The following is a 57671-nucleotide window of genomic DNA, read 5'->3' as shown; positions in this document are numbered from 1 at the left end:
CAACACGCTGCGTAACGAAGAGCGCTCCTTCATCATCGTAACGCACTACCAGCGTATTCTCGACTACATCAAACCAGACTTCGTTCACGTGTTGTATCAGGGGCGGATTGTGAAATCCGGTGACTTCACATTGGTTAAACAGTTGGAGGAGCAGGGCTATGGCTGGCTTACCGACCAACAGTAATACGAAAGCGACGCAGGCGTTGCAGCAGTGGCAGCGGTTGTTCGACGGCGCCGGAGCGCGTTCTGAAGAAGCGGGTCAACACTGGAAGCAAGTGTTGCAGTTGGGCGTGCCAAACCGCCGGCAAGAGCACTGGAAATACACGCCGCTGGACGGCTTGCTCAGCCATGAATTCACCGAACCCGCCGCGCGGACGGTCAACGCGGTGCAGTGCGATGCGTTGTCACTGCCGCTGGATGCGTGGCGGATGGTGTTCGTCGACGGACGCCTGAGTCCCGAACTCAGCGACGCCGACTGGGGCCCTTATCAGGTTGAAGTAGCGGCATCCCCCGCGTCGCTGCCGATGGCCGCTCCGATTCAGCCGGACGTCTTCTTGCATCTTACCGAGAGTCTGGCCGCCGAGCGCACGCAGATTCGTCTTGCCGCTGGCGTACAGGCTGAAAAGCCGCTGTATCTGCTGCACATCAGCTCCGGCGACGGCGCGGTACTGAACACGGTTCACCATCGCCACGATCTCCAGGTGGGCGCGAACGCCGCCGCTACGGTGATTGAACACTATGTCAGTCTGGATGAGCGCGCGCATTTCAGCGGCGCTCGTCTGACCGTCGACGCAGGTGAAAACTGCGACGTTACGCATTATAAATTGGCGTTCGAAGCGGCGTCGGGCTACCACTTCGCTCACAATGATGTGCGGATGGCGCGCTCGGCGCGCGTTTCCAGCCACAGTTTCCTGTTGGGGGCGGGGCTGACCCGGCATCAGACCAGCGCGCAGATGAACGGCGAAGGGGCTAATCTGACCATCAATAGCCTGATCCTGCCGCGTGGCAGCGAGGTTTGCGACACGCGCACCTATCTGGAACACAATCAGGGCAATGGCGAAAGTCGTCAGTTGCATAAGACGATCGTCCGCGATCGCGCCAAGGCGGTATTCAATGGCATGATCAAAGTAGCGCCTCATGCGCTGAAAACCGATGGCAAGATGACCAACAACAACCTGCTATTGGGCCGTCTGGCGGAAGTGGACACCAAGCCGCAGCTGGAAATCTACGCCGACGACGTCAAATGCAGTCATGGCGCGACGGTTGGCCGTATCGACGAAGAGCAGCTGTTTTACCTGCGCGCCCGCGGCATCAGTGGTGAAGACGCGCAACAAATGATTATCTTCGCTTTTGCCGCCGAACTGACGGAAGCGATCTCTGACGACGCTCTGCGCGACGTCGTGATCAAACGCATAGCGGAACGCCTCATCGGCGCCGCGGGAGGCCAGCAATGAGTGATTACCCGATAGAACGCGTCCGCGCAGATTTCCCCGTTCTGAAACAGGAAGTCAACGGCCAGTCGCTGGTCTATCTGGACAGCGCGGCCAGTTCGCAGAAGCCGCAGTCGGTGATCGACCGTGAGCTGAATTTTTATCGTAACGAATATGCCGCGGTTCACCGCGGCATTCACACGTTGAGCGCCCGGGCGACAACGGCGATGGAGGATGTGCGTACGCTGACGGCGTCATTCATCAACGCGGAGTCTGCGGAAGAGATCGTATTCGTACGCGGTACCACAGAAGCGATCAACCTGGTCGCCAACAGCTACGGGCGGACCTTCACGCAGCCCGGCGACAATGTGGTGATTACCGGCATGGAGCACCATGCCAACATCGTTCCCTGGCAGATGCTGGCCCAAACGCACGGTATCGAAATTCGCGTTCTGCCATTGACGGCCGACGGTGAGCTGGATGTCGCCTTGTTGCCGGATTTGTTGGATGAACGGACTCGTTTAGTCTCCGTTACCCACATTTCGAACGTGCTGGGAACCGTGAACCCGGTACAGGACATCGTTCGTCTGGCGCATAGCGTCGGCGCGAAGGTGTTGCTGGACGGGGCGCAGGCGATCATGCATGAGCCAGTCGACGTTCAGGCGTTAAACTGTGACTTTTACGCGTTCTCCGGCCATAAAATTTATGGGCCTTCAGGGATCGGCGTGTTGTATGCCAAACATGCGTTGCTACAGGCCATGCCGCCGTGGGAAGGCGGAGGCTCGATGATCCGCGAAGTCAGCCTCACCAAAGGCACGACCTACGCCGATGCGCCCTGGCGCTTCGAAGCTGGCTCTCCCAATACCGCCGGCATTATGGGATTGGGCGCCGCGTTGGATTACGTTTCTGCAATAGGACGCGAGGCGATCCACCGCTACGAAACCGATCTGATGCAGTATGCGGTATCCGCGCTTAAGACGGTACCGACGCTGATTATGTACGGTCCGGAACAGCGTCAAGGTGTGATTGCCTTCAACCTCGGTCAACACCATGCCTACGACGTGGGGAGTTTCCTCGATCAGTACGGCATCGCCATCCGTACCGGCCATCACTGCGCCATGCCGTTAATGGAACACTACGGGGTTTCCAGCATGTGCCGAGCGTCTTTGGCCGTTTATACCCAGCGTGAAGATATCGACCGGCTGGTCGCCGGGCTACAACGTATTCATGGTTTATTAGGCGGTTAAGTTAACCGCGGAGGATATTATGGCAAGTCTGCCGGAGCCGCAGAAACTGGTACGCAATTTTTCTCGCTGTCATAACTGGGAAGAAAAGTATCTCTACATCATGGAACTGGGATCACGTCTGGAGCCGCTAAGCGACGATCTGCGTCAGGAAGATAATCGCGTGAATGGCTGTCAGAGTCAGGTATGGATCGTGGTGACGCGGGACGAGCAGGGGCGAGTCGCGCTACAGGGCGACAGCGACGCTGCAATCGTCAAAGGACTTATCGCCGTTGTTTTCAGCCTTTATCAGCAGCTAACGCCGCAGGATATCGTCTCGCTGGATGTCCGGCCGTTTTTCCAGGAGCTGGCGTTGACCCAGCATCTTACCCCTTCACGTTCGCAAGGGCTGGAAGCGATGCTGCGGTCGATTCGCAGTCGGGCCGCTGAGCTGGCCTGATCGCTTTCTCTTGAGCGGCGTTGGCACCACGCTGACGCCGTTGTTCTCCTCTTTCCCGCCATGCTTTAAGAGTTCGCCCGTGGATCTGCGGGCGATCTGCTCTTATTCTTAATATTAGCTTCGCAACAAACTGAATGTTAAACAATTCAATCGATAATAGTCCGGCAAATGGTCTATAGGGTTGTACGGGCGATTCTGCCGCCACCGTATAGACCTCAACCTTTAAGCCGCAAGAATAGGGAACTGATGATGAAACGCGCGTTGACGTTAATGGGGCTGCTTCTGGTGTCGTACATCGGCGGCATGTCAGCAGGGCACGCCACCGAGTATCCGCTGCCGCCGCCAGATAGCCGTTTAGTCGGTGAAAACACCACTTATGTCGTTCCACACGACGGTCGTTCTCTGGAAGCGATTGCAGCCGACTATAAAATAGGTTTGTTAGGGATGCTGGAAGCGAATCCCGGCACCGATCCTTATCTTCCCAAGCCTGACACCACGCTCACCATCCCTACCCAAATGTTGCTGCCGGATACGCCGCGTGAAGGCATCGTCATCAACCTGGCTGAACTGAGGATGTTCTATTACCCCAAAGGTCAGAATAAGGTGATCGTTTATCCTATTGGTATCGGCCAACTGGGGCGTAATACGCCGGTGATGACCACAACCATCATCTCTAAACACCCGAACCCGACCTGGACGCCGACGCCGAATATTCGCAAGCACTATAAAGAGCAGGGCATCGACCTGCCGGCCGTCGTGCCTGCGGGGCCGGATAATCCAATGGGACTGTTTGCGATGCGTATGGCGAAGAGCGGCGGGGTCTATCTGATTCACGGCACTAACGCGAATTTCGGCATTGGTATGCGCGTCAGCTCCGGCTGTATCCGCTTGCGGGCAGATGATATTGAAGCGTTGTTCAACGCCGTTGAACCTGGTACCCGGGTACAGGTTGTTAACGAGCCGATAAAAGTCGCCGTAGAACCTGATGGTAAGCGCTATATCGAGGTTCATCAGCCATTGTCTCGCACGGATAAAGATGACCCGCAGACGATGCCTATCGCGCTCAGCAAGAAAGTGAAGGGTTTTATCAACAATGAAGAGACCAATAAGGCGGTTGTCGAAAGCGCTATTGAGCGTCGCTCTGGCATGCCTGTGCTGGTCAACACTGGTGAGCCGATTCCCGCTCAGCAAACGGCCAATGACGCAGCGGCACCAGTCACGAGCGTAGCCGATTCAGCGTCGCATCAGCCATAACAGCAGCGTACGGGCCATCCATGAGGGAGTCGCGTCGTCGAAGCCCGGAAGGGCGTCCAGCCTCAGGCGGCGCTAAGAAGAAAAGGGCCTGGTGAGAGGCGTTAGCTAAAGGATTTATTACAGACAAAAAAATGGCGCACAATGTGCGCCATTTTTCATTCAACAGATTCGATTACTTTTTGTAAGTGCGAACCTGGTTATCCAGACGCTGGTTAGCACGAGCTGCGTCGTCTTTAGCAGCCTGTACGTCAGAGCGGATTGCGGTTACATCGTTGGACAGCTGATCAACTTTGCTGTTCAGAGTCTGAACGTCAGAAGACAGTTGATCGATTTTAGCATTGCTAGAACAGCCAGCCAGCAGAGTAGAACCCAGAATTACCGCGCCCAGTACCAGTTTAGTACGATTCATTATTAATACCCTCTAATTGAGTTAATCTCCATGTAGCGATACAAGTATTACACAAACTTTTTTCTAATGAGAATAAATTTTTGATGAGAACACGCTTAATTTGGATTGTTCGCTCAAAGAAGCAGCGCCTTTCACTTCAAAGACAAAAAAAGTAAGGAAAACAGGCTATTTTTATCAGATTGCTCTGAATAAGAGTGAACTGATATCTGTTTTTAGCATAACTGACTGGAACGTTCTCTGCCCGAAAAGCACATAAAAGTAAAATAAAGTCACCCATAAAAAAAGCGCCCCGAGGGGCGCTTGATACTCATTGGTGACTTTTCGCCGTGAGGTATTACAGGCGGTGTACGGAAGCGGTGTTGGTGGTGCCGCTCGGTACCAAAGCGCCGGATACCATGACGACAACGTCGCCTGATTTGGCAAAACCACTTTCCAGCGCAGCGTCTTTACCAATGCGGTAGAAATCGTCGGTAGAAGCGATTTCTTTCACTAACTGCGTTTCTACGCCTTTAGTCAGAATCAGCTGACGTGCGGTGACTTCATTGGTGGTCAGCGCCAGAATACGTGCATCCGGGAAGTACTTACGAATGGACTTCGCAGATTTACCGCCGCTGGTTGCTACCACAATCAGCGGCGCTTCCAGTTTCTCTGCAGTTTCTACCGCGCCGCGGCAGACGGCTTCGGTGATGCGCAGGCGGCCGGTGTTCGCGGCACGTTCCAGACGCGGTTTCATGACCTTGTCAGTGCGCTCACAGATAGTGGCCATGATGCTGACCGCTTCCAGTGGGTATTTACCCTTGGCGCTTTCGCCAGACAGCATAACGGCGTCGGTGCCGTCGATGATGGCGTTGGCGACGTCACCCGCTTCCGCACGGGTCGGACGCGGGTTCTTGATCATGGAATCCAGCATCTGCGTCGCGGTAATAACGACTTTGCGCGCCTGGTTACATTTTTCGATCATCATTTTCTGAGCGAAGATAACTTCTTCAACCGGGATTTCCACGCCCAGGTCGCCACGAGCAACCATGATGCCGTCAGAAGCTTCCAGGATTTCGTCGAAGTTGTTCAGACCTTCCTGGTTTTCGATTTTGGAGATGATCTGGATGTGTTCACCGCCGTGTTGTTTCAGATGAGCACGGATGTCTTCAACGTCGGAACGTTTACGGATGAAGGAAGCGGCTACAAAATCAACACCTTGTTCGCAACCGAAGATTAGGTCGCGTTTGTCTTTTTCTGCCAGAGCCGGCAACTGAATGGAAACGCCTGGCAGGTTAACGCCTTTGTTTTCGCCCAGGTCGCCGTTGTTCAGTACCTTACAGACGACTTCGTTGCCGTTAATGGCAGTGACTTCCATACCGATCAGACCATCATCGACCAGCACGGTATTGCCGACGCTCAAGTCTTCTGGGAATCCTGCGTAGGTTACCGCTACGCGATCTTTGTTACCGATGACGCTCTGATCGGTCGTGAAGGTGAAAGTCTGTCCGGCAGACAGAGCAACATCAGCACCGTTTTCCAGCTTCATGGTGCGGATTTCTGGACCTTTGGTGTCCAGCAGGATGGCGGCTTTCTGTCCGGTTTTCTGCATGATGGCGCGCAGATTCGTAATGCGTTGACCGTGTTCGGCGTAGTCACCGTGAGAAAAGTTCAGGCGCATAACGTTCATGCCTGCGTTCAACAGCTTGGCCAGCATTTCCTCGGACTCAGTTTTAGGGCCGATAGTACAAACGATTTTGGTCTTTTTCATAACGGTTAATTTCTACAAGTTGTGATGGATAAAAATGGGAACCGGTGGTTAAGGATGCTAACCCCCGATAGGGATTTGCTGAAAAAAGAGACAGAACACATTGAGTGCAGAGAGTGACAGCAACCGAAATTTTGAAGGCACTCAGGGTCAGATATCATCCTAAAAGAGGGGATGAAACGAGGTAATACCGTTTTAAAACTTGTTATTAATCTTGGCACGGTAGTTTGCTGAAACCATTCAATAAGACAACGCCCGTATTATAGTTGCTGGGTGATGAGAAACAAGCGGTGAGGCAGTATGATAACCTATATTTTAGTGCGTTTACGCAAAAAAATAGGCGATTTTTCACTTTTGCGCACTGGTGTTGCGCAATCTCTCTGCAATCATTTTTCCCCGCAGATAAAAATAATGCGATGCATTGTTTCTGCGCCATATTTCGCTATCTATGCGAGCATTGAAAAAAATAATGTGCAATTTTTGAGCTTTTCTGTCGATCCTCGTCACGTTTCTCGGTGATGCATATTGAGAGAGTTGGGGGGGAGGTTGATGATGAGGATTAGGGTTGTTACTGCTGACGGCAGGCAAGACCAGATACTCACTTGTAGACAAGGGGATATCTGGTCTTTTTGTTTCCAGGGTTCGTAAAATGAAAATAGCCAAAATACACAACAATAATGTTGTTACCGTCTTGGACGAACACCATAACGAGCAGGTGGTTATGGGGCGAGGGCTAGGTTTCAAAAAACAGATTGGCGATCGCCTCGATAAGACTCTGATAGAGAAAGTGTTCGAATTGCGAAGCAGTGAACTCACGTCGCGATTAAGCGAGATTTTGCAGGGGATACCGCTTGAGGTGTTTACTACCGCGGACAAAATCATCGCGTTAGCAAGAGAACAGCTCCCGGGGAAGCTGCAAAACAGCATCTATGTGTCGTTGACTGACCATTGTCATTTCGCCATCGAGCGTCATCGACAAGGCGTAGATATCCGCAACGCGCTCCTCTGGGAAGTCAAAAGGCTATATCAAAAAGAGTTTGCGGTAGGCCTGGAGGCGTTGGCGATCATCCATCGCCGTCTTGGCGTTCGTCTGCCGGAAGACGAAGCCGGATTTATCGCGCTGCATCTGGTCAATGCGCAACTCGACAGCCAAATGCCTGAGGTGATTCAGATTACCAAGGTGATGCAGGAGATACTCAATATCGTCAAATACCACCTGGAGGTGGACTACAACGAGCAGGCGCTCAGTTATCACCGGTTTGTCACTCACCTCAAATTCTTTGCGCAGCGGCTTATCGGGCATGATCCGGTCTCTAACGATGACGAATCGCTGCACGATGTCGTTAAAGAGAAGTATGCACAGTCCTACGGCTGTGCGGAAAAGATCCAGACGCACATCCATCGCCAATACGATTATATTTTGACAAAGGAGGAACTGATGTTCCTGACTATTCATATCGAAAGAGTGCGTGCCGATATATCAGGACAAGAGCCGGAGGAGTAAAAAACAAAAGGGTGTTGTGCATCACAAATTAGTTATCAACTGATTAAAGTCGCTTGCCTGAGTGATCAAAACCCCGCAATCTGCTCAAAGATTTGGATTGTTACTGCATTTGTCTTAGTTAGGACAACGCAGGCGAAACCTGAATCGCTTCCTGAGTCGTCATGAGACCGCCAGGGAAGTGATTCAGGTTTTTTTTCGTCTTAAAAATAGCCTGCCAGTCATGTCGGATGTTATCTGGCTGTGACCCGCATTAAGGAATGTCCTATGGAATATAAGATGTTAGCCAGTGAGATCATTGAGGGCGTTGGTGGACGGGACAATATCAGCAGTGTTCTGCATTGCGCCACTCGCCTGCGTTTCAAACTCAAGGATAGCGCTAAAGCCGATGCCGCCACGCTGAAAAACAATCCCGGCGTGATTATGGTGGTGGAAAGCGGTGGTCAGTTTCAGGTCGTCATCGGCAATCATGTCAGCGACGTTTATCGCGACGTCGCGGCGGCTGCGGGTATGGAAAACGCCGCCTTGCAGGAAGAGAACACCTCAGACAGTTTGTTTTCCCGGTTCATTGACATTATTGCGGGCATCTTCACGCCATTTATCGGTGTGATGGCAGCATCAGGGATACTCAAAGGCCTGTTGGCTTTATGTCAGGCGCTGGGGTGGCTGGAATCAAGCCACGGCACGTATCAAATCTTGTTCGCGGCCAGCGATGCGCTGTTTTATTTCTTCCCGGTGATCCTGGGTTACACCGCGGGCAAAAAGTTCGGCGGCAATCCGTTTACGACGATGGTTATCGGGGGAACGCTGGTGCATCCCATGATGATCACCGCATTCAACGCCATGCAGTCAGCCGATTATCAGCCGATGACCTTTCTGGGCATCCCCATCACGTTTTTGAATTACAGCTCGTCAGTCATCCCGATTATTTTTGCCTGCTGGGTGTCGTCCAAGCTGGAGAAAAAATGTAACGCGCTGCTGCATGCCAACGTCCGAAACTTCCTGACGCCGCTGCTGTGCATCTGCATAACGGTGCCTCTGACTTTTCTGGTGATCGGCCCTTGTGCAACCTGGCTCAGCGAGCTGCTGGCCAGCGGCTATCACTGGCTCTATAACCTCAACTCGGTCATTGCAGGCGCGGTGATGGGCGCGATTTGGCAGATCTGCGTGATTTTCGGCCTGCACTGGGGACTGGTGCCGCTGATGTTGAACAACCTCAGCGTGATGGGACACGATACGCTGCTGCCGCTGTTGACGCCTGCCGTGCTGGCGCAGGCGGGCGCAACGCTGGGCGTGCTGCTGCGTACCCGGGACGCCAAACTTAAAGGTATCGCCGGTTCTGCTTTCTCCGCGTCGATCTTCGGCATCACCGAACCGGCTGTCTACGGGGTTACGCTCCCGCTGCGTCGTCCGTTTATCTTCGGCTGTATTGGCGGTGCTATCGGCGCGGGCATTATGGGCTATTTTCACACCACTATTTACTCCTTCGGTCTGCCCAGCATCTTCACCTTCACACTGATTATTCCCCCCGAAGGCTTTAACAGCGGCGTGTGGGCGGCCATTGTCGGCACGGCGATCGCCTTCCTCTTTGCCGCTGTAGCCAGTTGGATGTTCGGTATCCCGGCCACGTTGCTTTCACCCAAGAAGGACGCGCCGACGGCCGCGCCGGTCGGTCCTGTTCCAGGCGTCCGCACGGAAATACTCGCAAGCCCCCTGACCGGTCAGGCAATCCCGCTGGAAGAGGTGAACGACAGCACCTTCGCCAGTGGACTGTTGGGGAAAGGCATCGCGATTGTGCCTGAAGAGGGCAAGCTTTATGCGCCGGTAGACGGCACGGTGGCATCGCTATTCAAAACGCATCACGCCATCGGCCTGGCCGCAGATCACGGGGCGGAAGTGCTGATCCACGTCGGCATGGATACGGTAAAACTGGACGGCCTTCATTTCACGCCGCATGTCGCCATCGGCGACGTCGTCAAGCAGGGCGATCTCCTGCTGACGTTCGACGCCGAGGCGATCGCGGCGGCGGGATATGACCTGACGACCCCCATCATTATTTCCAACAGCGACAGCTATCTGGATGTGTTGCCGTTAGCCCGCGGCGCTGTCGCCGCTCGCGCGCCGCTGCTGTCGCTGGTGCATTAACTCACTCTCGTGTACAGGAGAAACTCAATGAACGCTCGTTTTCCGAAAGACTTCTTATGGGGCGGCGCGATTGCCGCCAATCAGGTGGAAGGCGCCTACCAAGACGATGGCAAAGGACTCTCGACCTCGGATCTGCAACCGCGGGGGATCTTTGGCGATATTGTGGAGCGCCAACCCGGTGACAGCAGCATTAAGGATGTCGCCATCGACTTTTACCACCGTTATCCGCAGGACATCGCGCTGTTCGCTGAAATGGGATTCCGTTGCCTGCGCGTGTCCATCGCCTGGACGCGTATTTTCCCGCAGGGAGACGAGCTGACGCCGAATGAAGCCGGGCTGGCCTACTACGACAGGCTGTTCGACGAACTGGCGAAGCATGATATTCAGCCGCTGGTCACGCTCTCGCATTATGAAATGCCCTATGGACTGGTGAAGCGTGTCGGCGGTTGGGGCAGTCGTACAACGATCGACTGTTTCGAGCGCTACGCCCGCACCGTCTTCGAACGCTACCGCAACAAGGTCAAACTGTGGTTGACCTTTAATGAAATCAACGTCTCGCTTCACGCGCCGTTTACCGGCGTCGGTCTGCCGCCGGACAGCGACAAAGCCGCTATCTACCAGGCCATACATCATCAACTGGTCGCCAGCGCCAAGGCGGTTAAAGCCTGCCATGAAATCATTCCCGACGCGCGGATTGGCAACATGTTGCTGGGCGCGATGCTCTACCCGCTGACCTGCAAACCGGACGACGTTATGGAAAGTCTGCGCCAAAACCGCGAATGGCTTTTCTTCGGCGATGTCCAGGCTCGCGGGGCCTATCCCGCCTATATGAAACGCTTCTTCAAAGAGCAGGGAATTGCGCTGCACATCGAAGAGGACGACGTCCAGGCGCTGAAGGAAACCGTCGATTTCATTTCGTTCAGCTACTACATGACCGGCTGCGTCACCCAGGACGATGAAGAAATCCAGAAAGCGCGCGGCAACATCCTGAACATGATCCCCAACCCGTATCTGGAAAGCTCCGAATGGGGCTGGCAGATAGATCCGGAAGGGCTGCGCTACCTGCTTAACGTCCTGTACGACCGCTATCAGAAACCGCTGTTTATCGTGGAAAACGGGCTGGGGGCGAAAGACCAACTGGAGGCCGACGGCACCATCAACGACGACTACCGCATCAAGTACCTCAATGACCACCTGGTGCAGGTTGGTGAGGCGATCGCCGACGGCGTCGACGTCCTGGGATATACCAGTTGGGGCCCCATCGATCTGGTTAGCGCCTCCAAGGCGGAAATGTCCAAACGCTACGGCTTTATTTATGTGGACCGTGACGATCAGGGGGCGGGCACGCTGGAGCGTACGCGCAAGAAGAGCTTCTACTGGTATCAATCGGTCATTCGTAGCAACGGTGATGCGCTGAAGTAATCGACGGGCGGGCATGGCGTCCATCATGCCTTAACGTCTGACTACGGGCTGTGCGGCCACGGCGCAGGGCCTGTCCAATAAGGTGGCTGATAACCATGAATAGAAGAGAGTTGTTGATCCACGCGGCCGTCGTCACAGCCTGCGCCCATCTCGCGCCATTACGCGCGGCGGATAAAACGGCAGGTGCGGCGAAAACGGGCGGCGACAGACCGACGGCGCTGACCCGACAGCAGCATTGGGTCGCGATGGCGGAAGTGCTGAAACCGTCGCTGTCCGAAGTGTCTTATTCCGCGTTGAACGTCGTCGCGCCTCGGCAAGCGCCCGAGCATCTGTTGGGCGTGGCGATGAAGCAGCAGTATGACGTGGGCGAATTGACGAACAAAAGTTTCAAGACCGGCGACAGCTTTATCGTGGATTTCGGCGAGCACTATACCGGCTATCTTACGTTCTCATTGGGATGGCAGGGCATCTCCTGCGATGCCCCGGTGCGTCTGCGATTGATTTTTGGAGAGGTTGTCACGGATGTGACGCAGCCGCTCTATCCCTACAACGGCTGGATCAGCGCTTCCTGGCTACCGGATGAAATTCTGAACGTCGATTTTCTGCCGCAGCAGGTCAGGATTGAACGCCGCCATGCCTTCCGCTTCGTCAAAACCGACATCGTCTCTACTTCGACGAATTTCTGCGTCACGTTCGGCCAACTACAAGTGAGGGCGGTCTCTTCCGCCGGTCAGGATCGGCTGGCGCCGGCGCGCTATGACAGCGACCTGCTGAAGAATATCGACCGCGTCAGCATTCGGACATTGCACGAATGTATGCAGACCGTCTTTGAGGACGGGCCGAAGCGCGATCGGCGGTTATGGGTCGGCGATTTGCGCCTGCAAGCGATGGTCAACTATGTGAGCTTCAACAACACCGCCTTAGTGCGCCGCTGCCTGTATTTGTTCGCCGGGCTGCAGCGGGAAGATGGTTATATTACGGCCTGCGTCTATGAACAGCCGGAGCCGCGTAGGGGCGAAGTCGTGCTGATCGACTATGCCGCATTGTTCGGCAGCATCGTGCGCGACTATCTGCGGGCGAGCCGCGACACCGCGACGGCACAGGAACTGTGGCCGGTGGCGAAACAGCAGTTGGCGCTGGCGCTGAAGAATGTCAATGCGCAGGGCCTGTTTGTCGCGCCGGAAAAGGATTACGTGTTTATCGACTGGAATCCGGGATCGGACCAAAGCGCCGCGTTAAAAGGTCTCGAGAAACAGACGGCGATCCAGGGACTACTGATTTACAGCTGTCAGGAGGGCATCGAACTGGCGAAATCGCTGGGGAGAAATGCCGAGGTCGCGCATCTGGAGGAAACCGTTGAGCGGATGAAGCAGGCGGCACGCGGGCTGTTTGATGAAAAGCAGGGCGTGTTCGTCAGCGGCGAGCAGCGACAAATCTCCTGGGCTTCTCAGGCATGGATGGCGCTGGCCGACGTGCTGCCTCAACCGCAAATGGCACAGGCCCTGACCCGCGTTATGTCGCTGCCCCAGGCCATTCGGCCGCTCACGCCCTACCTGTACCATCACATGGTCGATGCGCTCATTCATTGTGGCCTGAGTCAGGAAGCGCGAACGCTGGTGGAGGAGTATTGGGGTGCGATGGTCAAAACCGGGACCAATACCTTCTGGGAGGCGTTTGATCCCAAAAAACCGATGTCGTCTCCCTACGGCAGCAAACAAATCGACAGTTACTGCCATGCCTGGAGCTGTACCCCCAGTTACTTTATCCGCCACGGTTTCGTGCGCCGATAAGCGGACATAAAAAACGTTAAAGGTGAGCGGAGGAGCCTCGCCGCTGCAAATAAAAACGTTGAGCAACGCACGTTGACCGGGAATAGCGGGCAGGCGAGTTTGCGCCTACCGCGCATCAACATTGGAACCACCATAATGATAAAAATCAACTCTGTATCCCTAAATATCATCACGCTGGCTCTGCTCTACGCCGGTGTGCCTAATCACGCGCTGGCCGCGAAATTAACCGTGGAGGAAAGACTCGAACTGCTCGAAAAGGAATTAAACGCCACCCGAAAAGAGTTGCAGGAATATAAAATCGCCGCCAGTCAGGCCTCACAAAACATGGCGCCGAAGCCGCGCGACGTCAACGTGACGGTCGTGAACGATAATGCCCAGAACGCGGCGAAAGCTACACCGACGTCTTCCTCGACTGCGGCCAACGCCAACCCCAGCAACGCTACCGTTTCTTCTACGCCGCTGACGCTTCGCGATATCAGCAACTACGTGAAAAACGACATCGGCTTTACCTACTCGGGGTATTTTCGATCCGGCTGGGCCACCTCATCGCGCGGCGTCCCCAAGTCTTATGCGATTGGGTCTCTGGGCCGTTTCGGTAACGAGCACAGCGGTTGGTTCGATTTGATCCTGAACCAACGCGTCTACGATCAGGACGGCAAAACCGCGCATGCCGTCGTGTGGCTCGATGGCAATGTCGGGCAGTCATACAGTAACGGCGTCTTTGACTCCAGCAGCGACAACCTGCTCCAATTTTCCGACATGTACGTCACCACCACGGGCTTTATTCCGTTTCTACCGGAGGCCACGTTCTGGGTTGGGAAACATTATCTGAAAAATTATGAAATTCAGATGCTGGACTGGAAAGCGCATAAAGCCGACTCTGCGGGCGCAGTCGGGCTGGAGAACATTGACGTGGGCGTCGGGAAATTGGATATGGCGTTACTGCGTCAGGATCTGGATCTCTACAATAAGTCCTTTACCTCAACGACACAGGTGAATACCAACGCCATCGATATCCGCTACCGGGAAATTCCACTCTGGAACAAAGCGACGCTGGAAATAGACGGCAAATACAACACGGCGAACGAAAGCGACAGCCAGCATTCGAGCAACTATTTCGAATTAAAAGACGCGTGGCTGGCGACCGGACTTTTCCGGCAGAACTTCGACAACGGCGGGTTTAATGAATTTGCCCTCCAGTACGCCAGTAACTCCATCGCTAGCGGCTTCATGCGAATATCCGACGCCAATCCGGACTACGGCGACGGCAAATATTATTACGGCGAACATACCGGGGGGACCGCCTTCCGGTTGATCTCGCAGGGGGAAACGTACCTGCATCCCGACGTGATCATCGCAAACGCGCTGGTGTATGGCCGCGGCAACGATTTGTACAGCTATGAGACCGGCGCGCACTCGGACTTTGAAACGTTCCGTGCGGTAGTCCGTCCCGCGTATATCTGGGATCAGTACAACCAGACCGGCGTCGAGCTGGCTTATTTCAACCAGACCAACAAGGCAGGCGGCGTCAACTATCGTGAGTCAGGCTACAAAACCACGCTGTTCCACACCCTCAAAGTCAGCACCAGCATGCTGACCTCTCGTCCGGAGATTCGTTTTTACGCCAGCTATCTGAAATCACTGGAAAACGGCATCTCTCAGTTCAGTTTCGCGGACGATAAAGACGATCAGTTCAGCCTGGGGGTGCAGGCGGAAGTCTGGTGGTAACTCGACGCATCCATCGCATCCATGTTGTGTCCTTTTCGTTTATGGGGATCTTTTCATGATTATCACTAGAGGTCAGACACGCAGGTTAATGCTGATGAGCCAGGGGCTGGCTCTGATTCTCGTCGCGCTATGGAGCGTGTCGCCGCGAGCGGCCGAGCTGCCGTACGACGTGGTGAAACACAAGCAAATCAGAGTCATGATTAGCAGCGATGCTAAAAACGAGGCGGACGACGATTTCGCGGTGGCGCACGCGTTGATGTCGCCCACGCTGAAAGTGACCGGTCTTATCGCCTCACACTACGCTCGAACGGCGCCGTTGTTAAAACGTTCTGGCGCTGACAGCATGATGGAAAGCTATCGCGAGTTGCAGCGCTTAACTCAGGTGATGGGAAAAACGGCGGTGCCGGTTTATCACGGCGCAACGGGGCCGCTGGAGGGTAAGCCAGCCTTGAGCGAAGGCGCGCGGCAGCTGATCGTCGAGGCCCAAAAAGACGATCCTCAACCGCTGTTTGTTCTCGTGCTTGGCGCGCTGACCGACGTTGCGGCCGCGCTGCAGGCGGACCCGACGATTGCGAAGAAAATGACCGTGATTTGGATCGGCGGTATGCCTTATCCAAAGGGCGGCTGGGAATACAACCTGTACAACGATCCGCAGGCGGCGAATAGGGTGTTCCAGTCCAGCGTTGCGCTATGGCAGGTGCCGCACAACGTCTATATGTCGGTCAGAGTTTCTCTGGCGGAGCTGGCGACGCGCGTCAAACCGCAGGGCAAGGTCGGCGAGTATCTGTGGCAACAGCTGATCGACTTCAATCGAGAAATTTCGATGACCTTAAAGGACGTGCCCTGGCCGAAAAGCGAAGTGTGGGTATTAGGCGATAATCCCTCGGTGGCGCTGTTGCTGGATGACCACGAATATCAATATACGCTGCGCGATGGCCCACGGATTAACGATGACCTCAGCTACGGACAGCAGCAAAGTCCGCGACAGATCCGGGTTTACCATGCGGTGGACACTCGTTTCACGCTGGAGGATTTCTATGCCAAGCTGGCGTTACTCTCTGGACAGAAGGGGGCGAACGCACGGTAAGACCGAAGTTAAATACCGGGGGAATGCCTTCACGCAAACAAAAGCAGCAAAGGTATGAAAGCCGTTACAGAAAACGTGGCGGCTTTTAGTCTGGCACGTGTTAGGTCTTGAGACCCTGTCGCGACGTAATATTGTTCTGATTGGCCGGGAAACCGTCGCGGTGAGCATGTTTCATGCACTGGCGGTATTCATCTTTATCAACGTGATGTTCGTAGTAAATTCGCAGCCTGTCGCTAACGGTGGAACGCTACAACCGGTGAACCCTAAGAAAGAGAGCGGAGCAGGGGAATCAACGGATAGAGCTAACCCTACAAGGGATAGATACACAGGAGGCTTAGGCGATTCAGGCAGATTGGAGTATGTCAGTAAACTAGCACTGCACAAGGCAGAAGAGAATTGGTACGACCGAGTGGACTCGAACCACCGACCCCCACCATGTCAAGGTGGTGCTCTAACCAACTGAGCTACGGTCGTACAGGGTGTTGCGCATAAAATCTGAAGATAACTCTTTGATTAAAATGCTTTTTCTTGCGTTCCAGTAACTGGAATGGACGTCATTATGGACTGCTCCGGCATGGATGGCAAGCCCTTTATTCCTTCTCTTATTCAAGTGACGAATGTTTGGCCGACTTTCCGCCCCAGAGCGCACAAAGAGGGCTAAGGTGAGTAAAAATCGCTCTAATGTGACCATTCAAGACCGGGCGACGACGATGGCTGTCGCTCCGAATTCAACCCAGTGAAACACACAATCCGTTGATAGAGTGAGGAAATCGAAGAGGAGATAAAATTCAGATTTAGCAATGGATAAACGCACAAATAATATGCGGCCAGAAAGTTAATTTGATAGGTAATAAGAGAGCAGACCAGTAAAGTCCAGATTTAACCTACCATAATTTTTGTTAAGTGCTATGGTTTATGAGAATTGCTTAAACGATAAAAATTCATACTGTTCGATTTAGCCACATTAAAAACGGCTTTACTTGGTTTCTATTGCTTGCGGTATGGGGGTGGTATAACAATGGACTACGTGTTCCTGGTTGAGAATGAAATCATTTCTTATTCTTTACAGAATATCATTATCAGTAAAATAATGACGGATAGCGATAGGTGTTTTGTCGCCGAGGATATCTGTGATTTAGTCAACAATTTGCAGCAAGAAAAAGAGCAGGTATTTCTCATCGAAGTATTGCACGACTCTTCCATCATCTCTTCGCTGGTTGACGTAATAAAATACATCAACAGCAATAACAAGATTGTCATCTTCAAAGACAGTCAGCCTGACCGGATGTTTCGCTATATCAATTACGATGCGATTATCGATCTGAAAAGTCCGGTTGTTGAAATCATCGCCAAGATACAAGACGTCACAAGCCATGACTCAGGTCCGTCATGGGATGTACAGCTGCAAAAACTCTCTCCCAGAGAGCAACTGGTGCTTCAGTATCTGTTGAAAGGAAAAAGCAACAAAGAAGTGTCTGGTCTTTTATGTTTGAGCGAAAAAACAATCAGCTGCCACAAACAAAGCATGCTGCGAAAGCTTAATATTAAAAGTATCATGGAAGCGTCTCAGCGTAGATGATTATTCATAGTGCTTTGTGAGCTTTTTATTCGAATCGTTAACTGCTTATATTTATACGTTCGCAAATAAAATGTTTTGCTCTCGGTATCAAATAACTCACGTTGTTTATCTGAATTGAACTTTTATTTACAATGTTTTTATAAACGTGAAAAATATTATAACCCGATATTATCCAATCTATTGGATGAGTGTTTTTATCTATTTCATGACTAGATTAATGATGTTGAAATAGTTAACTAGCAAAATGTTATGGTGCCACTTAATCTTTCAAATCATGCCCGGTTGTAATATGCAGTGAAGAATGAATGGGTCTCCCAGGTCTTATTCATACATAAAGAAAAGAGCCTTTGCCTTTGCCCGTTTCAAAGGGCAGTACGCCGACGAAATATCCTCGTCGGCGTACTGCATATCGCTAGCGTTGCATCCCCCAGCGTTTGATCGTGACCCGTTCTATGGTGGCGAAGATCAGCGTTTCCACAAGCAGCCCGATGATAATGACCGATGCCAGTCCGGCGAAGACCCGGTCGGTATACAGTTCGTTGCGGTTCTGGAAAATGTACCAGCCCAGTCCGCCTTGTCCGCTGGATGCGCCAAAGACCAGTTCGGCGGCGATGAGCGTACGCCAGGCGAAAGCCCAGCCGATTTTGAGACCGGAGAGAATAGAAGGCAGTGCCGCCGGGATCAGAATGTGCCAGACGTAACGTAATCCCCTCAGCCCATAATTACGCCCGGTCATCCTCAATGTTTCCGAGACGCCGAGAAAGCCTGAATAGGTATTCAGCGCCATCGGCCACAGCACCGAATGTATCAGCACGAAAATCAAACTTTGTGTACCTAGCCCGAACCACAGCAGCGCTAGCGGTAACAGCGCGATAGCGGGCAGAGGGTTCAACATGGAGGTCAGCGTGGAGAGCAGATCGCGCCCCAGACGGGTGGAGACCGCCAGTGCGCTGAGCGCCAGAGCCAACGCGGTCCCAATCACATAGCCTTTGACCAGCGTACTCATGGAGATGGCGATCTTGGCGGGCAGTTCGCCGTTGCGAATATCCTCAATGAACGCCGCCGCCGCCTGAGTAAACGTCGGCAGCAGCAAATCATTATTTTGCCAGCGGGCGGCGCCCTCCCATAGCAATGCCAGCAAGATCAGCAATAGTGACTTGCGGACGGCGCCCTGATTCCACAGGCGGTTGCGCAACGGTAATGGCTGGGCGACGTTAATATCGGTCAGCGGTGCCAGCTCTCTCTGGTACTCCGGACGAACAGGGGGAAGTTGACTCATCATAAAACCTTTCATGTTAAGAGATAAAACTCAGCGCACGTGTTGTCCAGCCAGCGATTGAATAGGCGAGGGCGTTGAAGAGGTTGGCGCCGGAGCCACGGGATGACCCGTCGGAAACAGCAGATCGTGGATGCGCCGCGCCGCCGCCTGAAACTCTGTGCCGCCTTCATCGTGGTGAGAGAACTGATGACAATTGAGTTCGGCGCGCACACGTCCTGGATGGGGCGACAGCAAGAGAATGCGGTTACCGACGACCAGCGCTTCTTCAATCGAGTGGGTGACGAACAGCAGCGTGAAGCGTACCTCCTCCCATAGTTCCAGCAGCTCCTGCTGCATTTTGCGGCGTGTCAGCGCATCCAGCGCGGCAAACGGTTCGTCCATCAGGAGCACCTTCGGTTTCATCGCTAATGCGCGCGCTATCGCCACCCGCTGCTTCATGCCCCCGGACAGCGTATGCGGCCAGGCGTTGGCGAAGTCCGCCAGCCCCACTTTTTCCAGATAGTACATCGCCTGATCACGCGCCTCGACGGCGGACCGTTTGCCGGTCACGAGGAGTGGGAACTGCGTATTTTCCAACACCGTTTTCCACGGCGGCAGTTGGTCGAACTCCTGAAAGACCATCATCCGTTCCGGGCCAGGCTGCGAGATGGCTTTTCCTTCCAACAGGATGCGGCCATCGACGGGCGGCAGAAAACCGCCGACGGCCTTCAACAGGCTGGATTTACCGCAGCCGGAAGGGCCGAGCAAGATAAAGCGTTCGGCGGGGAAGATATCGAAGCTCACGTCATGGGTGGCGCGCACCCGGCGTTCGCGAGTGGCGTATTCCAGTCCGACGTTCTCCACTTGCAGCAGTGGCACATCGGGGCGGAGCGTGGCGTCACGATCCTGCGATAAATGTTCAGACATCTTGGTTTCCTCTCGTTGTTGTCCATCGCCAGTGAGGATGACGATGGCGCTCCGTCGGCGCGTGAACGTCCGCTAAACCCGAAGGGTCGTTAAGCCGTAGATCTACGCGCCGTCGGCATTCAGCTTCCCGAATCGATGTGCGGGTCGTCGAAGAAATAATCCTTAACCGACACAGGATTGTTTTTCAGCGCGCCAACGCGGTACATGAACTGGCCCAAAGACAGCGTGTTTTGCGGCGTGATGCTGAATTTGGATTCAGGACTCTTGAGAATGCTCAGCAACAGCTTGCGGTCGATTTTTGACTTGGTGATGCGAATGAAAGAGTCTGCCGCCGCTTCAGGATTTTGGGTGGTGAAGTCCGCCGCTTCGGCCAGCGCATCGACGAAGATCTTGTAAGTGCGAGGATTCTCTTGGCGGAATTTTTCTGTGGTGTAAAGCACCACCGGCGACGTCGGACCGCCCTGCACGTCATAAGAGTTCAGGACGATGTGCGCCTTGGGATTGCCTGCCAGCTCTTGCTCTTGGAAAGGGGCGTTGGCGAAGTGAGCGGAAATTTCCGTGCCGCCGCTGATAATGGCGGCGGTGGCGTCCGGATGCGGCACTGCGACCTGCAGCTTATCCAGACGGTTGAACGCCTTATCGCCCCAAAGTTCGGCCGAAGCCGCCTGCAGGAAGCGAGATTGTAACGAGACGCCGACGGCCGGAACGGCGATGCGATCTTTATCGGTAAAGTCGGCGATGGTTTTGACGTTGGGGTTAGTGCTGATGAGATAGTAGGGGAAGCTGCCGGTGGCGAGCACGGCCTTCACGTTCTGACGATTTTTGGTGCGATCCCACAGGGTAAACAGGGGGGCGATACCCGCGCCGGCGATATCCACCGATCCTGACAGCAACGCATCATTCACCGCTGCGCCGCCCGAGAGTTGCAGATAGTCCACTTTGACGTCCAGTCCTTCGGCCTTGGCATGTTTCTCTATCAGCTGCTTATCCTGCGCCACGTTTAGCAGCAGGTAGACAATGCCGAATTGCTGTGCGATGCGCAGCTGACCCTCCGCCTGAGCTTGCATGGGGAATGTGAGCGCTGACGTCAACAGCGCGGCGAAAGTCGTTAACCCCATGACAATGCGGGGAAACCGCCTGGTGGAGCGAGGGGAACTCTTCTGGTGTCTCATACTTTATTTCCATTAAAAAAGTGTTATGCCCTTGGCCAGATCTCTCCGTTTACAACGGCACAGACTGTCTAAAATAGCGATGGCGAAAGTCATTATTGAGTCGTCGTCGTGCCAACGACTGTCATTTTATTCAGTCAGTGACTCTGGCCGGCCTGAGAATTTTAAATAAATGTTTTTATTACTTTAGTTTAATATACCCGCTTTTATCAGGGTATAAGGCGAAGCATAAGTGACCCTTTCCTGCTCGCTAAATCGCGTTTTGTAATAAGCTAGAGGCAATGGTTATTTCACGAATAAACGGCATCACTGTCAGTTAATAATACAAATAATTTATCTTTTTTAATTGCTTAATCATTTTTATATGCCGAATGAAAAAACAAAATTTAAAACATAAGATATTGATTTATATGTATTTTTATTTACAGATCTTCGTCAGCATGAAATAAACCATGCAATTAGAGCGTCGCGATAATCGCAATACCGAACTATTTGCTTATTTTGATTTTAATTATCTATATTTCATCATTAGCCATTACCACAAGCTTATCCTGGAAAAAAATCGCACACCGGTAGCCAAAATACTTTACCGAGAGACGTCTACGAAAAAAAAGAAAGGAATGCATGTAATAAGCAGGGCGACATCCGCGTCAATCAGGCCCACTTTTCGGCGCGTCAATTTTTGGGTTCAGCGTTTTGAGAGAGCGTTAGCGCCTGACCTGATGTCGTCTTCACGTTGAGGGACAAGGCTCATTATCTCTGACAGACGTATGTTTTCTCTCTATTTCTATAATGGCGAACCGTCCAGACGGTAAGGGGCTATCCCATTAATGATGAACAACAATCTTCTCGCAAATTGTTTCCACAAGAAAAATAAAAGCCGCCTTTTAATCAGTCTACGGTCCGGGACTATTTACATTACTTTGATAATGCAAGAAGCCATTAGGATGTGAATGACCCCTGAATATTTCAATTGAATAATAACAAGCGGGGAAGAGTTAATACTCATCGATGAAGGCTATATATAAAATGGATTTGTGGGGAATTAAGTCGTTATCCATGCCAGTTATTTGTAGATTGCATGATGTTATCTTAATTTAAGGGGATTGTTTCGCTGCGTTATTTAAATGACAAATGTAACTCAATATAAATAACGACACACTCTACCTGATTAATATTCAAGCTAAGCAACAAGGGTTATTAAAAATACAACGTAGAGAAAAAATTATAACTAGCCGTTTTTTTAAAATTTTCTTTCCGTTAGTGCTGATTAATTATTCTCCGCTGTTTAGGTATTGTGTGATTAAAGTTATGTTTTTATTGGTTTTATTGCTATGCAGTATGCGGTTTTAAACTAGTTTATCCGGGTGGCAATTAGATGTGGTTAATATTAATTCATAGGTGTTTCCATAATAAAATTATCTTTTTTAATACGCGATCCCCCAATATGGATGTTTATTTGAAAGAGCCAAAAAATAAATGACGGCGATACTTTGGTCAGACGTTTTATTTGCTCTTGCTTAATTAAGTTTTTTATATCTATCATAGAAAAATAAAATGAAAGATCATTTATTCTTACCCTTTGGGTATTATTATCTATTAGATTTCCTCGTGAAATTATTGCACCGGGTCGATAACTCCATGGTTATTAAGCTACGTCAGTGGCGAAAATGTAGACTCGTTAAAACTTCTCAGTCGTAGAAATTAACGAGTGGAATCTGCGTGGTAATTAGAAAGAGGAATGTTTTATGCCTGAAAAGGAACCCTGTCCACTGAGCGCTGCCCAACAGGAAGTTTGTTTCGCTATCGCAAAAGCTGAACATAATCTGAATTATCATTTATGTGACGTGCTTGAGTTCAAAGGGCAGCTTAATCGTGATTTGCTCATTCAAGCGATTAATACCGTGTGCCGCGAAGTCGATACCACGCACACTCAATTCGAAATCGACCCCGCATCGGGGCAATACGTGCAATATGTCGTGCCTTGCCAGACACACGCTTACGTGCAATATGTTGATCTTTCCACCGAACTCGACCCTGAACCGGCCTATCAATTGCTCCTCGACAATCTCCTGGGGCGAGATATGGACCTGGCTCACGCGCCACTCATCCGCTACTGCCTGGTCAAAATAGCCAATGACCAGCATCGCCTGATAGAGATGGGAACGCACTTGATCCTTGACGGTTATAGTCATGGGATATTGTTCCGACTGCTGGCGGAACATTACGGGCAGCTGCTGCGCAATGAAACTCCCGCCCCACTGGTGCTGGAGCCGTTAAAACGGGTGCATGAAGTGGAGCAGGCTTATCGTGAAAGTCCTTCTTACATTAAGGATCAAGCCTATTGGCGCGATTATTGTCTGGCTTTACCGGAAGTCACGCAGCTGGTGCCAGGCAATGTGCCGCTGACTAAGCTCAACCGCCTGCGGAAGCGTTACACCGGGGAAAATTTGGATCGTCTTAGAACCCTCGCCTCGGTCAACTATCCGGAGTTACGTTTATCAAGCATCCTCATCGCGGTGTGCGCCGCCTACCTGCATAAAATGACGGGGCAGGACGAACTGGTTGTGGGCATGCCGGTCGCCGCCCGAAAAGCGAAAGCGCTGCGCAACATCCTGTCGATGGTGGCCAACATTCTGCCGTTACACATCTCTTTCTCTGCCGACTCCACGATAATTTCCGTCGCGACGGCTATTCAGCGGCAGCTGCGCCACCATTTGTTACATCAGAATTACCGTTCCGAATCGATGATCCGCGATCTTTACGCCGAGCGCGGGCACAAACCCCTGTTCAACACGTTAATCAATGTGATTGCCTATGACCAGAGCGCCCACTTCGACGGCTGTGAGATGTCGGTGGATAACGTGGCCTGTGGGCCGGTAGAGCATCTGAGCTTCAATATTTTCGACCGTAACAGCGACGGTCACCTGGACTTTGGGTTCGACGCCAACGCGGATTTGTATCCGATGGACGGGTTGGCGTTGTCTTACCAGCGGCTGATTTCTCTGCTGGAGCAGTTTGTGGACGCGCCGGAGTCGCGGGTAGCGGATTTTGATCTGTTATTACCCGGAGAGCGTGAACGTGTCTACCCGCTGCCGCCCCGTCCGGATGCGCTGCCGTTGTTCCCCGAAACGTTTGCCAAGACCGTACGGTCTTATGCCAATGAGATTGCGTTGGTACAAGATAAACGTCAGGTCAGCTACGCCGAGCTGGATGAGGCTTCCAACCGCCTGGCCGCGCATCTGCGGGAGCGGGGCATCCGCCCCGGCGACGATGTGGCGGTGATTGTCGCCCGCAGCGTCGAGTGGGTGGTGACGATGGTCGCGCTGTTCAAACTGGGCGCCTGCTACATTCCTATCGTGCCTGAGTTGCCGGAAGGTCGTATCAGCTACATTCTTGACGATGCGAAACCCGCCGCTGTGATAGTGGTATCGGACAGTCCGCTGAACGCCGACGTCGACCCGACCATCATGCTGCATCTGACGGCGGAGAGTCTGGCTGCACTGCCGCCAGCGACGCATCCTCTGGATCGGTTCGATCCGTCCACGCTGGCCTACCTGATCTATACCTCCGGCTCGACCGGCAAACCGAAAGGGGTGGAAGTCACCCATCGTAACCTGGTGTCGATCGCCGGTTCGGCGATGGCTGCGGCGGCATTCCAGCCCGGCGTTCGAGTGTTGCAGTTTATCGCGGCGGGCTTCGATATGTCGGTACTGGAAATCTTCATGACGCTGCTTTCCGGCGCGACGCTGGTCATTGCGGACAAGGTCTCCGCCACGCCGGGTCGGGCGTTGGCGTCGCTGATCAAGTGCAAAAACATTCATGCGCTGGTCATGACGCCCAGTTTACTGGCTTATCACCAGACGGAGGATTTCCCGCAGGGTATGACGCTGCTGCTAGGGGGCGAATCCTGTACGTTGGCGCTGTTGGCGCGCTTCTCCCACTGTCGTTTGCTTAACGTCTACGGCCCGACGGAAACCTCGTTCGCCACCTCGATTAACGCCCATTACGGCGCTGCCGATCTCTCGATTGGCGACCCTACGGCCAATACTCGTCTCTATGTCGTGGACCGGAATCAGCGCTTGCTGCCGCCGGGCGCCTGGGGTGAGCTATATATCGCGGGGCCGGGCGTCGCCAGAGGTTACCGCAACCGCCCAGACCTGACGGCCGAGGGATTTGTCCCCGACCTGCTGGACCCCGAACGCAGAATGTACCGGGCGGGAGACCGCGTATTCTTCGACCATCGCGGACTCATCCACTATCAGGGCCGTAAAGATAATCAGGTCAAGCTGCGCGGTCTGCGCATCGAGCTGGATGAAATCAAAAACGCGTTGCTGAGCTGCCAAGGGGTGGAAGATGCGGTGGCGATGCTGAAGGAGCTGGCCTACGGCCCGGCGATCGTGGCTTACGTTGCCAACAGCCAGCTAGAGCTTGACAGCGAAACCCTGAAGCTGGCTGTCGGTCGTCAATTGCCTCAGTATATGGTCCCCAGCGTGATTATGGTGGTCGAGTCTTTCCCGCTGACGCCCAATGGCAAGCTGGCCGTCCGGGCGCTTCCCGCGCCTATCATGCAGGACAAGGTTGAGCTGTCGCCGCCGCGCACACCGGAAGAGGAGTCGCTGTGCCGCCTGTTCGCCACCATCCTCGAGTGCGACAGAGTCTACGCCAACCAGAACTTCTTTACGCTCGGAGGCCATTCGCTGCTGGGGCTACAGCTGATTAATCTGATCCGCGACGAGTTTGGCGTGCAGCTAGGCATCACCGATTTTCTCTCCTCGCCGACGCCGCGACAGCTGGCGCAACGACTCAGAATCGCTGGCTGCGCCGCAGACCCGTTCGATCCTATTCTGCCGTTGCGCACGACGGGGGATCGTCCACCGCTGTTTTGCTTCCACCCCGGCGGCGGGATCGGCTGGGCCTTCGCCGGTCTGCTGCCTTATCTGCCGGACGACCAGCCGGTCTACGCGTTACAGTCGCCTATCCTCCAGGATCCGTCGCGCGTCATTCATTCCATTGATGAAATGGCGGTTGACTATCTGCGACGCATCCGGACGATCCAGGCGCACGGCCCGTATCAGCTGGCCGGGTGGTCGGTCGGCGGCAACGTCGCGCTACGCGCCGCCAATCTGCTGCAAGCGGCGGGCGAGGAAGTCAGCTTCCTGACCATGTTCGACAGCTACCCGCTGCAACACGGCAGAGCGTCCTTGCGGCTGGATGACGAGACCATCATTACACGGATGACTCGCGCTATCTCCGGGGCGGCGCGTGGCGGAATGAAAGGGCTGAAGAGTGCGATGGAGGAGGCGATTGGAGACCGCAGTATCCACGAAACGTTCCTGACGCGTCTGATCGGCGACGCCACACTGATGCTCGATTTGCTGGAAAAATGTCGATATCAGCCGTTTCATGGCGACCTGCTGTTTATCCGCGCCTCGACCGATATTTTGAGATCTGAGGAGCAGCAGCCGGAGCTGTGGCGCCCGTACGTCACGGGGAAACTGATTCAGTATGATGTGGAAGCGACGCACGAATGCCTGCTGCAACGCCAGTATCTGCAACAATTTGGGCGTCAGTTCGCCGACGAGCTGTTAAAACGTCAGAATTGTACCGCCTGAGCCTCTCAGGCAATGCAACACTTTGATTATCGTCGTTCAGGTCAGAACGATCTGAGCGGCAAGATTTTTCATCGTTCGCCAGGGAAAGACACATAGGGCGACGGACCCGCTCTCCTCTCCGTCAGTCAATAAATTCGGTCATTGCGCCGTCACAAAGCCCCAGGCTCCGACGATTCTCGCCGGAGCCTGGGGCTTTTCCCATTAGTGGCTCTTCATTCCTGCCGCAGTCATCATCATGCGAAACAGCAGCGAGACCACGCCTAACGCCAGAATACTTCCCGACCAGATAAGCACCATCCACAGCAGTCGCTGCCACAACGGCGCACGGGGGGGAGCGGTGTTGGTTTCAGCCATAATGCCTCCGCAATTCTGTTAGTGATAACCCGCATCCGGTTTGATTTTTCCCCGGAAGACGTAATAGCTCCAAAAGGTATAGATCAAAATGATCGGGATGATGATCAGCGCGCCGACCAGCATAAAGCGCTGGCTCTCTGGGGGGGCGGCGGCATCCCACAGCGTAATGGACGGGGGAATGAGGTGCGGCCAGATACTGATGCCGAGACCGCTCAAACCCAGAAAGACCAGCCCCAATGTCAGCAGAAACGGCGCGTAGTGGGCATGTCCTTTCACCGCGCGGACAATTCCCCACGAACAGGCCAATACCAGCAGAGGCACCGGCGAAAAATAGAGCAGGTTCGGCATCACGAACCATCGGGCGGCGATAGCGCGATGCTCAAGCGGCGTCCAGAGGCTGATGATGGCGAGAATGACCAGCAGCGCGGCCACCAGCGGGATCGCCAGCGCGGACATTTTGCGATGCAGTTCATGCTCGGTTTTCATGATCAGCCACGTGCAGCCCAGCAGCGCATAGGCGACGACGAGACCGATGCCGCAGAATAGCGAAAATGGCGACAGCCAACCCAACGCCGGACCGCTATAGGTGCGATCCGTGACGGCGAATCCGTTGAGAAACGCGCCGACGACCACCCCTTGACTGAAGGTGGCGAGCAGGGAGCCGGCGATAAATGATTTATCCCAGAAAGGGCGGTGAGCGGGGGTCGCCTTAAAGCGAAATTCGAAGGCGACGCCGCGGAATATCAGCCCAATCAACATGGCCGTCAACGGTATGGCGAGCGCATCGATAATCACGGCGTACGCCAGCGGAAATGCGCCGAACAGCGCCGCGCCGCCCAGCACCAGCCAGGTTTCGTTGCCATCCCACACCGGGGCGACCGTGTTGACCATCATGTCGCGCTCGCCGGCATCCTGATTAAAGGGAAACAGGATGCCAATGCCGAGATCGAAGCCATCCATCACGATGTACATGAGGGTGGCGAACACGATGATGGCGAACCAGATAAATGGAAGATCGATAGCCACGTTATTTCCCCTCTTCGGACGTTAACGGTTCACGTGTGGCCGACAATGGTCTTGACGGCGTTTGCGGTTTGCCCGGTCCGCCTTCCGGCGTATGGGTGCCTTCACCCGGCTGAGGTCCTTTTTTGATCAAATGCATCATGTAGATGTAGCCGATGCCGAAGACCGAGCAATAGACCGCGATAAAGGCGAGCAGGCTGAGGCTCATGTGTAGATCGCCGTGCGCGGAAACCGCCGCCGAGGTGCGTTGAAGGCCGTAGACGACCCAGGGCTGACGGCCGATCTCCGTGGTGAACCAACCGGCAATAATGGCGATTAGTCCGGAAGGACCCATCAGCAACGTCAACCAAAGAAAAGGACGCGACTGATACAGGCGATGTTTAACGCGCAGCCACAGGCTGATCAGACCCGTCAGAATCATCAGCAGGCCCAGCGCCACCATGATTCGAAACGACCAGAACACCACTGCGGAATTAGGGCGGTCGGATTTAGGAAAACTTTTCAACGCCGGCACTTGTTTGTTCAGACTGTGCGTCAAGATCAGGCTGCCCAGATAAGGGATTTCCAGCGTATATTTCGTGCGTTCTTCGTTCATGTCAGGCAGGCCGAAGAGGATCAGCGGCGTGGCTTCTCCCGCCCGGTTTTCCCAGTGGCCTTCGATGGCGGCGATCTTGGCGGGTTGATATTCCAGCGTGTTGAGACCGTGCATGTCGCCCAGCATCGCCTGAACAGGCGCGACGATCAGCGCCATCCACAGCGCCATCGACAGCATGGTGCGAATGGCCGGGGTATCGTTGCCGCGCAATAAATGCCATGCGGCCGAGGCACCGACGAAAAAAGCGGTGGAGAGAAAGGCCGCCGTGGTCATGTGCAACAGTCGGTAGGGGAAGGATGGATTAAAGATGACGGCAAACCAGTCGACCGGCACGATGACGGTATTAACGATCTGATATCCCTGCGGCGTATGCATCCAACTGTTCGACGCCAGTATCCAGAATGTGGACACCAGCGTTCCCAGCGCCACCATGCAGGTGGCGAAAAAATGCAGCCCTGGTCCGACGCGGTTCCAGCCGAACAGCATCACGCCGAGGAAACCGGCCTCCAGGAAAAAGGCGGTCAGCACCTCATAGGTCAGCAGCGGGCCGGTAATACTGCCCGCATACTCGGAAAAACCGCTCCAGTTGGTGCCGAATTGATAGGCCATGACCAGCCCAGAGACGACGCCCATACCAAAATTGACGGCGAAGACCTTCGACCAGAAATGATAAAGATCGCGATAGTCCTCGTTGCGAGTTTTGAGCCATAGCGCTTCCAGCACAGCCAAAAAGCTGGCCAAGCCGATAGTGATGGCGGGGAAAATAATATGAAAAGATACGGTGAACGCGAATTGTATCCTTGCAAGATGAAATGCATCTAATCCAAACATGTCTCGCCTCTTACTGAATGAACATCTCCGTTTCCTCCCTTTCGCCTGCGGCCCGGTGGTCAATATCCACACAAACCAAAGGGCAAAAGAGAGAGATAGCCTAATCTTAGGTCGGATTTGCCCATCCCGAGAGGTCAGCGTCCAAATATACAAATGCGTCTCGGTGGCGGGCGGTCAAACAGTGGTGAGAGTGGGGGGTAAAACGGGAGAACTCCTGACAGAGGCCAGGGAGAAATAGGCTGATTTTTAGCGGACTCTTTGTCTCAACTAACACTGAGCCGCTAGCGCGGGCAGGGACATGTTATTTCTTAAGACTCCCACCTCGTGAAGCATCATCGCTGCCGCTCTCCGGCGAGAGTTCCGTCGTCAGCGTGTTTTGCGCATTACGATCCCCGCCGGGATCAGCGCCAGGATCCCGATGATGCCTGCAATCAGCGCCAGCATTGAAACCCCGCCTCGCGCAATGAGGAGGCCGCCCAGCGCGCTACCGGCGCCGATGCCGATATAGATGACCGCGCTGTTGATCGCCAGCACCTGCTGGGACGCGGCGCCCGCCAGTCCCAGCAGCCGGTGTTGAATTGGAACCAGATACATATAGCTGACGATGCCCCAGCCCGCGCCGAGGGCGAGCGCGGCGACAGCCGAGTCCCGCAGTAGAACCAGCGCGACCAACCCAACCGTTTGCAGTGCGATGACGCTATTGAGCACTCCTCCCGGCCCCCAGCGATCGGTCATTAGCCCCGTGGCGATATTGCCAAGCACTGAGCCGAAGCCATAGGCCATCATCACCCAAGGCAGCACCGGCATATCGCCGAGATGCGTATTGGCCAGCAGGACGCTGATGTAGGCATACACGGTAAATTCCGACGTTACGACCAACAACGTGACGCAGAACAGCCCCCAGACGGCGGCGGGAAAACGGCGCGCTCCCGACGCGAATCGCTGCGCGTCGACCGGTCGGGCGTCGGTGGGGGCCAACAGTATCAACAGCAAGGCCAACGCCAGCGTGCCGAAGAACACAACGCTATAAAACGCCCAGCGCCAGTTCATGACATGTGACATCCAGGCAGTCAGCGGCACGCCCAGCGCCTGCGACATTGTCATGCCGCCGAAAATCAGCGACAGCGCGACGCCTTTTCGACCCGGAGGCATGCGCTGAGCGGCCATCGCGGTCGCCGTCGGCGTGAACATCGCCGCGCCCAAGGCGGACACCATGCGTCCGACCATCAAGACGCTGAAGGTCGGACTCAGGGCGCTTATCCCATTGCCTGCGATGAAGCAGGCCAGAGACAGCAGCAGCACCCGTTGAGGCGCCCACAGGCGAAATCCCCAGGCGCTCAGCGGCGCGAATGCGGCGTAGCAGAAAGCGGAAACGGATACCAGCCGGCCCGCGGTCGCGGGAGAGATCGCCAGATCGTCGGCGATGTCGTGCAGAGCGCCGATGGCGACGAAGGTATCCAGACCGATGGCGAACGCGCCGAAGGTCAACGCCAGCGGCATCAGCCGAGCGCGTTGCGAGTCGCCGGCGCGCGCATGAGGATCAGGAAACATGCTGCGGCGCGTTCAGCTCGGGATAAGGCATGGCGATGATCTCCCCTCGATAGCGCGCCCGCGGACCATATAGCAGCCATGTCGTGACGACTTCGCCGAAGGTTTCCAGAAGTTCGATGCGATCGGGGTTCTCGGTGGCGACGAAGGTGTAGGCCAGTCCCGCATCGTACTCGCCCGTCAGCAGTTTCGCCGCCACGACCGGTTTGGACGTTTCAAGGATAATCTCATCCCAGTCTTCGGGATGGATATAGCCCAGCGTAGGTTCCGGCAATGCCAAATGGCGCGGATGTTCGACGTCGCGACGTTTGAGCAACGCCAGGGACTGGGTGGGGAAAATAAAGGTATCCACGACAGGAAGTCGTTCGCGGTAGCGCTCAGTGACGATGTGCACCTGATGATGGGCGCTGCACTGTAGCAGGTAGGCATCGCCGTCATCGACGGCTTGTTGGCCTGCGGCCACGAGATCGTCGACCAGAATGATCTCCGCCTCCGCTACGTTCTGAAAGCGCAGGTAGTGCCGCAGGGCGTTTTCATGGCAGGTGCCGGTGGGACCCAGCGTGTAAATCCGTATCATGCGTCAGATCTCCTTCTCAGCGCGCCTGCGCAGCGCGATCGTTGTTAATGATATCGTCTTCCAACCGGCATGCCTCGTCGATAATGCGTTCGTACAGCGCAATCGCAAAGGCAGGGTCAAGCCCATGACTCGCCGCGCGTTCCGCGCACCGTTTCTTCACTATATCGACCCGGCCCGGCTGCATCATCGGGATGTCGTGCGTACGTTTATATGCGGCGACCTGTGTGCAGATATCAATACGCTGGGCGATCAGATGGATAATGGCATCGTCCAGCGCGTTGATCTTGACCCGGAAAGGCTCCAGCCCCCCAAGCGGACTCTGTGGCTGAGCGATGTCATTCTGAGCGCTAGAGCCGCTGAGGCCATCAGCCAGCGCGAAGGCGCAGTCGGACAGGGCGCTCATGCGATAGCCGCCTTCCTGTACGAAGCAAATCGGTACGTTGGCGGCGGCGAAACGCTCGCCTATCGCGAGGAAGATCTCGGGCGAGAGTCCCCAGATCCCATGAGGATCGCCCTCAATGATATCAAAGCCGACGCTGACGACCAGCGAGTGCGAGCCAGCCGAGATGGCGTCTGTCAGTGCGTCGTCCAGCGCGGCCAGATACGCGGAGGCATCGGGTGGGGTCTCAAATCCGATATAGCGATGCGCAGGATGGGACGGAACAATGGCGTGACGATAGGGAAAGGTCTTTTCACTTAACGCGTGCAGACTGTAAAAACGAATATCCGCATGATCCGACAGGACGTCGCTCGTCCCGTTGCCGACGTGATGATCGATATCAATAACGCTCACCGGACCCAGTCCTTCGTCGGCCAGTGTGCGTGCGGCGACAGCCGCGTTGTTGAGATAACAGTAGCCGCCCAGAAAGTCCTTCCCGGCATGGTGACCCGGTGGGCGGCACAGCGCATAGGTATACTGGGCCTGATGTTGCGTCAGACCCCGCGCAGCAAGCAGGCTGACCACGGCTGAGGCTTCCGCCCGAGGATAGCAGTCGGGGTCCAGCAGCGTATTCTGCACGATGTCGGGCGCGGCGTAGCGTTGCGCCAGCTCCCGTGCATGAGCCGGATCCCGGGGCGGTTCGACGTGACGAAGTCCATCGAGGTAATGGGGATGGTGGAGTCGCGGCAGTAATGCTGTCAGCGTCATATTTGCCGCATTCTCCTCCTCCTGAGACGGCGAAGCGCAGGATACTCCTGGCTGACGAAGGAGTCCTTGGCCAATGAGGGCGGTTCGCTCGGACACTTCTTTGGAGGGGAGGAATCGGCCGTCCCCGGTAGCCAGTAGCGCGATGGGCATCGGCGCTGTTTCCGTGACCTGATAAATTTGCATGATTTTTGGTGTCATCCTTGGCGTCTCCTATAGCGTATACCGGCGCTGGCGTAGCCAGCGGCCTGATAAAATCGAGTCAGTTTCTCCAGCGCTGGATAGCCGTCCATCGGCAACGTGGCTTCTATCATCGGCCATCCCCGCGACTGCGCTTCGCGATCCACCTCGTCCAACAATCGTTGCCCCAGACCTGCCGCGCGGTAATCCTGGGCGACCCATAGTTCCTGCAAAATGCCGTATTCGCTGCTGGCGCGCAGCGCGTGCACCCGGGAGACGGTCGCCAACCCGATAATCGCCTGGCTGACGGGGTCTTCGATTAGATAGGCAAAGCCCAGATCGGGAGAGGCGGTGATGCGGATGGCGGCCTGGCGGGCGCCGTCGTGAGAAAACTGCGGCCCAGGTCCGCCTAGCTCCCGCAGTAGCTGATAGACCGCGTCCGTCATCGCCTGCGCGTCTTCCGGTTTGGCTAAACGCAGCAGCGGTTCTTCAGCGGGAGGCCTGACCGCATCGCTGAATTCACCTGCAATCGTGAAAGGCGCATCGACCTGACCGGTGACGGACTCGGCGATAGCGGCAAGCGGCGCCCGCGCTTTCAACAGGATTTCGTTGAACTCCGCGATAGGGTCGGACAGGGCGACGATAGCTCCCCCGCAGCCGACCGAAACGTGGTCAGGCGTACAGACGATGGTCCGGATGACGATGTTGAGATCTACGATGCCCGACAGTGAAAGGTAGCCGATGGCGCCGGAGTATATGCCGCGCGGAGCGTCTTCCAACGCGTCGATGATTTCCAGCGTACGAATCTTCGGCGCGCCGGTCATGGAGCCGCCGGGGAAACAGGACGCGATACAGCTGAGCGCGGTTTCATTGGCGCCAAGGCGGCCTTGAATGACGCTGACTAACTGATGAACGGTGCGGTAGCTTTCGATATGCATCAGGCTGGGGACGTTGACGCTGCCAGGCTCGCAAACGCGGCCAAGATCGTTGCGCATCAGATCGACAATCATGAGATTTTCGGCCCGGCTCTTCTCGTCCAGACGTAGCGCTTCGGCAATGGCGGCATCACGGGCGGGATCGTCGTCTCGCGGCGACGTTCCCTTGATAGGCTTAGTTTCTACGATGCCGTCGCGCTCGATGCGCAGAAAACGCTCGGGAGATGAGCAGGCCACCGCCAGTTCGCCGAAGCGTAAATATGCGGCATACGGCGCCGGGTTGCGGCGACGCAGTCGGCGGTACAGGTCAAGCGGGTCGACGTGGACCTGCGCGGAAATGTCATTGGTCAGACAGACTTCATACGTTTCCCCGGCGGTGATTTGTGCCAAACACGCTTCGATGTTTGCCAGATAGGTATCCCGGTCCTGGCGCAACGCAAAGTTCACCGGTGGAGAAGCGGCTCCCCCCGCGACGGGAGGGGCGGACGGCAGAAGGCTCACTGTTTGTTTCATCGCCTCGGCCCAGCCACGCGCCGCTTCCTCTTCCTGCGGGCGATAAACGGCCACGACATACAGCCGTTTTTCGACATGATCAAATGCCAAAAAGCGGGTGCAGAATAGAAACGCGGCGTTAGGATAAGGCGAAGGGGGCGATGAGACGTTGCAGGTCAGGGTTTTTAATTCATAGCCGAAATAGCCGACGTGGCCGCCGAGAAAGGGGATGTCGGGCAGCGTTTGCCGCGCGTCCAGAGCGAGTGAGGCTTGGCGACGTTCCAGATAATCGAAAATCGACAGCGTCAGCGTCTCTTCGCTGTTATCGACGGGCCGGAGAACTTGCACGGTCTGCCGTGGGGCATCGAAAAGCGTGATGTTGGCATCGTGGCCTGAGGCGTCCCCCATAAAAGACCAGCGCGACAGATGGGGAGCAATCAGGCTGCTGTCCAGCCAGAACGCGTAGTCGCTGTGGCCGTAAACGTTCACGAAAACGTCTTCGGCGTCGACGGTCAGCGGCAGCGGCTCGCACAGCAGCATGTAACATTCAGGGGAGGCGATCGTGGGGTCGCCGTCATGGGCTTTAAACATGTAAACCGTCCTTGTGTTGTCCTGTTTTTATCTGCAACGGGGCGATGTCGTCGGAGAGGAAGTTGTTGAAGATTTCTTGGCCATACTCTGAGCAGATTGACTCTGGGTGGAATTGAACGCCCCAATGCGGCTGGGTACGGTGCCGTAGCGCCATGACGATGCCGTCCTCCGTCTCTGCGATAAGTTCCAGCTCATCGGGCAAGGCGCTGTCGGCCACCAGCGAATGGTATCGGGTGACTTCGAAGGTCTCGGGTATTCCGCGGAACAATGGGGAGCCGTAATGACGAACGCGGCGGATGCGGCCATGCATCGGCTCTGGGGCCGCGATGACGCGACCACCGTGATGCAACGTCATACACTGGTGGCCCAGACAGACGCCGAGCACCGGTACATCGGCATAAGTCAGGATGTCCATCGAGCTGCCGACATCTCGTCGCTGATGCGGCGTGCCGGGTCCGGGGGAGAGGATAATACGCTCATGAGGAATTTTATTAATTTCACGCCAGGCGAGGGTATTTGGTAATACAAGAGCCTCCCGGCCATTCACCTCGCCAATCATTTGCGCGATATTGAATGTAAAACTATCGAAATTATCAATGATAATAACACTTTTCTGGTGACGCATCGTATATTCCTCCATGAAATTAGAAAATAGCGTGTTATCAGTCCGCATGGCATTGGTTCAGGTTTATATGGAAAAATAGATTGTTCTATTTCTCTATGATGAGTCTTTATCACGAAGAGAGTCATTAATCTAAGATTCTTCTCAGTCTTTCACTTATAAACTTTTCATGCAATGGAGTATTGCAGATCTCCCCGGTTAGAAACTTAGGGTTGGAGGAATTATGTGATCCAGTACGTAGTAATCACAAATAAATGAAAGAGTAATCACCGACAGTTTATTTGTTGGTTTTACAGTATTTTTTTGTTTTTAATCAGTCATATAGATCGTATTGTGCTTTGAATGTGTTAAGAGGATTAAAAGAATCACCCAATTCATACCACTTATTGAAAACGTTATGCTGAAAAATAGTTATTATTAAAGTTAGTTTATCTATTTATTTGTTGGCCTTTTTTAGGTGTAATCAAAAGATGATTTTTAGTCACGTTAAAAGTGAGTAAAAATAATATTTACTATCTTTTGTTGAGGCCGGTTAACACTTGGTTGGAGTGAGTGTTATCATTAAAAATAATGATTTCTTCATCTTTTAAGAGGGTTGAACGTATAAAAGAAGTCGCATCATATTTCACTTCGCCGGTACGCTGAGTTTTTTGTACACCAGAACTTATGATCCGGATTCGAACATTCTATCGGCTTTCTTGCCGTGTTCCTGCCGCAACGCCAATTATGTTGAATTTCGATATTCTATTCCTAAAGTAGCAGTCTTCACCTTCAACGTTTAACAACGGACGAGGCTCATTCATCTGTTTTTGAGGATATCTGCCAATTGACTGGGCTGCATACCCCTGGAGACAAGCATCATTGGCGTAACGGGCGCTTAGGTCGCGTGAAACTGTTCGCGAGAAACCGATAGAGAGTGGCGGCTTAGCTGAAAAATGAGAGTAGGTACCGGATTAATTCAGGTCTATCAGAGCGCCTGTTCGCTGGGGGATGGGGAAACTATATGGGTCGATAGGTCTGAAAACGACGTTTAATGGGGGACGGCTTCGCCGACCTTGTCCTGTATCAAGGCCCAAAGCGCGGAAGGTCGGCTCGCAAGATAACGCCCAATGGCCTTGGGCGTCGTGTCATCCGCTACGTTTTGCTGTGCAATTAGCGATTTTCCAGCCCGGCTTCTTGGCGCTTGGCGCGAATTTCAGCTTCGTTATGGCGAATATAGTCACCGAGTTGCTCCAGGCCCGAGCGTACCTTTTGCAATTCAGCGGCATGCTGGGCTTTCGGCGTCACGGGATTAGGGTGGGAGGCATCCCACGCCAGCGCCTGCTGGATTGAGGCAGACCAGTTTTTGGGCGAGCCGCCAGCCCATTCGTTAATGGTCTGGCCGAGCGTGGCGTTGAGAGAGGCCATTAGCGCGGGTTCCCCGTCAGGCGGAAGGTTGGGGTTAGCCAACAAATAATAGCGAAAGCGCAGTTGGCCAATGTAAAACCAGGTGACGGCTTTATCCCGTTCACCGGCCTCATACAGCCGCTGGGCATACTGGTAAAGTTCGCTGGGATGCGCCTGTGCGAGCTGGGCGTCGGTTTCTGACTGAACGGCAACAAGGGCGGGCTTGATCTCAGCCGCTAGGGCTAGGGGGCAGACATTGGCGGACAGCGCCGCCAAAAACAATAGGGTACAGCTCCGATTCATGGAAACTCCTGTCAATGCCGAATCGGCGGAGGTAATCACTCTGGGCGCGCATCGAGACCTGGCGCAGTAGAAATGCGATAAAACAGTAGCAAAATCTATGAAAAGACACACGTGCGCGTTTCAATAATGTCAACGGCGATCACCTCGTTAACGCTATAGGGCTAGGGCACCATGTGGCATCCCGGCATTTCCCCCTATCGCGCTATTTGCCATGTCGGCGAGATGAATGTTCGCGGCCGAGAACTGCGCGATGATCGTTCCCATCGCTGCCCGCCGACCGTCACTGCCGGGCGTCTTATGTCACCCCCTGAATATCCCTCAGAAGCGGCAGGAGTTACTGAGGGGCGTAGAAAACTCACGGTGCGTTATGGCACTCTCTGATCAATTGAATGAAGTGGTGCAGCTCATCCTCCTTGCGCTTGAGATAATAAATATACGACATCTCGGCAGGCTGATTGAGAGAGAGGGGGCGTGTAGCCAAAGGAATATGCCGGGATATTTCGAAGTTCATGAAAGAAGAGCAGGAGAATGAATAACCTTTATCGACAGCGAGATATTCAATGACGTGAGAAAAGTCAGGGAAAACGTGCACTCTGGCGCGGGTATTGGCCATCCGACGGTGCTGGATGGTTTTTTCTAATATGGGATGAGGCAGCATCGAGGAGTGGACGACTAAATCCTCCTCGACGACTAAATCCATGATATCTTGATATTTATCAATTACATTTTGCGAGCTGATAAGCATACAGCTGTCATTCATGAACGCGATGCAGGCGATACGCTCAAAGCTGTCGACATACTTAGGGCTGGAGGAAATAAAGAAGTCGATCTCTTCCGATAACAGTTTGTTTTTGAATTCGGCGTAGGAATGCTGCATGCATAAGAGGTTGATGCCTTTTTTTATCGAGTCCGAAAAGATGATTTTATAGAAACTATCGTTGTAGGTGTCCGTGCTGATTTTCAGCTCACGAAAGAACCGGGTATTTTTGGTGACCAGTTTGGTGATGTTTTCCAGACGCTCTCTGACAGGCAGTAGTTGTCGATAAAATAAATCACCTTCTTTCGTCAGATTTATGCCTGAATTTGAACGATTAAACAGCCGGTATCCAAGAGAGTCTTCGAGATCGCTAATACTTTTGCTCAGTGCGGGAGGTGTCACATGGATGCGTTCTGCGGCGGCTTTAAATGAGCCTAATTCCGATATCACGATAAAATGCTCAACTTTTTTTGAAAATATCATATCCCACCTCTGTGGATTCCATTAAATAAAACTCATCTTCCTAATTGATAAATGAAAAGCATGTTGTTCCGACCAGAACAGTACTTCCCAGTTTCCAGAGCAAATGCAATAGTGGTGCAGCGTCATCGCGTGAAAAAATTTTTGGCATGCATATTATTGATGAATTTAATGAGCGTGTTAATAGTTATGAGTGATGTTTGATTATATTAAAATTCGTAACAGAGAATAAGGAAATATTTAATTCTTCGTCCGGTGTTTCTCTCGTTGGCTACAGCTCGGTGCGGCATTGGGGGATATCCTGATATTTTATTTTGGTTAGAAATACGTGAGCTTTCTATTCTATACACTACTCCGAATCGATGGGCAAGTGCTGTACCCGATCAGAAGGAAGTGGCTTTAACACTATATGCTTACGCCGTTATTTGACTCCGTAGGGAGGAAATACGACGGCATATCGACGGCGAGCTTGCCGGTCCGCTGTGAACCCTGGGCAATAGGATGATCCGCTAGGTAACTATTGTCTCACAGTCGGAAATGACTGGACGCCATGCTGCTATGGGGCGCGTGTTTAATATATCAAATCGTACGGACTTTGTACTTTGACGAGAATTCTGGATAACCGCCATATGTCCGGATTGTTTTTCTTTATTATGTAAGGAGGCGCGGTATTGGCCAATTTTCTGCGAGTGTTGGCTAATATATCAGGGTATTTGTCGTTATGTCGATTCCGTATTTTTCGGTCAACATGGATAACCTCAAAAACGAATAAGTTATTCGGCCGTCGTTTGTGAATCAGGACCGTTTTATGATGAAACGATGAGGCCGGTACCGTCATTATTTGTGTGAAGGGATGTAAGACCTGGCGCTTATTTGATTCTTAATGGTTCTTCTTTTTTTAGAAACTGACGTGAGTTATTCGAAAGAAATGAAAAATCTGGATGTCCATTATATTCAAGAAGTAGAGGTCAAAAAAACGTAAGGACATCATGGATTATAGATTGTGTGAATTAGGACACTATTTACTTTCATTTCGGTAAGGTCGCCGTCAGTTGGTGGCTTGATTCATTCATCGAGGCGGCGATGATCAATACGTTTTGACTCCGTCTCACCTTTTCCCAAACCGAATAGGCGATGGGCCGATGTCTACCGGTAGTATCGCGTCTTACGACATCAGGATGAGGAGCGTAGACGCGGTGCAAGATCGCATTCCGCTACCTAGACTGTAATAAGAACGGAACGCATTCTGCAGCGAGCCACGCCGCCGAAGAGGCTGAGCATGCCGGCAATGGGGCTTCAACCTCGCTTAACTGATGCGAGGGCAAGGCCTCGTCATTGGCCTTTACTGGATGTTTACCGTCCCACACCGACGGCACCGACGCGATTGATGGCAACGTGCCTGCAGAATGCATCCACTCTGTGACTGAAACACGCAAATTACAGGAGATATCATGAGCGTAAATACTCACCACGATCGGCGTCTGGCGGGCAAAGTCGCCATCATTACGGGGGCGGCGAAAGGTATCGGACGCGCGACGGCGGAACTCTTTGCCGCGCAGGGCGCACAGTTGATGCTCGCCGACGTGGATGCGGCGGGGGTCAAGGACTTGGCCGTCCGCCTGAGCGAGCACGGCAATAAGGTCACCGCGCAGGCCTGTGATGTCCGACATGAAGATGATATTCGCCGCACAATCGACGCCACTCTCGCAGAGTTCGGGCGTATCGATATTCTGGTGGCCAATGCCGGTATTATCCCGGAAGCCACGCTGGAAGAGGCGACCGCGGAACTGTGGGACGAGACGTTTGCCGTTGATGCGCGCGGCATGTTCCTGTCGGCAAAATACGCCGCCAGTGAGATGGTAAAAGCAGGCAAGGGCGCCATTGTCTTCCTCTCGTCTATTTCCGCCGCCGGGGGGCAGCCGGGGCAGGCCGTTTATGGCCCCGCGAAATTTGTGGCGTCGGGTTTGACTAAACATCTGGCGATTGAGCTGGCGGGGAAAGGGGTTCGCGTTAACGCTGTGGCGCCGGGGACGATCGATACCCCGGCCGTGGCCGGTCTGACCAAAGACGGTATTGAGAAGGTGGTGGCGATGCATCCTCTGGGACGCATGGGGAAACCGGAAGAGATCGCCTGGGGGATTTTATTCCTGGCGTCCGATGAGGCGTCGTTCATCACCGGCGCCGTGCTGCCGATAGACGGGGGGTTCCTCGCGCAGTAAGGGCGTTAAAGCGATTCGCTCGGGCGGCTGTGCCGCATCTCAACGCAAGCCCCGTTTCCCCTCGGGAAACGGGGCTTATTCTTTGGCGCATCACCCACCAGCGCGCCAGGGGTTAGCTGAGCCGTCAAGGCTGGCGACCGTTTTAGCGCTCTGCGTTATTTTGGGTGACAGGCAAGCGGTTATCCTGCTCCGATAGCCGCTTTTTCTCCTCGCATTGCAAGGCGCAACGCCGATGGCGGACCCTGGAGACGTTATTTTCCGCCGCTTTTCACGCGCGTCCAGGCGCGGGTACGAGCGCGGTCGAGTTTGGGTGACTTGTCCATGGTAATAAAGAGTCTGGCGCGGACGGCATCCGACGGATAGATGCCCGGATTGTTACGGACCTCTTCGCTCAGCAGCGGCAACGACGCTTTATTGGCGCTGGCATAAAACACGTGATCGCTGATTTTGGCGATAACGTCCGGGCGCATGAGGTAGTTGAGGAATTGATAGGCTTCGTCCAGATGCTTGGCATCGGTCGGGATGGCGAAGGTATCGAAGGTCACCTGAGCGCCTTCCTTCGGAATGCTGTAGCGAATATTGACACCGTTCTTTGCTTCCTCGGCCCGTTGCGCCGCCTGCAACACATCTCCCGACCAGCCGATAGCGACGCAGATATCGCCGTTAGCCAGATCGTTAATGTACTGCGAAGAGTGGAAATAGCGGATAAAGGGACGCAGTTGCAGCAAGAGGTCAGCCGCCGTTTGGCTGTAGTCCTTCACGTTTTCGCTGTTAGGATTTTTGCCCTGATAGTTAAGTACCGCGGCGAAAACGTCTTCCGGCGCGTCCAGGAATGAAACGCCGCAGCTTTTCAGTTTTTCCAGATTTTCCGGTTTGAACACCAAATCCCAGCTGTCGACCGGCGCGTCTGCGCCCAGCAGCGCTTTGACTTTATCGACTTTATAACCGATGCCCGTGGTGTTCCACAGGTAGGGGACCGCATATCGATTGCCCGGATCGTGCTGTGCGACCAGTTTCATCAGGTCGGGGTCAAGATTTTTGGCATTCGGCAATTTGCTCCAGTCCAGCGGGCGAAAAACGCCGGCGGTGCGAAGACGCGCCATGAAACTGTCTGACGGCACCACCAGATCAAACCCGGTGCTGCCGGCCATCAGTTTACCCTCCAGCACTTCGTTGGAGTCGAAAACGTCGTAAATGACCTTGATGCCGCTCTCTTTCTGGAAATTTTCCAGCGTATCCGGGGCAATATAATCAGACCAGTTGTAGATGTGCAGTATCTTCTCTTGTGCGGATGCGATGGCGGAAACAGCCATCAGCAGGACCGCCACCGCGTTAGAAAACCTTTTCATACTGTTGGGGGTGAACATCCGTTGCTTCCTCCTATCGGGAGTGAATGAACCATTAAAGACCTGTAACGAGAAGTTTTAATGTTGTACGAAGATAATTTGCAGGGCGTGGACAATCAGACGCCCTAAGGCAAACAGGGTGCCCTAGTAAAAAACACATTTAACTAATTGTTTTAATTGATGTTTATAAAGTAAATTGCCGGTAATGAAAAATAGGAAAAACAAATATCAGAGGCCGAACGACGTGGGTTGATGCCGCCGTCATGACATGACGCCTTGACCTCGGGCGAACGGGGGAGTGAGCCATCACGGCTGACCCTTGAGATACCACCCCCACGCCTCTTCACTGACGTATTCCGTGATCTGCTTCGTTTCCAGATAGTTGTCGAACCCCCAACGGCCCAGTTCGCGGCCGATGCCGCTTTGCTTGTAACCGCCCCAGGGCGCTTGCGTGAATGTTGGCTGCGAGCAGTTCACCCAAACAATGCCGGCGCGCAACGCCCGACTGACGCGCTGGCAGCGCTCCTCATCGGCCGACATCAGCGCTGCGGCGAGTCCAAAACGGCTGTTGTTTGCCTCTTTCACCGCCTCCTCTTCGTGCCGGAAACGACGAACGGCCAGCACAGGGCCAAATATTTCCTCCGTCCACAGCGCGCTGTCCGTCGGCGTGTCAAGAAAGATTGTGGGTTCGATGAACCAGCCCTGCGTCAAATGGACGGGGCGTTTACCGCCGCAGACCAGACGGGCGCCTTCGCGTTTGCCGCGTTCTATCGCCCGCAGCACCTTCTGGTATTGTTCGGCGCTCACCAGCGGGCCGAGCTGTACGCCTTCCTGTAGACCGTCGCCGATACGTATGTTGCGGGTGGCCTCAATCAATCGTTCGATCAGGCGTTTATAGAGGCCATCTTGCACCAACAGGCGCGAGGTCGCGGAACAGACCTGTCCTTGATTCCAGAAGATGCCAAACAAAATCCACTCGACGGCGGCCTCAATATCGGCATCGTCAAAGACGATAAACGCCGATTTCCCGCCCAATTCCAGACTGACATTTTTGATGTCCTGCGCGGCCGCCTGCATGATCGCGCGTCCGGTCGGCACGCTGCCGGTAAAGGCCAGCTTGTCTACGCCCGGATGATGAGCCAGGGGCGCGCCCGCTTCGCCGCCCAGACCGGTGACTACGTTGAGGACGCCGGCAGGCAACCCCGCCTCATCGGCGACGGCGGCAAGTTCCAGCGCCCCCAGCGGCGTCAGCTCTGACGGTTTGAGCACGGCGGTACAACCTGCGGCCAGCGCCGGAGCCACTTTCCAGGCTGCCATCAGCAGCGGGTAATTCCAGGGAATGATCAAACCGGCGACGCCGGTCGGTTCGCGGATCGCGCGGCAGCGAAAACGCGCATCCGGCAGGGGGATCGTTTGTTCCTCAGCATCCAGCGTCTCGGCCAGCGAGGCATAGTATTCAAAGCAGCCGATCGCATCCTCAACATCCCATCGCGCTTCCGGTAACGGTTTGCCGTTGTCTTTGACTTCAAGCTCGGCCAGCGCATTCTGACGTTGACGCAGGATCTCCGCTATGGCGAGGAGATACTCTGCGCGCGCTTGGCCGCTCATGCGCGGCCAAGGACCTTCATCAAAGGCGCGTCTGGCGGCCGTTACCGCCTTTTCGATATCGTCCGGTCCGGCCGCGGCGACCGTGCTGATTTGCGCTTCGGTCGAGGGATTGACTACCGCCAGACGCCCATTTTGGGTTGCCGCCTGCCATTGGCCATCAATATAAAGCTGATCATGCATGATGTTCTTCTCCCGGGTGACGATGAAATGCTGTTAAGCGGTCAACGCGACCGGCTGCCGAAAGAGCGCGGTCTTGCCGGTTGGCCGCGCGCGTTTTAAGGGGATGATTCCGGCACGCGTTTGAAGGTTTGTCGCGGTGACTGGGTCAATCCGCTTTTTTGGCGATTTTCTGCTGCAAGTAAGATTTAGGCGAAAGTCCGGTCTCCTCTCTGAAGCAGCGGTAAAAGGTCGAGAGGGAGTGAAAGCCAGCCGCTTTGGCATCATCGTCAATGCGTTTGGACGAATACTTGCCGTCATTCCATTGCGTCAACACATGGCGAAGCCGGAGCCGATTGAGATATTGGTAAAAACTACAGCCCATGACGTGATTGAGGAAAAACGAAATCTGATTGCGGGTGTAGCCCGTGGCGGTCGCGACCTGAACCAGATTCAGATCCGCATTCAGATGAGGGTGCTGTTGGGTGAAATAATGCTGAATGTCGTCGGCCATGATACTTAACTGGCGGGCGGACAGCCCCAGTCGCTGGGAAGCGGCGCGGTGGTCCAGTTCGCTCGGGGAGCCTTTTTCCTGCGGCTGAGAGAGCAGGGATGCGTATTCATTAACGCGGGTAATCATGCCGTCGCAGACGGTGACTACCTCGCAACAGCAGATCATCGCCTGGCTGTCACTGCCGCTAAGCGGGGTTTGATATTGCAGGGTTGCCGTATCGCCATCGACGCGCAGGCGATCGGTATAGTGGAGCGTGTCTTCCGCCGTCGTTGAAAGACAGGCGCTTAGGTAATCGCGCAGCGCGTCGGGAGCGATGCGGCATCCCTGAAAAAAGTCGTTGTACTCTACCGTCGGAGAGTATAAGGCGAGAAGCCCATCCAGGTCGCGCTGCCACCAGGCTTCGTAATAACGCATCATGACTTGTTGCGTGTGGTGATTCGCCGTTTCGGGTGAATAGGGAGTGGTAGTTAATCGTTCAGGGGCGCGTAAGTCATCATCCATAATCAATCCCATTGCAGATTCTTTCACAGAGAACCTAACCGATATTAGTTAAAAACGCCGCCGTTTTTTGAGCTAAGCCATAAGCCGTCAGGAATCGAAGCCGATACCCAGCGCATCAAAGGTTTTCAGCAGCATATTGCGATGCCCGTCACGGTCTTCCCGGGCCAAAGAGCGGATCGCGGCCTGTACGCCGGCAAAACGCAGCGGTTCAGGGGGAAAGTGGATCGGCGCGCGGGACAGCATACGTAACTCCGTGCGCGGTGTTTTTTCGCCAGCGAGCTGGTCCAGCATATTCAGCGCGGCAAAACGACAGGCGGAGACGCCGAGTCCGGTATAACCCAACGCGTAGGCGATCTTGCCGTCGGCCTCACAGCCGGTAAACATCGTCGTGCGCGCCGAGGTGTCAATAATGCCGCCCCAGGCATGACTGAAGCCGATGTCCTGAATGGGCGGGAAGACTTCGCGGAACTGTTCGGCAAGACGGTTGAAGGTCTCGGGCCGTTGGGTCAGCGATTCGTCTCGACGACTGCCGTAATGATAAATCGCATCATATCCGCCCCAAAGAATGCGGTTGTCTGCCGTTTTGCGGAAATAGTGAAACTTATTGCCGCTATCGGAGATGCCGTAACGCCCTGTCCAGCCGATCGCAGCGAGTTGCTGTTCGCTGAGCGGATTCGTGACCAGCACGTAGTCATACACGGGGATGACCGTCGAGGCCAGATGGCGCAACAGCGGCACAGCAATGTTGGTGGCGAGGACCACCTGTTTGGCAAGGACTTCCCCCGATGCCGTACGCAAACGGACGCCTTCACCGTGCTGCGTCAGCGCTTTCACTTCGCTGTTTTCGTAAAGCTCAATGCCCTGCGACAGACAGACCCGACGCAATTCGCTCACCATTTTGGCGGGGTTGACCATGGCGTAGTTCGATTCGAACAGCCCGGCGCTGTAGCGTGGCGAGTTCAGCTTCTCGGTCAGGCTGTCGCCCTCCAGCCATTCGCATTCCAGTCCGAAGCGTTGATAATCCTGCTGCATGGAACGCAGCCCTTCAATTTGCCAGGGCTGGCTCGCCAGGTTCAATTGACCGGTGCGCTCGAACTCAATCTCCATGCCAAATTCATGGAGGTCCGCTTCCAGATCTGCCAGATTGGTCTTGCCTAATTCGATAATATTTTTAGCTTCTTTAGGCCAGCGATTCAGCGCGATGGAGACCCCATGGGAGATGCTGGGAGAGCAGAAGCCGCCGTTGCGGCTGCTTGCCTCGGAGCCGCAGCGCCTGGCTTCAATAATGACGATCCTTTTTTCGGGCCACCGGCGGCGGGCCAGCAGCGCCGTCCACAGACCGGTATAGCCGCCGCCGACGATGGCGAGATCGCAGGTAATACTGTCTTGCAGCGAAGGGGCGGGCGTTGCGGCGGTAATGGTATCCAGCCAGAACGGATAAGGTTTTACGTCAACAAATGCGTCTGGATTTGAATAAGTGGTCATGGTGGCTCCTGAAACACAACGAATCTCTGTCTCTTATGAGCTGAGTCTAAACACGGCTACAGCTGAAACATAGACCGCGGCTTTCCGTGCGGGTCCGCGAGAAAAAATGGCCTGATAGGCGATCGGGGAAATGTTGAAAACAGGAGGTAAAAATGGCAATAAAATTAATGAGTTAGTTTGGGTTGTGCTTGAGGGAGATGCGGTGGCGTCCGCAGGACTGTCATCCAGAATCTGTTGAGAATCATCAGGTTGTCGACTGAAAGCCTTCAGTCGCAAAAGGGGTTCTACAAGTCGGAAAAACGAAGACCTATCGGTAAAGCGGAATAGGAATGGTGCGTTCTAATGGACTCGAACCATCGACCCCCACCATGTCAAGGTGGTGCTCTAACCAACTGAGCTAAGAACGCATTCCTGAAGTGCTGCTGTCAGTGCGACAACGGGGACGGATATTAACGACCTGAACGGCGGCTGGCAAGGGGCAAATAAACCAAATTGCCGCCTTGCCGGTTCGATTGACGAGCTTATATCCAGTTCGGTGTTTTTTTCATCATTTCAGTAAGTTAATGCTCCGAACGCGCCAGCGTGACCGCCGCCGGCTGGTTTTGCACCCAGCGAATACGCAAGCCCATCATGATGGCGGAGGCGGTCAGGCCAATGATGAACCCGCACCAGAATCCCGCCGGGCCCATCGGCGCAACCCATTTATCCGTCAGCGCCAGCAGGTAGCCGGAGGGCAGGCCGAGCACCCAATAGGCCGTGAAAGTGATAAAGAAGATGGCGCGGGTATCTTTATAGCCGCGCAACACGCCGCTGCCAATAACCTGAATGGCATCGGACACCTGATAGATGGCGGCGAGCAGCATCAGATGCGACGCCATCGCCACGACCAGTGGATTGTCGTTGTAAAGCAAAGCGATGGGTTCACGCAGTACTACGGTGAAAATCGCCGTGCAGCACGCCAGCGCGACGCCGCAAAAAAGACTGGTGCGTGCGGCAATGCGGGCATCGGCCACCGAACCTTCCCCAAGTCGGTGTCCTACTCGGATGGTGGCGGCGACGCCCAGCGACATCGGCAGTACGAACATCAGTGAACTGAAGTTAAGCGCGATCTGGTGACCGGCTACATCGACAACGCCGAGCGGCAGGACCAGCAAGGCGACCACCGCAAACAGGCTGACTTCAAACAGCATCGCCAGCGCGAGCGGCAACCCGAGGCTGAATAGCCGTTTGATGACGGGCCAGTCGGGCCGCAAAGGCGTGGCGTGGCTGTTAATACTTTGTATCCAGCGCGCCCGGTGCAGATAGCCCGCCAGCAACAACAGCATTATCCAGTACACCGAGGCGGTGGCGACGCCACAGCCAACCCCACCCAATTCGGGCATGCCCAGCTTTCCGTGAATAAACACGTAGTTGATAGGAATGTTGACCAGCAGGCCGATGAAACCGACGATCATCCCAGGTTGGGTTTTGGACAACCCTTCGCACTGGCCGCGCAGCACCTGGAAAAACAGATAGCCGGGAACGCCCCAAAGCAGCGCGCGCAGATAGCCGACGGCTTTGTCCGCCAGCTCCGGCGAGTCGTTATGCATCAGCTGAATTACCTTGTCGCCTTGATAAAGCACGAGCATGGTGACGACCGAGATCATGGCGGCCAGCAGAAAAGCCTGCTGCCGCTGATGCGCAATGCGTTCACGCCGGCCTGAACCATTGAGCTGGGCCACGACCGGCGTCAACGCCATTAGCAGGCCGTGGCCGAACAGGATGACTGGCAACCAAATCGACGTTCCGACTGCCACCGCCGCCATATCGGTAGCGCTGTAGGAGCCGGCCATGATGGTATCAACGACACCCATGGACGTTTGTGAAACCTGGGCAATGATGACGGGGATCGCTAGCGCCAACAGCTGACGCGCTTCCGTTAGATACTTTTGCACGCGAACACCTTTATGAAGATCGACAGTTCGTCACACTAGATGACGCCATCATCCTATTTTTTGGGAAAAAGTGGCACATTGTAATGCGTTAACGCACTATTACCAATAAGTTGTCTATTTACACTCGGTGATTTCAGCAGTTAAATCTTTCAGGCTAACTACCCACATCACTCGATATCGTGCAAACTGACGGTAGCGTTTTTGTTGGCGATTTCAAGCCAGCGATATTCAACAGACGAGTTTGATTTGTAAAGAGGCAGAATCCATGTTCACTGGTATTGTTCAGGGCACCGCGCCGGTGGTGTCTATTAATGAAAAAAACAACTTCCGCACTCACGTTCTGCAACTGCCCCAAGCGCTGCTGCCGGGGTTGCAGATAGGTGCGTCTATCGCCAACAACGGGTGCTGTTTAACCGTGACGAAAATCGATGGCGACCATGTTAGTTTCGATATTATGAAAGAGACGTTGCGTTTAACCAATCTGGCGGATTTGCAGGTCGGCTCTTGGGTTAACGTCGAGCGCGCCGCCAAATTCGGTGATGACGTCGGGGGGCATGTGATGTCTGGCCATATCATGTGTACGGCGGAGATCGTGAAGATTCTGACCTCGGAAAACAACCATCAGATCTGGTTCCGCCCGGCAGACGAAACGCAGATGAAGTACATCTTGCACAAAGGATTTGTCGGTATCGATGGGATCAGCTTGACGGTGGGGGAAGTGACGAAAAGCCGCTTCTGCGTGCATCTGATCCCCGAGACGTTGCAGCGTACCACGCTGGGTAAAAAACGACTGGGCGAGCACATCAACATCGAAATCGATCCGCAGACTCAGGCGATTGTCGACACCGTCGAACGCGTCCTGGCGAATCAGAACCTTTCGCTGTCCGTGGTTCCTACGCCTGCTCAGGCCTGACCGCGGTTGCAGGCTGGCGAAACCGATGGACTCCGCCAGCCTGTACTGTCAACGTGGCACGCGAATTCCCCCTTCCACGCCATGGGTGCTGAATAATACCTGCCACAGCTGAATATTCCTGGCCCGGAAAGCCCCCGCGCAGGCGTTCAGGTAATAGCTGAACATACGCTGGAAACGAGCGGAATAGGCGCTGGCCAACGCCGGCCAATGCTGCTGGAACCGCTCATGCCAGGCCATCAGCGTGCGGTCGTAGTCGGCGCCGAAATTGTGCCAATCTTCCATTATCATGTAAGGCTCGCTGGCGTGTGCGATATGTTGCGCGGACGGCAGACAGCCGTTAGGGAAAATATAGCGGTCAATCCACGGGTCAACGGACAGATCGGTTTTGTTCGCGCCGATGGTGTGTAGTAGGAACAATCCCTTAGGCTTCAGATTTTTGCGAACGACGCGGAAATAGGTATCGTAATTTTTGGGGCCGACGTGTTCAAACATGCCGACGGAAACGATGCGGTCAAACTGGCGGTCTAAATCACGATAATCTTCAAGCAGGATGGTGACGTCCAGATCCCGACACCGCTCCTGCGCCAGTCTCTGCTGTTCCCGCGAAATTGTCACGCCGGTGACGGAAACCCCATAGTACCTGGCTGCATATTCAGATAATCCCCCCCAGCCACAGCCGATATCCAATAAAGTCATGCCGCGTTGCAATTGCAGTTTTTCACAGATCATGCGCAGCTTGTTTTCCTGCGCCTGCTCCAGCGTCTCGGCGTCCTTCCAATAGCCGCAGGAATACTGCATGTAAGGGTCAAGCATGAGTGAGAAAAGGTCATTGCCGAGATCGTAATGCTCTTTTCCGACAATCCAGGCTCGTTTTTTGGACTGTAGGTTGGTGAGGCGGGCGATGAGAACGCGGGCGATATCGCTAACATGTTTGGGCAGCTTGTTATCAAGTCCGGCCCGGAGTACGCGGTGGAAGAAGATATCGAGTCTTTCACATTCCCACCAACCGTCCATGTAACTCTCTCCCAAACCAAGAGAGCCTTCTCGCAACACGCGTTTATAGAGGTCAGGATTTTTTACCTGTATATCGAACGGACGCGCGCCATTAATGGCGATGTCCGCCGAAGACAACATTTCTTTCACAATTTGGAACCAGGACGTGTTATGGATGTCCAGTTCCTCCACATAAGATGAACTCATAACCTCTCCCTATCTTGCTGTCAGCGATCATCGCAAGAAACAGCTTAGACAAAATTACCTGCAGAAGGTGTCGGTGGACGTGATCCATCGTCTATCCCCCGAAAAAGGGACTGGGGGAAATTAAGAGAAAAGCCGGTACGAAAGGCATCTATCCATGCCACAAAAGCCAAAGTAGGCAACACGTTATATCGACAGGATAGCAAACTGCTCAGTATGTCTTATTCGTAGGTTATTGTCTTAGAAGACAGTGACAAGTTTATGACTGCTTCAACCACGGTACAAGCTTTAAATGGCTGAAGCAGGGGAAAAGGCGGGGGTAATTATTTCAATCGAAATAGATGTAATAACTAACGGCGATAATCGCGGAAAGGGCCGTCAGCCACGGATCGACGCTCGATCAGTCGAGGATGTACCTCGATTACCTGGGACGTTTCACGCTTACTGGTGATTCGGTCCAACAGCATGGCGAACGCGGATTGCCCCAACCGTTCTTTCGGCTGATGTATCGTGGTCAGCGCCGGGGTGAAATAGCGTGAATGACGAACATTATCGTAGCCGATGATGGAGATATCCTGCGGTACGCGCAGCCCAAGTTCATCAGCCGCGCAGAGGGCGCCCATTGCCATAATATCGCCGCCGCAGAACACGGCGGTCGGGCGGCTTTTCTGCGCCAATATCTGATGCATGGCTTTGTAGCCGGATTCCGGCTCGAAGTCGCCTTGTACGATCCACTCATCACGGATATCAATGCCAGCTTCGTCGAGCGCTTTTCTGAAGCCCAGATAACGTCCGCTACCGGTGTTACGCTCCTGCAACCCTGGGATCACCCCGATATCGCGGTGGCCGCGTTCAATGAGGTACTGCGCGGCAAGATATCCACCTTCGAAAGCATTATCGACGACGGTATCGGTGAAGTCGCTGTGTGCCTGTCCCCAGTCCATGACGACCATAGGAATATGGCGATAGCCTTCCAACATCGTCAGAAGTTCAGGCGGGTATTCCGCGCACATGACCAGCAGTCCGTCTACACGCTTTTGCGCCAGCATGGCGAGATAAGCCCGCTGTTTGTCCAGATCGTTGTGAGAGTTGCAAAGAATCAGCGTATAGCCTTTGGCATAGCAGCTGTTTTCGACGGATTCGATAATTTCGGCGAAATAGGGCGCCTCGCTGGAGGTCGCCAGCAGTCCGATAGACTTGGTGTTATTGACTTTCAGGCTGCGCGCGACAGCGCTCGGAGAATAATGCAGTTCGTCAATGGCAGCGTGAACGGCGGCTTTGGTTTCTTCGGCGACGAATCTGGTCTTATTAATGACGTGGGATACGGTTGTGGTTGAAACGCCAGCACGTTTTGCCACATCTTTAATCGTTGCCATCTAAATGACTCCTAAACCTACTTCCTGCAGCAGTAAGTAACTTGTTAATCGTTTGCCTGCGCGAATTCGTCTCTTTCTGAAGATGGATGCATTTCAGAAGGAGGGGTGTCGACGGATATACCTGAAGATAGGAAATGATGCTCGACCAACGGAGTTCGTACAGCAGTAAACCGGTAATTCTGTCCGATCCGGGCGAAAAGTGAAAGCGTTAATTCTACTCCTGCAACGATAAAAGGACGTTATTACTGTGATAAAACAGAAGGGTCACGTTCTCATAACATTATATTCATCATTTGGGTGCTGATAGCACTCCGTTCCCCTATACTGACACGGCTGGCGACCCCGAGGGTTGTGCTTAAAATTAAGGAGAGAGTAATGGATACCAATCTAAAAATGTCGCTGTTGACGACTGTCGCGGCATTGGCGGTGATTATCGCCTTCAGTTTTACTGCGGTATTTGGCGCTTAAGCCATTTTGCCGAGGTTTGCGCTCACGAAAATCATTCTCGTGGGCATAGTGTAAAAAGGGGCTTCGGTCCCTTTTTCTATTTCGTTGTTGTGTTCATTTAAATGATTGCCGAGAGTTATCTCACCGTCTGCGGCATGACCACCCGGCGGGCGCCAATATAATGTTCCTGCCAATAGTCTTCGTTGAGTTTGCTTATTTTGATATCTGAACCTGCACGAGGCGACTGAATAAATCGTCCGTTTCCAACATAAACGCCTACATGGTCAGCCGTACCACGATGGTTGATGCGGAAGAAGACCAGATCGCCGCTTTCCAACTCGTTTTTCTTGATAGGCGCGGCATCGCGCAAATGAAACATTTCATTGGCGGTACGGGGAATAGGTATTTTCACAATATCTTTGTAGGCGTAATAGACCAGCCCACTACAATCGAAACCGGTGTACGGCGATGAGCCGCCCCAGTGGTAGGGTTTGCCAATTTGACTCATCAATTTGTTGAGCGCGGTGACTTTAGCGCGTTGTGAGCGGAGCTTGTGCGCCGCGCTTAGTGTCAGGCCGCGGGGTTCGTCGACATCCTCTTTTCTATTACGAGTAACACGCGCGGCGGTCGATTTTTCTTCATCCATCCGAGCAGCGTGACCTCGTTTTGGTGTTTTTTTCGCTAGCGTCAGCGTGGATTGACCACGGGATAACCGTTTGACGGTCTTGGGCGTGGGCTGACGGGTGGGGGCGTCTTTATGTGAAGAGGTGTGGGCTACGGTCTGCGTGTGTTTTATGTTGCGCTTGGTTTTTTTGTCGTTATCGCCATCACCGGCTGCCTTGGACTTCGGGGCGATATTGCGGATTTTTTTCTTGTCTTGTGGGGAGGGGGCAGACTTTTTCGCGTTTTTGGTTTCTTTGTTTTTCTTCGTATCGACAGCATCTGAGGGATCGACGGGGGATTTACGAGAGATTAACGTCGGAGCTTGGGGGGCAGATATCGCCTGACTGATAACCAAGTGGCTAAAAAATAGTACGAAAAAAGTAGCAAGTAAACGCATTATAGTGTGACCGATGGTGGTTCTTATTCGTCCGATTTCCACAGTATTCCTCAAATCAACATAATTACAAAGTGCTAAAACACAGTTAATGAGTACAGAATAGTGAAAAATCGTTAATACGTGATTTTTTCACTGAATGAATGCTAATTTTTGTTGTTGATATAACCGGTTATTGTCTCTAAAAACCATCTGGCGATAACCCTACAAAAGATGTCGTTTTTTGTGGTTATCGCTATCGTTAAAATATGTCAGAGTAGTTGGGTGAGCGTATACCCTGTACTGATGCTATGGCTAGTGGCTTATCACTAGCCATCACGTGCTTTAAGGAAGCAATAGAATGACGACAACGACAATTGAAAAAATCCAGCGTCAAATCGCTGAAAACCCGATCCTGCTGTATATGAAAGGTTCCCCGAAACTGCCGAGCTGTGGTTTTTCTGCTCAGGCCGTTCAAGCGTTGTCGGCATGTGGCGAGCGTTTTGCTTATGTCGATATCCTGCAGAACCCGGACATCCGCGCAGAATTGCCGAAATATGCCAATTGGCCGACATTCCCGCAGCTGTGGGTTGACGGTGAACTGGTAGGGGGCTGCGACATCGTGATCGAAATGTATCAGAGTGGCGAGCTGCCAAAACTTATCAAACAAACGGCTGAAAAATACAATGCTCAGCAGCAGGATAAAGAGTAAGCCAAGGGCTTTGACCAAAGCGTGAGTTGACCGCGTGTTCGGTACTGTTCAGGGCGGCTTAGGCCGCCCTGAACGTGTCTAGCGATCGACCACCATAGCATTATTTTCTTCGGACTCATTCAGCGCTAGTGGCCATCCGCCCAGTTTTTTCCAGCGGTTAACCAGTTCGCAAAACAGCTGAGTGGTGCGTTGCGTATCGTAAAGCGCGGAGTGGGCCTGCGAGGAGTCGAAAGGAATCCCGGCGGTAATACAGGCCTTGGCCAGCACCGTTTGGCCGACCACCAGTCCACTCAACGCGGCGGTATCGAAGGTGGCGAAGGGATGGAAAGGGTTGCGTTTGAGGCTGCAACGCTCGGCCGCGGCCATGAGAAAGCTGTGATCGAAAGTGGCGTTGTGCGCCACGACAATAGCGCGATTACAGCCTTGATCTTTAATGCCTTTACGCACCATTTTGAAAATTTCGTGCAGCGCATCGTACTCTTTGACGGCGCCGCGCAGCGGATTGCTGGGATCGATGCCGTTGAAGGCTAGCGCTTCAGGCTGCAGGTTGGCGCCTTCGAATGGTTCTACATGGAAATGTAGTGTCTGATCCTGCTGCAACCAGCCGTTGTCATCCATTTTCAGCGTGATGGCTGCAATCTCAAGCAGCGCATCCGTTTTTGCATTGAATCCAGCGGTTTCCACGTCGATCACGACAGGATAAAACCCGCGAAAACGGGCGCTCAGTGCGTTCAGATTAATTTTCTCAGCCATCAGTCTCTTTTCTTTAGCAAAAATGCAGTGCGTATTATGGCAAATTTTTGAAGGGGATGCAGTAATGCAGAGGCGACGGACGCAGCGCGCGCCCGTCAGTGGGGAAGATTAGTTGCCCAGGCCCTGGCCGGCATGCTTATTCTCTATCAGCTCGATTTTATAACCATCAGGATCTTCCACGAAGGCGATAATGGTGGTTCCACCTTTCACCGGGCCTGCCTCGCGGGTCACCTTTCCGCCGTCCTGGCGAATGCGGTCGCAGGTCGCAGCCACGTCATCCACGCCCAGCGCGATGTGACCATAGGCCGAACCCAAATCATAGCTATCGACGCCCCAGTTGTAGGTTAATTCAATCACGGCGCCTTCGCTTTCTTCCGTATAACCCACAAAAGCCAATGAATAGCGGTATTCCGTATTTTCGCTGGTGCGTAACAGGCGCATGCCCAATACCTGGGTATAAAAGTTAATGGAACGTTGTAAATCGCCAACACGCAGCATGGTATGAAGTAAACGCATAATGTCCTCTCATTCGGCTTTTGTCAGTCACCATTCCCGTGTACTACGGGACATAGCCTGCAAAGTATAGCGGTCATAAAACTTTCAGTCCAAATCATTATTTTTCAATGTGTTAAAACTTTGTTTAATGAACAAAAATTCGCTTTTGTGATTTTAGGGTTTTCATCGACAGAAGACTATCGGACCTGTTATGGTCTGCTAAGAATTGGGTTGCGGTTAGTCAATTATCTGAACTATTTTTCCGGATATCCGCAATGAACGCTTGCCTGCCGTGGCGAACAACGGTTCAATAAAGGGATCCGATGAGGAGGTCCCGTGGCAGAGCAGCTTGAACTTTTCCCTGTACCCAATCCCTGTCGTGGTATCTGCCAAGCTAATGAACGTGGGTTTTGCCGCGGATGTTTCCGTAGTCGAGCTGAACGTTTTAACTGGGCACGTATGAGCGATGCTGAAAAACAGAATGTTTTGAGGCTATGTCGGCAAAGAATGAAGCGGTACGAGAGAGTAGAACAACTATTAACAACAACTGTGCCGGATCAACCGCCCTTGTTTTAATGTTTGTTGTGATGTTTAATGCCCAAAATTAAGTGTAAGATCATTTTTAATTAATTATTATTTGATAAGATCTCTTACGTTTTTAGAACAAATTTTAACTTCTTATTTTCTTTTCTATTAAATCAGAAATGGTTGCAATCCAGGGATATAACTTAGTCTGCTAATTATAAGGAGAGGTGATGGAATTGCCATTAGGATCTGATTTAGCTCGGTTGGTACGTGTTTGGCGCGCTTTGATTGATCAACGTTTAAAGCCTTTGGATTTGACCCAGACACATTGGGTCACTTTGCATAATATACATGAACTGCCGCCTGGACAGTCTCAAATACAGCTAGCAAAAGCGATTGGTATTGAGCAGCCTTCATTAGTCCGCACGTTGGACCAATTGGAAGATAAAGGTCTGATCACGAGACATATTTGTACTCATGATCGTCGCGCAAAGCGTATTCTTTTGACTGAAATGGCTGACCCAATCATTGTGGCGGTGAATGACGTTATACAACAAACGCGCAGTGAAATACTGGATGGTATTACGCCGGAAGAAGTAAATAAATTAACTGTAATTATATCTCGATTGGAAAAAAATATACTTTCATTACATGAGAGCCAGTCTTAATTAAATGCATTTCTAAAATGGATAAGTAATAGCGATTTATTTGTGCCATCGTTTATTGACGAGAGTTGGCTGAACGGTTTATCAACAATTAATTGAAGCACACAATCACCACCTTCATGGGTGGTGATTGTGTTTGTTTCAGATTAACGGGGGGAAACCGTCAGAGTTCGACCGTTGTTTGCCATTGCTACGCGCTGACCCGAGTAAAACCGGGTGTTGCCTTGTTTCTGAACCACCATGATGGTGCTGCCGTCATCTCGGCGTATTTCCAATTCAACGCCTTGCGTCCGGTTAGCCGCGCCTTCAATGCTCGACCCAGCCACGCCACCTGCGACTGCGCCGGCCGCGGTTGCCAGGCTACGTCCAGCGCCACCTCCGATAGTATTTCCGAGGAATCCACCCAGCAACGCGCCGCCTATGGTGCCGATGACGTTGTTATCCTCGCCGGCTTGAATCTGCACCGGACGCGTGGAAACGACCGTACCGTAAGTCACGGTTTGAACCTGCTTGGCTTCCGATGCGCTGTAGACATCGCCTGATAACGTGCTGGTGTTTGCGCAGCCAGCGAGGGTGACGCTTGCGATGGCAATGACAATAAAACGCTTCATCATAAAAAACTCCTAATGACTATGTCGGGCTGGCACAGCCGGGTGCCGGCGAAAGGTATGTGTTTAGATTATGGTCTGTTCTTGGTGCCATTCCACTTTTGAATACAAAGTTAAAACTCTGCGATTAAATTGATGATAAACACGTGAGAAAGTTCCTGCCAGCACTCCCTCTAATCGCCATTTTTGTTAAATTCAGGGCGTGTTGCCGAGATGACGGTACTGGAATACTGTATTTCATGTCATCAAAAAAAGGTAACCTGTTTTTATTGATGACTATTTTTCCAAGCCTAGATTAATTTTAAGACTCACTTAGCGTTAACGATAGGCGCAGGTAAACACATGAACTCAGGTAGATATATAGGAGTGATGTCAGGCACCAGCCTTGATGGCGTCGATGTCGTGCTGGCTCAGATAGGCGAAAAGCATGTAGTTCAACTGGCCAGTTATTGCCATCCGATGCCGAAGACGATGAAGAAAACGATTCTGGGTATGTGTCAGGGGCAGGCGGTGACATTGTCAGCGGTAGGGCAGCTAGACACTCAATTAGGCAGGTTATTTGCCGAGGCGGTTCACGCGCTGTTGATGCAGACCTCTCTGCGGGCGCGCGATATTGCGGCTA

At 53.5% G+C, this 57671-nt stretch carries 46 protein-coding genes and 2 tRNA genes (2 of these 48 only partly in view); 20 read left to right on the top strand and 28 right to left on the bottom strand.

Features of this window, described 5'->3' with window-relative positions; genetic code table 11:
* The 5 genes from sufC to BLU64_RS04890 all read left to right on the top strand — a co-directional run.
* Positions 1 to 184: the final stretch of a Fe-S cluster assembly ATPase SufC gene (gene sufC, locus BLU64_RS04910; RefSeq protein ID WP_026740325.1), read on the top strand. The gene continues 563 nt to the left of window position 1, outside the view; 184 of the gene's 747 nt are visible here — the last part of the coding sequence; the start codon falls outside the window, past its left edge; the stop codon is at positions 182 to 184.
* A complete protein-coding gene (gene sufD / locus BLU64_RS04905; RefSeq protein ID WP_026742675.1) occupies positions 159 to 1454 on the top strand; it encodes a Fe-S cluster assembly protein SufD in 1296 nt (431 codons plus the stop codon). Before sufC ends, sufD begins: the two co-directional genes overlap by 26 nt.
* On the top strand, positions 1451 to 2677 hold the full coding sequence (gene sufS, locus BLU64_RS04900; protein WP_026742674.1) for a cysteine desulfurase SufS: 1227 nt from the start codon (positions 1451 to 1453) through the stop codon (positions 2675 to 2677). Before sufD ends, sufS begins: the two co-directional genes overlap by 4 nt.
* A 19-nt stretch (positions 2678 to 2696) precedes the next feature.
* On the top strand, positions 2697 to 3113 hold the full coding sequence (gene sufE / locus BLU64_RS04895; RefSeq protein ID WP_026740322.1) for a cysteine desulfuration protein SufE: 417 nt from the start codon (positions 2697 to 2699) through the stop codon (positions 3111 to 3113).
* Between the two features lie 249 nt (positions 3114 to 3362).
* Entirely contained in the window at positions 3363 to 4367 is a 1005-nt protein-coding gene (locus BLU64_RS04890; protein ID WP_026742673.1) for a L,D-transpeptidase family protein, read from the top strand.
* Positions 4368 to 4539: 172 nt separating this feature from the next.
* On the opposite strand, the gene BLU64_RS04885 is transcribed toward BLU64_RS04890, so the two are convergent.
* Positions 4540 to 4776 carry a major outer membrane lipoprotein gene (locus BLU64_RS04885; protein WP_026740320.1) on the bottom strand — a complete coding sequence of 79 codons (237 nt, stop codon included), beginning with the start codon at positions 4774 to 4776 and terminating at the stop codon, positions 4540 to 4542.
* 334 nt (positions 4777 to 5110) lie between these two features.
* Positions 5111 to 6523 carry a pyruvate kinase PykF gene (gene pykF / locus BLU64_RS04880; protein WP_026742672.1) on the bottom strand — a complete coding sequence of 471 codons (1413 nt, stop codon included), beginning with the start codon at positions 6521 to 6523 and terminating at the stop codon, positions 5111 to 5113.
* A 646-nt stretch (positions 6524 to 7169) separates the two neighbouring features.
* Here pykF and licT point away from each other — a divergent pair.
* The 6 genes from licT (at position 7170) to BLU64_RS04850 (ending at position 16193) form a co-directional block, all read left to right on the top strand.
* On the top strand, positions 7170 to 8024 hold the full coding sequence (gene licT, locus BLU64_RS04875; protein WP_026742671.1) for a BglG family transcription antiterminator LicT: 855 nt from the start codon (positions 7170 to 7172) through the stop codon (positions 8022 to 8024).
* A gap of 264 nt (positions 8025 to 8288) precedes the next feature.
* A complete protein-coding gene (gene bglF / locus BLU64_RS04870; RefSeq protein WP_026742670.1) occupies positions 8289 to 10166 on the top strand; it encodes a PTS beta-glucoside transporter subunit IIABC in 1878 nt (625 codons plus the stop codon).
* 27 nt (positions 10167 to 10193) lie between these two features.
* Complete coding sequence (locus BLU64_RS04865) at positions 10194 to 11588, top strand: glycoside hydrolase family 1 protein (protein WP_026742669.1); 1395 nt, start codon at positions 10194 to 10196, stop codon at positions 11586 to 11588.
* Positions 11589 to 11683: 95 nt separating this feature from the next.
* Positions 11684 to 13378, top strand: a complete 1695-nt coding sequence (locus BLU64_RS04860; RefSeq protein WP_200873751.1) for an alpha-L-rhamnosidase-related protein — start codon at positions 11684 to 11686, stop codon at positions 13376 to 13378.
* A gap of 135 nt (positions 13379 to 13513) precedes the next feature.
* Entirely contained in the window at positions 13514 to 15106 is a 1593-nt protein-coding gene (locus BLU64_RS04855) for a carbohydrate porin (RefSeq protein WP_036152827.1), read from the top strand.
* A 55-nt stretch (positions 15107 to 15161) separates the two neighbouring features.
* Positions 15162 to 16193 carry a nucleoside hydrolase gene (locus BLU64_RS04850; RefSeq protein ID WP_099049249.1) on the top strand — a complete coding sequence of 344 codons (1032 nt, stop codon included), beginning with the start codon at positions 15162 to 15164 and terminating at the stop codon, positions 16191 to 16193.
* 397 nt (positions 16194 to 16590) lie between these two features.
* Here the strand turns inward: BLU64_RS04850 and BLU64_RS04845 are convergent.
* Positions 16591 to 16667 (bottom strand) — tRNA-Val (locus BLU64_RS04845).
* Between the two features lie 544 nt (positions 16668 to 17211).
* Here BLU64_RS04845 and BLU64_RS04840 point away from each other — a divergent pair.
* Complete coding sequence (locus BLU64_RS04840) at positions 17212 to 17772, top strand: helix-turn-helix domain-containing protein (RefSeq protein ID WP_026742665.1); 561 nt, start codon at positions 17212 to 17214, stop codon at positions 17770 to 17772.
* A gap of 412 nt (positions 17773 to 18184) precedes the next feature.
* Here the strand turns inward: BLU64_RS04840 and BLU64_RS04835 are convergent, their stop codons facing one another.
* From BLU64_RS04835 to BLU64_RS04825, 3 genes are all read right to left on the bottom strand, one after another.
* Complete coding sequence (locus BLU64_RS04835) at positions 18185 to 19051, bottom strand: ABC transporter permease (protein WP_026742664.1); 867 nt, start codon at positions 19049 to 19051, stop codon at positions 18185 to 18187.
* Positions 19052 to 19081: 30 nt separating this feature from the next.
* Entirely contained in the window at positions 19082 to 19957 is an 876-nt protein-coding gene (locus tag BLU64_RS04830; RefSeq protein ID WP_051625499.1) for an ABC transporter ATP-binding protein, read from the bottom strand.
* Between the two features lie 119 nt (positions 19958 to 20076).
* On the bottom strand, positions 20077 to 21129 hold the full coding sequence (locus BLU64_RS04825) for an ABC transporter substrate-binding protein (protein ID WP_074728017.1): 1053 nt from the start codon (positions 21127 to 21129) through the stop codon (positions 20077 to 20079).
* Positions 21130 to 22874: 1745 nt separating this feature from the next.
* Between BLU64_RS04825 and BLU64_RS04815 the strand changes: the two genes are divergently transcribed.
* Complete coding sequence (locus tag BLU64_RS04815; RefSeq protein WP_074728016.1) at positions 22875 to 26741, top strand: non-ribosomal peptide synthetase; 3867 nt, start codon at positions 22875 to 22877, stop codon at positions 26739 to 26741.
* A 201-nt stretch (positions 26742 to 26942) separates the two neighbouring features.
* Here the strand turns inward: BLU64_RS04815 and BLU64_RS04810 are convergent, their stop codons facing one another.
* The 10 genes from BLU64_RS04810 to BLU64_RS04765 all read right to left on the bottom strand — a co-directional run bounded on the left by BLU64_RS04810 (position 26943) and on the right by BLU64_RS04765 (position 38562).
* Positions 26943 to 27095, bottom strand: a complete 153-nt coding sequence (locus BLU64_RS04810; protein WP_071999765.1) for a DUF2474 domain-containing protein — start codon at positions 27093 to 27095, stop codon at positions 26943 to 26945.
* Between the two features lie 18 nt (positions 27096 to 27113).
* Entirely contained in the window at positions 27114 to 28121 is a 1008-nt protein-coding gene (gene cydB / locus BLU64_RS04805; protein WP_026742660.1) for a cytochrome d ubiquinol oxidase subunit II, read from the bottom strand.
* A 1-nt stretch (position 28122) separates the two neighbouring features.
* Positions 28123 to 29544, bottom strand: a complete 1422-nt coding sequence (locus tag BLU64_RS04800; RefSeq protein WP_074728014.1) for a cytochrome ubiquinol oxidase subunit I — start codon at positions 29542 to 29544, stop codon at positions 28123 to 28125.
* Positions 29545 to 29910: 366 nt separating this feature from the next.
* Positions 29911 to 31095 (bottom strand): MFS transporter, encoded by a 1185-nt coding sequence (locus BLU64_RS04795; RefSeq protein WP_074728012.1) that lies wholly within the window; start codon positions 31093 to 31095, stop codon positions 29911 to 29913.
* Entirely contained in the window at positions 31085 to 31669 is a 585-nt protein-coding gene (locus tag BLU64_RS04790) for a hypothetical protein (RefSeq protein ID WP_026742658.1), read from the bottom strand. The genes BLU64_RS04795 and BLU64_RS04790 overlap by 11 nt, the downstream gene beginning before the upstream one ends.
* Before the next feature lie 16 nt (positions 31670 to 31685).
* Entirely contained in the window at positions 31686 to 33014 is a 1329-nt protein-coding gene (locus BLU64_RS17485; protein ID WP_074728011.1) for a chorismate mutase family protein, read from the bottom strand.
* The gene (gene pabB / locus BLU64_RS04780; RefSeq protein WP_026742657.1) at positions 33011 to 35011 is read right to left on the bottom strand and encodes an aminodeoxychorismate synthase component I; all 2001 of its coding nucleotides are present in this window, start codon (positions 35009 to 35011) and stop codon (positions 33011 to 33013) included. Before pabB ends, BLU64_RS17485 begins: the two co-directional genes overlap by 4 nt.
* A complete protein-coding gene (locus tag BLU64_RS04775; protein WP_051625496.1) occupies positions 35004 to 35636 on the bottom strand; it encodes an anthranilate synthase component II in 633 nt (210 codons plus the stop codon). The genes pabB and BLU64_RS04775 overlap by 8 nt, the downstream gene beginning before the upstream one ends.
* A 1149-nt stretch (positions 35637 to 36785) precedes the next feature.
* Complete coding sequence (locus BLU64_RS04770) at positions 36786 to 37322, bottom strand: hypothetical protein (protein ID WP_026742656.1); 537 nt, start codon at positions 37320 to 37322, stop codon at positions 36786 to 36788.
* A 355-nt stretch (positions 37323 to 37677) separates the two neighbouring features.
* A complete protein-coding gene (locus BLU64_RS04765) occupies positions 37678 to 38562 on the bottom strand; it encodes a LysR family transcriptional regulator (RefSeq protein ID WP_074728009.1) in 885 nt (294 codons plus the stop codon).
* Positions 38563 to 40010: 1448 nt separating this feature from the next.
* Here BLU64_RS04765 and BLU64_RS04760 point away from each other — a divergent pair.
* Positions 40011 to 40778 (top strand): SDR family NAD(P)-dependent oxidoreductase, encoded by a 768-nt coding sequence (locus tag BLU64_RS04760; RefSeq protein ID WP_026742654.1) that lies wholly within the window; start codon positions 40011 to 40013, stop codon positions 40776 to 40778.
* Between the two features lie 251 nt (positions 40779 to 41029).
* On the opposite strand, the gene potF is transcribed toward BLU64_RS04760, so the two are convergent.
* The 6 genes from potF to BLU64_RS04730 all read right to left on the bottom strand — a co-directional run bounded on the left by potF (position 41030) and on the right by BLU64_RS04730 (position 48322).
* On the bottom strand, positions 41030 to 42145 hold the full coding sequence (gene potF, locus BLU64_RS04755; protein WP_051625495.1) for a spermidine/putrescine ABC transporter substrate-binding protein PotF: 1116 nt from the start codon (positions 42143 to 42145) through the stop codon (positions 41030 to 41032).
* A 285-nt stretch (positions 42146 to 42430) separates the two neighbouring features.
* Complete coding sequence (locus BLU64_RS04750) at positions 42431 to 43912, bottom strand: aldehyde dehydrogenase family protein (RefSeq protein ID WP_074728007.1); 1482 nt, start codon at positions 43910 to 43912, stop codon at positions 42431 to 42433.
* Positions 43913 to 44057: 145 nt separating this feature from the next.
* Positions 44058 to 44915, bottom strand: coding sequence for a helix-turn-helix domain-containing protein (locus BLU64_RS04745; RefSeq protein ID WP_026742651.1), 858 nt, complete (start codon positions 44913 to 44915; stop codon positions 44058 to 44060).
* A 75-nt stretch (positions 44916 to 44990) separates the two neighbouring features.
* Complete coding sequence (locus tag BLU64_RS04740; protein ID WP_026742650.1) at positions 44991 to 46388, bottom strand: NAD(P)/FAD-dependent oxidoreductase; 1398 nt, start codon at positions 46386 to 46388, stop codon at positions 44991 to 44993.
* A 330-nt stretch (positions 46389 to 46718) separates the two neighbouring features.
* Positions 46719 to 46795 (bottom strand) — tRNA-Val (locus BLU64_RS04735).
* Positions 46796 to 46948: 153 nt separating this feature from the next.
* Positions 46949 to 48322 carry an MATE family efflux transporter gene (locus tag BLU64_RS04730; RefSeq protein WP_026742649.1) on the bottom strand — a complete coding sequence of 458 codons (1374 nt, stop codon included), beginning with the start codon at positions 48320 to 48322 and terminating at the stop codon, positions 46949 to 46951.
* A 265-nt stretch (positions 48323 to 48587) separates the two neighbouring features.
* Here BLU64_RS04730 and BLU64_RS04725 point away from each other — a divergent pair, with 265 nt between their 5' ends.
* Positions 48588 to 49235 (top strand): riboflavin synthase, encoded by a 648-nt coding sequence (locus tag BLU64_RS04725; RefSeq protein ID WP_026742648.1) that lies wholly within the window; start codon positions 48588 to 48590, stop codon positions 49233 to 49235.
* Between the two features lie 48 nt (positions 49236 to 49283).
* Here BLU64_RS04725 and cfa read toward each other — a convergent pair whose 3' ends face one another.
* Entirely contained in the window at positions 49284 to 50435 is a 1152-nt protein-coding gene (cfa, locus tag BLU64_RS04720; RefSeq protein WP_026742647.1) for a cyclopropane fatty acyl phospholipid synthase, read from the bottom strand.
* A gap of 347 nt (positions 50436 to 50782) precedes the next feature.
* On the bottom strand, positions 50783 to 51808 hold the full coding sequence (gene purR, locus BLU64_RS04715; RefSeq protein WP_026742646.1) for an HTH-type transcriptional repressor PurR: 1026 nt from the start codon (positions 51806 to 51808) through the stop codon (positions 50783 to 50785).
* A gap of 375 nt (positions 51809 to 52183) precedes the next feature.
* Between purR and cydH the strand changes: the two genes are divergently transcribed.
* Positions 52184 to 52276: a cytochrome bd-I oxidase subunit CydH gene (gene cydH, locus BLU64_RS17135; RefSeq protein ID WP_099017386.1), complete on the top strand. Its 93-nt coding sequence runs from the start codon at positions 52184 to 52186 to the stop codon at positions 52274 to 52276.
* A 115-nt stretch (positions 52277 to 52391) separates the two neighbouring features.
* On the opposite strand, the gene BLU64_RS04710 is transcribed toward cydH, so the two are convergent.
* The gene (locus BLU64_RS04710; protein WP_026742645.1) at positions 52392 to 53315 is read right to left on the bottom strand and encodes a C40 family peptidase; all 924 of its coding nucleotides are present in this window, start codon (positions 53313 to 53315) and stop codon (positions 52392 to 52394) included.
* A gap of 337 nt (positions 53316 to 53652) precedes the next feature.
* Here BLU64_RS04710 and BLU64_RS04705 point away from each other — a divergent pair, with 337 nt between their 5' ends.
* Complete coding sequence (locus tag BLU64_RS04705) at positions 53653 to 54003, top strand: Grx4 family monothiol glutaredoxin (protein ID WP_026742644.1); 351 nt, start codon at positions 53653 to 53655, stop codon at positions 54001 to 54003.
* Positions 54004 to 54081: 78 nt separating this feature from the next.
* On the opposite strand, the gene rnt is transcribed toward BLU64_RS04705, so the two are convergent.
* Together rnt and gloA are read right to left on the bottom strand one after the other, a co-directional pair.
* Positions 54082 to 54756 (bottom strand): ribonuclease T, encoded by a 675-nt coding sequence (rnt, locus tag BLU64_RS04700; protein ID WP_026742643.1) that lies wholly within the window; start codon positions 54754 to 54756, stop codon positions 54082 to 54084.
* Positions 54757 to 54864: 108 nt separating this feature from the next.
* Positions 54865 to 55272 (bottom strand): lactoylglutathione lyase, encoded by a 408-nt coding sequence (gene gloA, locus BLU64_RS04695; protein WP_026742642.1) that lies wholly within the window; start codon positions 55270 to 55272, stop codon positions 54865 to 54867.
* 315 nt (positions 55273 to 55587) lie between these two features.
* On the opposite strand from gloA, the gene BLU64_RS04690 reads away from it, so the two are divergent.
* Together BLU64_RS04690 and slyA are read left to right on the top strand one after the other, a co-directional pair.
* Complete coding sequence (locus tag BLU64_RS04690; RefSeq protein WP_071999764.1) at positions 55588 to 55827, top strand: DUF1289 domain-containing protein; 240 nt, start codon at positions 55588 to 55590, stop codon at positions 55825 to 55827.
* Between the two features lie 179 nt (positions 55828 to 56006).
* Complete coding sequence (gene slyA, locus BLU64_RS04685) at positions 56007 to 56444, top strand: transcriptional regulator SlyA (protein WP_026740287.1); 438 nt, start codon at positions 56007 to 56009, stop codon at positions 56442 to 56444.
* Positions 56445 to 56587: 143 nt separating this feature from the next.
* Here slyA and BLU64_RS04680 read toward each other — a convergent pair whose 3' ends face one another.
* Positions 56588 to 57055 carry an outer membrane lipoprotein gene (locus BLU64_RS04680; RefSeq protein ID WP_026742641.1) on the bottom strand — a complete coding sequence of 156 codons (468 nt, stop codon included), beginning with the start codon at positions 57053 to 57055 and terminating at the stop codon, positions 56588 to 56590.
* Positions 57056 to 57391: 336 nt separating this feature from the next.
* Here BLU64_RS04680 and anmK point away from each other — a divergent pair, with 336 nt between their 5' ends.
* A protein-coding gene (anmK, locus tag BLU64_RS04675; RefSeq protein ID WP_026742640.1) for an anhydro-N-acetylmuramic acid kinase crosses the window boundary here: on the top strand, positions 57392 to 57671 show its 5' portion. The gene runs 836 nt beyond the window's last position; 280 of the gene's 1116 nt are visible here — the first part of the coding sequence; it begins with the start codon at positions 57392 to 57394; its stop codon lies off the right edge, out of view.

Origin of the sequence: Lonsdalea quercina (genome assembly GCF_900107885.1) — a bacterium.
In the GTDB taxonomy this organism is placed as follows: Bacteria; Pseudomonadota; Gammaproteobacteria; order Enterobacterales; family Enterobacteriaceae; genus Lonsdalea; species Lonsdalea quercina.
The sequence above is the reverse complement of the archived record's forward strand: the minus strand, read 5'-3'. Positions and strand labels throughout refer to the sequence as shown.

What these genes read in the sequence shown, in the direction of transcription:
- cfa (WP_026742647.1), bottom strand. Translation starts at nt 50,435, where the DNA reads ATGAGTTCATCTTATGTGGAGGAACTGGACATCCATAACACGTCCTGG.
- BLU64_RS04860 (WP_200873751.1), top strand. Translation starts at nt 11,684, where the DNA reads ATGAATAGAAGAGAGTTGTTGATCCACGCGGCCGTCGTCACAGCCTGC.
- sufD (WP_026742675.1), top strand. Translation starts at nt 159, where the DNA reads ATGGCTGGCTTACCGACCAACAGTAATACGAAAGCGACGCAGGCGTTG.
- BLU64_RS04800 (WP_074728014.1), bottom strand. Translation starts at nt 29,544, where the DNA reads ATGTTTGGATTAGATGCATTTCATCTTGCAAGGATACAATTCGCGTTC.
- BLU64_RS04855 (WP_036152827.1), top strand. Translation starts at nt 13,514, where the DNA reads ATGATAAAAATCAACTCTGTATCCCTAAATATCATCACGCTGGCTCTG.
- bglF (WP_026742670.1), top strand. Translation starts at nt 8,289, where the DNA reads ATGGAATATAAGATGTTAGCCAGTGAGATCATTGAGGGCGTTGGTGGA.
- sufE (WP_026740322.1), top strand. Translation starts at nt 2,697, where the DNA reads ATGGCAAGTCTGCCGGAGCCGCAGAAACTGGTACGCAATTTTTCTCGC.
- BLU64_RS04770 (WP_026742656.1), bottom strand. Translation starts at nt 37,322, where the DNA reads ATGAATCGGAGCTGTACCCTATTGTTTTTGGCGGCGCTGTCCGCCAAT.
- BLU64_RS04710 (WP_026742645.1), bottom strand. Translation starts at nt 53,315, where the DNA reads ATGCGTTTACTTGCTACTTTTTTCGTACTATTTTTTAGCCACTTGGTT.
- BLU64_RS04885 (WP_026740320.1), bottom strand. Translation starts at nt 4,776, where the DNA reads ATGAATCGTACTAAACTGGTACTGGGCGCGGTAATTCTGGGTTCTACT.
- BLU64_RS04835 (WP_026742664.1), bottom strand. Translation starts at nt 19,051, where the DNA reads ATGAGTCAACTTCCCCCTGTTCGTCCGGAGTACCAGAGAGAGCTGGCA.
- BLU64_RS04830 (WP_051625499.1), bottom strand. Translation starts at nt 19,957, where the DNA reads ATGTCTGAACATTTATCGCAGGATCGTGACGCCACGCTCCGCCCCGAT.
- potF (WP_051625495.1), bottom strand. Translation starts at nt 42,145, where the DNA reads ATGTTCACCCCCAACAGTATGAAAAGGTTTTCTAACGCGGTGGCGGTC.
- BLU64_RS04815 (WP_074728016.1), top strand. Translation starts at nt 22,875, where the DNA reads ATGCCTGAAAAGGAACCCTGTCCACTGAGCGCTGCCCAACAGGAAGTT.
- purR (WP_026742646.1), bottom strand. Translation starts at nt 51,808, where the DNA reads ATGGCAACGATTAAAGATGTGGCAAAACGTGCTGGCGTTTCAACCACA.
- BLU64_RS04810 (WP_071999765.1), bottom strand. Translation starts at nt 27,095, where the DNA reads ATGGCTGAAACCAACACCGCTCCCCCCCGTGCGCCGTTGTGGCAGCGA.
- BLU64_RS04705 (WP_026742644.1), top strand. Translation starts at nt 53,653, where the DNA reads ATGACGACAACGACAATTGAAAAAATCCAGCGTCAAATCGCTGAAAAC.
- rnt (WP_026742643.1), bottom strand. Translation starts at nt 54,756, where the DNA reads ATGGCTGAGAAAATTAATCTGAACGCACTGAGCGCCCGTTTTCGCGGG.
- BLU64_RS04865 (WP_026742669.1), top strand. Translation starts at nt 10,194, where the DNA reads ATGAACGCTCGTTTTCCGAAAGACTTCTTATGGGGCGGCGCGATTGCC.
- BLU64_RS04745 (WP_026742651.1), bottom strand. Translation starts at nt 44,915, where the DNA reads ATGGGATTGATTATGGATGATGACTTACGCGCCCCTGAACGATTAACT.
- BLU64_RS04740 (WP_026742650.1), bottom strand. Translation starts at nt 46,388, where the DNA reads ATGACCACTTATTCAAATCCAGACGCATTTGTTGACGTAAAACCTTAT.
- slyA (WP_026740287.1), top strand. Translation starts at nt 56,007, where the DNA reads ATGGAATTGCCATTAGGATCTGATTTAGCTCGGTTGGTACGTGTTTGG.
- gloA (WP_026742642.1), bottom strand. Translation starts at nt 55,272, where the DNA reads ATGCGTTTACTTCATACCATGCTGCGTGTTGGCGATTTACAACGTTCC.
- licT (WP_026742671.1), top strand. Translation starts at nt 7,170, where the DNA reads ATGAAAATAGCCAAAATACACAACAATAATGTTGTTACCGTCTTGGAC.
- BLU64_RS04750 (WP_074728007.1), bottom strand. Translation starts at nt 43,912, where the DNA reads ATGCATGATCAGCTTTATATTGATGGCCAATGGCAGGCGGCAACCCAA.
- BLU64_RS04825 (WP_074728017.1), bottom strand. Translation starts at nt 21,129, where the DNA reads ATGAGACACCAGAAGAGTTCCCCTCGCTCCACCAGGCGGTTTCCCCGC.
- BLU64_RS04890 (WP_026742673.1), top strand. Translation starts at nt 3,363, where the DNA reads ATGAAACGCGCGTTGACGTTAATGGGGCTGCTTCTGGTGTCGTACATC.
- BLU64_RS04760 (WP_026742654.1), top strand. Translation starts at nt 40,011, where the DNA reads ATGAGCGTAAATACTCACCACGATCGGCGTCTGGCGGGCAAAGTCGCC.
- BLU64_RS17485 (WP_074728011.1), bottom strand. Translation starts at nt 33,014, where the DNA reads ATGACACCAAAAATCATGCAAATTTATCAGGTCACGGAAACAGCGCCG.
- BLU64_RS04840 (WP_026742665.1), top strand. Translation starts at nt 17,212, where the DNA reads ATGGACTACGTGTTCCTGGTTGAGAATGAAATCATTTCTTATTCTTTA.
- BLU64_RS04680 (WP_026742641.1), bottom strand. Translation starts at nt 57,055, where the DNA reads ATGATGAAGCGTTTTATTGTCATTGCCATCGCAAGCGTCACCCTCGCT.
- cydH (WP_099017386.1), top strand. Translation starts at nt 52,184, where the DNA reads ATGGATACCAATCTAAAAATGTCGCTGTTGACGACTGTCGCGGCATTG.
- BLU64_RS04765 (WP_074728009.1), bottom strand. Translation starts at nt 38,562, where the DNA reads ATGATATTTTCAAAAAAAGTTGAGCATTTTATCGTGATATCGGAATTA.
- BLU64_RS04790 (WP_026742658.1), bottom strand. Translation starts at nt 31,669, where the DNA reads ATGATACGGATTTACACGCTGGGTCCCACCGGCACCTGCCATGAAAAC.
- BLU64_RS04850 (WP_099049249.1), top strand. Translation starts at nt 15,162, where the DNA reads ATGATTATCACTAGAGGTCAGACACGCAGGTTAATGCTGATGAGCCAG.
- BLU64_RS04725 (WP_026742648.1), top strand. Translation starts at nt 48,588, where the DNA reads ATGTTCACTGGTATTGTTCAGGGCACCGCGCCGGTGGTGTCTATTAAT.
- BLU64_RS04775 (WP_051625496.1), bottom strand. Translation starts at nt 35,636, where the DNA reads ATGCGTCACCAGAAAAGTGTTATTATCATTGATAATTTCGATAGTTTT.
- BLU64_RS04795 (WP_074728012.1), bottom strand. Translation starts at nt 31,095, where the DNA reads ATGTTTCCTGATCCTCATGCGCGCGCCGGCGACTCGCAACGCGCTCGG.
- sufS (WP_026742674.1), top strand. Translation starts at nt 1,451, where the DNA reads ATGAGTGATTACCCGATAGAACGCGTCCGCGCAGATTTCCCCGTTCTG.
- pabB (WP_026742657.1), bottom strand. Translation starts at nt 35,011, where the DNA reads ATGTTTAAAGCCCATGACGGCGACCCCACGATCGCCTCCCCTGAATGT.
- pykF (WP_026742672.1), bottom strand. Translation starts at nt 6,523, where the DNA reads ATGAAAAAGACCAAAATCGTTTGTACTATCGGCCCTAAAACTGAGTCC.